General features: G+C 62.1%; 46 protein-coding genes (2 of these 46 cut by a window edge). 32 read left to right on the top strand and 14 right to left on the bottom strand.

From position 1 onward, the window contains the following. Positions 1–392: the 5' portion of a cytochrome-c oxidase, cbb3-type subunit II gene (gene ccoO / locus HU725_RS15395; RefSeq protein ID WP_060479563.1), read on the bottom strand. 217 nt of this gene lie to the left of the window's left edge; only the first 392 of its 609 coding nucleotides appear in the window; its start codon is at positions 390–392; its stop codon lies off the left edge, out of view. Between the two features lie 13 nt (positions 393–405). Beyond that, entirely contained in the window at positions 406–1830 is a 1425-nt protein-coding gene (ccoN, locus tag HU725_RS15390) for a cytochrome-c oxidase, cbb3-type subunit I (protein ID WP_186478447.1), read from the bottom strand. Between the two features lie 51 nt (positions 1831–1881). On the opposite strand from ccoN, the gene HU725_RS15385 reads away from it, so the two are divergent. After that, on the top strand, positions 1882–2580 hold the full coding sequence (locus HU725_RS15385) for an alpha/beta family hydrolase (RefSeq protein ID WP_186478446.1): 699 nt from the start codon (positions 1882–1884) through the stop codon (positions 2578–2580). 90 nt (positions 2581–2670) lie between these two features. Here HU725_RS15385 and ppnP read toward each other — a convergent pair whose 3' ends face one another. Next, the gene (gene ppnP / locus HU725_RS15380) at positions 2671–2955 is read right to left on the bottom strand and encodes a pyrimidine/purine nucleoside phosphorylase (protein WP_060479566.1); all 285 of its coding nucleotides are present in this window, start codon (positions 2953–2955) and stop codon (positions 2671–2673) included. A gap of 76 nt (positions 2956–3031) precedes the next feature. Next, a complete protein-coding gene (locus HU725_RS15375; RefSeq protein WP_060479567.1) occupies positions 3032–3583 on the bottom strand; it encodes a 3'-5' exonuclease in 552 nt (183 codons plus the stop codon). A gap of 163 nt (positions 3584–3746) precedes the next feature. Between HU725_RS15375 and HU725_RS15370 the strand changes: the two genes are divergently transcribed. Continuing rightward, positions 3747–4547 carry a substrate-binding periplasmic protein gene (locus HU725_RS15370; RefSeq protein ID WP_186478511.1) on the top strand — a complete coding sequence of 267 codons (801 nt, stop codon included), beginning with the start codon at positions 3747–3749 and terminating at the stop codon, positions 4545–4547. A gap of 65 nt (positions 4548–4612) precedes the next feature. Beyond that, entirely contained in the window at positions 4613–5626 is a 1014-nt protein-coding gene (locus tag HU725_RS15365) for a GNAT family N-acetyltransferase (RefSeq protein ID WP_186478445.1), read from the top strand. 113 nt (positions 5627–5739) lie between these two features. Here HU725_RS15365 and HU725_RS15360 read toward each other — a convergent pair whose 3' ends face one another. Beyond that, positions 5740–6270: an RNA polymerase factor sigma-70 gene (locus HU725_RS15360; protein WP_186478444.1), complete on the bottom strand. Its 531-nt coding sequence runs from the start codon at positions 6268–6270 to the stop codon at positions 5740–5742. Between the two features lie 288 nt (positions 6271–6558). On the opposite strand from HU725_RS15360, the gene HU725_RS15355 reads away from it, so the two are divergent. Further along, a complete protein-coding gene (locus tag HU725_RS15355; RefSeq protein ID WP_186478443.1) occupies positions 6559–19500 on the top strand; it encodes a non-ribosomal peptide synthetase in 12942 nt (4313 codons plus the stop codon). A gap of 289 nt (positions 19501–19789) precedes the next feature. Here the strand turns inward: HU725_RS15355 and dsbG are convergent, their stop codons facing one another. From dsbG to dsbD, 3 genes are read right to left on the bottom strand one after another with little or no spacing between them, the layout of a single operon-like run. Further along, positions 19790–20548 (bottom strand): thiol:disulfide interchange protein DsbG, encoded by a 759-nt coding sequence (dsbG, locus tag HU725_RS15350; protein WP_186479013.1) that lies wholly within the window; start codon positions 20546–20548, stop codon positions 19790–19792. 1 nt (position 20549) lies between these two features. Then, positions 20550–21386: a TlpA disulfide reductase family protein gene (locus HU725_RS15345; RefSeq protein ID WP_186479014.1), complete on the bottom strand. Its 837-nt coding sequence runs from the start codon at positions 21384–21386 to the stop codon at positions 20550–20552. Then, entirely contained in the window at positions 21386–23098 is a 1713-nt protein-coding gene (gene dsbD / locus HU725_RS15340) for a protein-disulfide reductase DsbD (RefSeq protein ID WP_186479015.1), read from the bottom strand. Before dsbD ends, HU725_RS15345 begins: the two co-directional genes overlap by 1 nt. A gap of 280 nt (positions 23099–23378) precedes the next feature. Between dsbD and HU725_RS15335 the strand changes: the two genes are divergently transcribed. The 8 genes from HU725_RS15335 to HU725_RS15300 all read left to right on the top strand — a co-directional run bounded on the left by HU725_RS15335 (position 23379) and on the right by HU725_RS15300 (position 33508). Further along, on the top strand, positions 23379–26210 hold the full coding sequence (locus tag HU725_RS15335; protein WP_186479016.1) for a xanthine dehydrogenase family protein molybdopterin-binding subunit: 2832 nt from the start codon (positions 23379–23381) through the stop codon (positions 26208–26210). Continuing rightward, on the top strand, positions 26203–26739 hold the full coding sequence (locus HU725_RS15330; protein WP_060480595.1) for a (2Fe-2S)-binding protein: 537 nt from the start codon (positions 26203–26205) through the stop codon (positions 26737–26739). The genes HU725_RS15335 and HU725_RS15330 overlap by 8 nt, the downstream gene beginning before the upstream one ends. 8 nt (positions 26740–26747) lie before the next feature. Then, the gene (locus tag HU725_RS15325) at positions 26748–27953 is read left to right on the top strand and encodes a cytochrome c (RefSeq protein ID WP_437180336.1); all 1206 of its coding nucleotides are present in this window, start codon (positions 26748–26750) and stop codon (positions 27951–27953) included. Positions 27954–27955: 2 nt separating this feature from the next. After that, entirely contained in the window at positions 27956–28927 is a 972-nt protein-coding gene (locus HU725_RS15320) for an XdhC family protein (protein ID WP_186479018.1), read from the top strand. Further along, complete coding sequence (locus tag HU725_RS15315; RefSeq protein WP_186479019.1) at positions 28924–29490, top strand: nucleotidyltransferase family protein; 567 nt, start codon at positions 28924–28926, stop codon at positions 29488–29490. The genes HU725_RS15320 and HU725_RS15315 overlap by 4 nt, the downstream gene beginning before the upstream one ends. 430 nt (positions 29491–29920) lie before the next feature. Further along, complete coding sequence (locus HU725_RS15310) at positions 29921–30604, top strand: response regulator (protein ID WP_060478603.1); 684 nt, start codon at positions 29921–29923, stop codon at positions 30602–30604. Next, positions 30601–31923 carry an ATP-binding protein gene (locus tag HU725_RS15305; protein WP_186478591.1) on the top strand — a complete coding sequence of 441 codons (1323 nt, stop codon included), beginning with the start codon at positions 30601–30603 and terminating at the stop codon, positions 31921–31923. The genes HU725_RS15310 and HU725_RS15305 overlap by 4 nt, the downstream gene beginning before the upstream one ends. Before the next feature lie 193 nt (positions 31924–32116). Continuing rightward, positions 32117–33508 (top strand): aspartate aminotransferase family protein, encoded by a 1392-nt coding sequence (locus HU725_RS15300; RefSeq protein WP_186478590.1) that lies wholly within the window; start codon positions 32117–32119, stop codon positions 33506–33508. A 47-nt stretch (positions 33509–33555) separates the two neighbouring features. Here the strand turns inward: HU725_RS15300 and HU725_RS15295 are convergent, their stop codons facing one another. Genes HU725_RS15295 through HU725_RS15285 form a run of 3 tightly spaced genes read right to left on the bottom strand, consistent with a single transcriptional unit; the run spans position 33556 to position 38097 of the window. Then, positions 33556–34971, bottom strand: coding sequence for an efflux transporter outer membrane subunit (locus tag HU725_RS15295; RefSeq protein WP_186478589.1), 1416 nt, complete (start codon positions 34969–34971; stop codon positions 33556–33558). 3 nt (positions 34972–34974) lie between these two features. Further along, positions 34975–36939, bottom strand: coding sequence for a MacB family efflux pump subunit (locus HU725_RS15290; protein ID WP_186478588.1), 1965 nt, complete (start codon positions 36937–36939; stop codon positions 34975–34977). Further along, positions 36940–38097 (bottom strand): efflux RND transporter periplasmic adaptor subunit, encoded by a 1158-nt coding sequence (locus HU725_RS15285; RefSeq protein ID WP_186478587.1) that lies wholly within the window; start codon positions 38095–38097, stop codon positions 36940–36942. Positions 38098–38301: 204 nt separating this feature from the next. Here HU725_RS15285 and HU725_RS15280 point away from each other — a divergent pair, with 204 nt between their 5' ends. The 3 genes from HU725_RS15280 to HU725_RS15270 all read left to right on the top strand — a co-directional run bounded on the left by HU725_RS15280 (position 38302) and on the right by HU725_RS15270 (position 40823). After that, positions 38302–38778: a sigma-70 family RNA polymerase sigma factor gene (locus HU725_RS15280; RefSeq protein WP_060478597.1), complete on the top strand. Its 477-nt coding sequence runs from the start codon at positions 38302–38304 to the stop codon at positions 38776–38778. A 170-nt stretch (positions 38779–38948) separates the two neighbouring features. After that, positions 38949–39428: a response regulator gene (locus HU725_RS15275; protein WP_060478596.1), complete on the top strand. Its 480-nt coding sequence runs from the start codon at positions 38949–38951 to the stop codon at positions 39426–39428. Positions 39429–39497: 69 nt separating this feature from the next. Continuing rightward, entirely contained in the window at positions 39498–40823 is a 1326-nt protein-coding gene (locus tag HU725_RS15270) for an MFS transporter (protein WP_186478586.1), read from the top strand. Positions 40824–40894: 71 nt separating this feature from the next. Here the strand turns inward: HU725_RS15270 and HU725_RS15265 are convergent, their stop codons facing one another. Further along, entirely contained in the window at positions 40895–42577 is a 1683-nt protein-coding gene (locus tag HU725_RS15265; RefSeq protein WP_186478585.1) for an electron transfer flavoprotein-ubiquinone oxidoreductase, read from the bottom strand. Positions 42578–43104: 527 nt separating this feature from the next. Between HU725_RS15265 and HU725_RS15260 the strand changes: the two genes are divergently transcribed. From HU725_RS15260 to HU725_RS15220, 9 genes are all read left to right on the top strand, one after another. After that, a complete protein-coding gene (locus HU725_RS15260; RefSeq protein ID WP_060478594.1) occupies positions 43105–43854 on the top strand; it encodes an electron transfer flavoprotein subunit beta/FixA family protein in 750 nt (249 codons plus the stop codon). Continuing rightward, positions 43855–44784: an electron transfer flavoprotein subunit alpha/FixB family protein gene (locus tag HU725_RS15255; RefSeq protein WP_060478593.1), complete on the top strand. Its 930-nt coding sequence runs from the start codon at positions 43855–43857 to the stop codon at positions 44782–44784. It begins immediately after the preceding gene. A 78-nt stretch (positions 44785–44862) separates the two neighbouring features. Then, on the top strand, positions 44863–45684 hold the full coding sequence (locus HU725_RS15250) for a substrate-binding periplasmic protein (RefSeq protein WP_186478584.1): 822 nt from the start codon (positions 44863–44865) through the stop codon (positions 45682–45684). Positions 45685–45693: 9 nt separating this feature from the next. Then, positions 45694–46047 (top strand): DUF4398 domain-containing protein, encoded by a 354-nt coding sequence (locus HU725_RS15245; protein ID WP_060478591.1) that lies wholly within the window; start codon positions 45694–45696, stop codon positions 46045–46047. Next, positions 46044–46856, top strand: a complete 813-nt coding sequence (locus HU725_RS15240; protein ID WP_186478583.1) for an OmpA family protein — start codon at positions 46044–46046, stop codon at positions 46854–46856. The genes HU725_RS15245 and HU725_RS15240 overlap by 4 nt, the downstream gene beginning before the upstream one ends. A gap of 192 nt (positions 46857–47048) precedes the next feature. Then, positions 47049–48491 carry an aminotransferase-like domain-containing protein gene (locus tag HU725_RS15235; RefSeq protein ID WP_060478589.1) on the top strand — a complete coding sequence of 481 codons (1443 nt, stop codon included), beginning with the start codon at positions 47049–47051 and terminating at the stop codon, positions 48489–48491. 67 nt (positions 48492–48558) lie between these two features. Next, positions 48559–49008 carry a hypothetical protein gene (locus HU725_RS15230; RefSeq protein WP_060478588.1) on the top strand — a complete coding sequence of 150 codons (450 nt, stop codon included), beginning with the start codon at positions 48559–48561 and terminating at the stop codon, positions 49006–49008. A 124-nt stretch (positions 49009–49132) separates the two neighbouring features. Beyond that, positions 49133–49387: a YkgJ family cysteine cluster protein gene (locus tag HU725_RS15225; RefSeq protein WP_186478582.1), complete on the top strand. Its 255-nt coding sequence runs from the start codon at positions 49133–49135 to the stop codon at positions 49385–49387. 33 nt (positions 49388–49420) lie between these two features. Continuing rightward, positions 49421–50026, top strand: coding sequence for an START domain-containing protein (locus HU725_RS15220; protein WP_186478596.1), 606 nt, complete (start codon positions 49421–49423; stop codon positions 50024–50026). A gap of 18 nt (positions 50027–50044) precedes the next feature. Here HU725_RS15220 and asnB read toward each other — a convergent pair whose 3' ends face one another. Continuing rightward, the gene (asnB, locus tag HU725_RS15215; protein ID WP_186478581.1) at positions 50045–52033 is read right to left on the bottom strand and encodes an asparagine synthase (glutamine-hydrolyzing); all 1989 of its coding nucleotides are present in this window, start codon (positions 52031–52033) and stop codon (positions 50045–50047) included. Between the two features lie 37 nt (positions 52034–52070). Beyond that, positions 52071–53069 (bottom strand): Rieske 2Fe-2S domain-containing protein, encoded by a 999-nt coding sequence (locus HU725_RS15210; protein WP_186478580.1) that lies wholly within the window; start codon positions 53067–53069, stop codon positions 52071–52073. A gap of 418 nt (positions 53070–53487) precedes the next feature. Here HU725_RS15210 and HU725_RS15205 point away from each other — a divergent pair, with 418 nt between their 5' ends. From HU725_RS15205 to HU725_RS15170, 8 genes are all read left to right on the top strand, one after another. Then, positions 53488–53721: an acyl carrier protein gene (locus HU725_RS15205; RefSeq protein ID WP_186478579.1), complete on the top strand. Its 234-nt coding sequence runs from the start codon at positions 53488–53490 to the stop codon at positions 53719–53721. Continuing rightward, complete coding sequence (locus tag HU725_RS15200; protein WP_217872351.1) at positions 53714–54481, top strand: alpha/beta hydrolase; 768 nt, start codon at positions 53714–53716, stop codon at positions 54479–54481. The genes HU725_RS15205 and HU725_RS15200 overlap by 8 nt, the downstream gene beginning before the upstream one ends. A 19-nt stretch (positions 54482–54500) precedes the next feature. After that, on the top strand, positions 54501–54803 hold the full coding sequence (locus HU725_RS15195; RefSeq protein WP_186478577.1) for a phosphopantetheine-binding protein: 303 nt from the start codon (positions 54501–54503) through the stop codon (positions 54801–54803). Continuing rightward, a complete protein-coding gene (locus HU725_RS15190) occupies positions 54800–55252 on the top strand; it encodes a 3-hydroxyacyl-ACP dehydratase FabZ family protein (RefSeq protein WP_186478576.1) in 453 nt (150 codons plus the stop codon). The genes HU725_RS15195 and HU725_RS15190 overlap by 4 nt, the downstream gene beginning before the upstream one ends. Further along, complete coding sequence (locus HU725_RS15185) at positions 55249–56235, top strand: beta-ketoacyl synthase N-terminal-like domain-containing protein (protein ID WP_186478575.1); 987 nt, start codon at positions 55249–55251, stop codon at positions 56233–56235. The genes HU725_RS15190 and HU725_RS15185 overlap by 4 nt, the downstream gene beginning before the upstream one ends. A gap of 7 nt (positions 56236–56242) precedes the next feature. Then, complete coding sequence (locus HU725_RS15180; RefSeq protein ID WP_186478574.1) at positions 56243–57235, top strand: Rieske 2Fe-2S domain-containing protein; 993 nt, start codon at positions 56243–56245, stop codon at positions 57233–57235. A gap of 66 nt (positions 57236–57301) precedes the next feature. Next, positions 57302–57613, top strand: coding sequence for an isochorismate lyase (locus HU725_RS15175; protein ID WP_186478573.1), 312 nt, complete (start codon positions 57302–57304; stop codon positions 57611–57613). Next, on the top strand, positions 57610–57671 hold the start of the coding sequence (locus tag HU725_RS15170; protein ID WP_186478572.1) for an isochorismate synthase. 1348 nt of this gene lie beyond the right edge of the window; only the first 62 of its 1410 coding nucleotides appear in the window; its start codon is at positions 57610–57612; its stop codon lies beyond the right edge, outside the window. The genes HU725_RS15175 and HU725_RS15170 overlap by 4 nt, the downstream gene beginning before the upstream one ends.

Below are 57671 nucleotides of genomic sequence, written 5' to 3'. Positions count from 1 at the left end.
ACCACGTTGCGCGGGTTGTACAGGTGCGCACGGTGCCAATCGTCAGAGTAGCGGCCGCCGACGCGGGCCAGGTCCGGCCCGGTACGCTTGGAGCCCCACAGGAATGGGTGGTCCCAGACACTCTCACCGGCCACCGAATAATGGCCATAGCGTTCGGTTTCGGCGCGGAACGGTCGGATCATCTGCGAATGGCAGCCAACGCAGCCTTCGCGGATGTAGATATCGCGGCCTTCCAGTTGCAGCGCGGTGTAAGGTTTCATGCCCTCGACCGGCTTGTTGGTAACGTCCTGGAAGAACAACGGGACGATCTGGGTCAGGCCGCCGATGCTCACGGCGAACACCATCAGCAGGGCCAAGAGGCCTACGTTTTTCTCGATGACTTCATGTTTCATCAGGCAGGTCTCCTCAAGCCAGCTGGGCATTCGCAGGGGCGGCGGCGAGCGCTGGCGAACGCACGGTACGCCAGGTGTTCCAGGCCATCAGGAACATGCCGCTGAGGAAAATGGCGCCGCCGACGAAGCGCACGATGAACCCTGGGTGGCTGGCCACCAGGGTTTCCACGAACGAGTAGGTCAGCGTGCCGTCGCTGTTTACCGCACGCCACATCAGCCCTTGGGCGATGCCGTTGACCCACATCGAGGCGATGTACAGCACGGTGCCGATGGTCGCCAACCAGAAGTGCGCGTTGATCAGGCCGATGCTGTGCATCTGCTGTTTGCCGAATACTTTCGGGAGGGTGTGATACAGCGCGCCAATGGAAATCATCGCCACCCAGCCCAAGGCGCCGGCATGTACGTGGCCAATGGTCCAGTCGGTGTAGTGGGACAGGGCGTTGACCGTCTTGATGGCCATCATCGGGCCTTCGAACGTGGACATGCCGTAGAACGCCAGCGACACCACCAGAAAACGCAGGATCGGGTCGCTGCGCAGTTTGTGCCAGGCGCCCGAGAGGGTCATCATGCCGTTGATCATGCCGCCCCAGCTTGGCGCCAGCAGGATCAGCGACATCACCATGCCCAGCGACTGTGCCCAGTCTGGCAGGGCGGTGTAGTGCAGGTGGTGCGGGCCGGCCCAGATGTAGAGCGTGATCAGCGCCCAGAAGTGGACGATGGACAGGCGATAGGAATACACCGGGCGCTCGGCCTGTTTGGGCACGTAGTAGTACATCATGCCCAGAAAGCCTGCCGTGAGGAAAAAGCCCACGGCATTGTGGCCGTACCACCATTGCACCATGGCGTCGGTGGCCCCGGCGTAGATCGAGTAAGACTTGGTCAGGCTGACCGGCAATTCCAGGTTGTTGACGATGTGCAGCATCGCTACGGTGAGGATGAACGCCCCGAAGAACCAGTTGCCCACATAGATGTGCTTGGTGTTGCGCTTGATCAGCGTGCCGAAGAACACGATGGCGTAGCTCACCCAGACGATGGTGATCAGAATGTCGATCGGCCATTCCAGCTCGGCATATTCTTTGGAGCTGGTGTAGCCCAGCGGCAGGGTAATGGCTGCCAGCAGGATCACCAATTGCCACCCCCAGAAGGTGAACGCCGCCAGGCCCGGCGCGAAGAGGGTGGTCTGGCAGGTGCGTTGCACCGAATAATAGGAGGTCGCGAACAGCGCACAGCCGCCGAAGGCGAAGATCACTGCATTGGTATGCAGGGGACGCAGGCGGCCGAAGCTGGTCCAGGGGAGGTCGAAGTTCAGGGAAGGCCAGGCGAGCTGGGCGGCGATGAATACGCCGAGCCCCATCCCGACGATTCCCCACACCACCGTCATGATGGCGAATTGGCGGACCACCTTGTAGTTATAGGCGGTACTGCTGGTTGTGTTCATGTATGGGTTCCCATCCACGGTTATTTTGGCAGGCTTTACAGCGAGGCAAGCATGAGTAATGGGCGTAGTGCCTGTATTGACGGGGATCAATGGGGGCAGGTTGGAAATGTCCCAGGCTTGCACTGCGACCCACCACTCGATGGCGGTCGCAGTGATGAATCGGTGTGCCTGATTCTGGCTCATGGTGCCGGCGCACCGATGGACAGCGACTTCATGAACGACATGGCGCAAAGGCTGGCGGCGCTTGGGGTCGGGGTCGTGCGCTTCGAGTTCCCCTATATGGCCCAGAGGCGTAGCGGCGGTGGCAAGCGGCCGCCCAACCCGCAGGCGGTTTTGCTGGACTGCTGGCGCCACGTTTATCAGCAGGTGCGACCATTGGTCACGGGCAGGCTGGCCATTGGCGGCAAGTCGATGGGCGGGCGCATGGCGAGCTTGCTGGCCGACGAGTTGGGAGCCGATGCACTGGTGTGCCTGGGGTATCCATTCTATGCCGTGGGCAAACCCCTCAAGCCCAGGGTCGAGCACCTGGCCGCGCTCAAGACCCGCACGCTGATCATGCAGGGCGAGCGGGATGCGCTGGGTAATCGTGAAGCTGTTGGGGGGTATGCGCTGTCACCGTCGATACAGGTGAGCTGGCTGGTGGCGGGGGATCACGACTTGAAGCCGCTGAAGGCTTCCGGGTTCAGCCATGCGCAGCACATGCAGGCAGCGGCCGAAAAAGTGGCGGATTTCCTGAAGGGGCGGGGCTGAAGGCTTCGCAAGTGAACCGGCTGCTACAGGATTGCTGCGATCGCCTGTAGAAGCCGGTTCACCCGCGAAAAGGCCAGTGCAGGCCGGCGCTTAGTCGCGGTATTCGCACAGGTAGGCGGTATCGACTTTCACCTGCAGCTGGAACTTGCTGTCGGCCGGCACGTTGAATTTGTCGCCAGCCTTGAAGGTTTCCCAGTTGTCGCTACCTGGCAGCTTCACGGTCAGGGCGCCGGAAACCACATGCATGATTTCGCGCTTGGCGGTGCCGAACTCGTATTCGCCCGGGGCCATCACACCCACGGTGGCAGGGCCTTCTTCGCCAGTGAAGGCGACCGACTTGACGCTGCCGTTGAAGTACTCATTGACCTGGAACATGGGGCGACTCCTGAAAGAATAGGGGTGAAAAAGGGCTGGCCAGTATGCCCAAGCCCTTTGCCCCCGTCATCTGCTTTCAGGGGCCATTGGCCGGCAGGCTCAAGGGCAGCAGGCGGGCGGTATTGCGCGCGTCTTCCAGGGCGCGGTGCTGCTGCCCACAGAAGTGCATGCCTGCCAGTTGCAGCGCGCCATTGAGCCCGGTCGGGCGCTGCAGATGGCGGGCCTTGGCGAAGCGCTGCTTGAGGTTGATGTGCGGCAGTTCGCGCAACAGGCTGTCGAGCGCATGCTGGCGCCACTCCTGCAGCAGTTGCTGGCGGTCGTAATCACCCCAGCTGACCCAGGCCTGCAGTTGCCCACGATGGTGCTCCAGCCAGCGCTCGAAACGCCCCCACACCTCGGGGAAGGCTGCGGCACTGTCGATCTCGGCCTGGCTGATGTGCGTCAGCTCCCGGCAGAACGAGGTCAGCTGCGGCCGCCGCCGGGGCCGCACGAAGCGCTGGAAGTGGTCCACTTCGCGGCCTTCGCGGGTCACCAGGCTGGCGCCGATTTCAATGATTTCCATCTCCGTGACCGGCCAGCCACCATCATCGGTGGTGGCTTCCAGGTCGATCACCAACCAATGGCCCATACCAGGCTCCCTCGCCATACATGCCAAAGCAGCGTAGCCAATGTCTGGCTACATAGCATCCACTGGCAAAATGCCCTCACTTTGGCGCAACCAGCAGTTGTGCCGTATCGGGAAAACGCCTAGCTTAAGCGCATCCAGGTAAGAACCGTTAAGAGTGTCCGCTTTGACTCCCGCGCCCAGCCTGAAGGCAATTGCAACACTGTTGATGCTGGCTGCAACTTGGCTGGCAGAGCCAGCATGGGCTGGCGACGCTATCGATGTGAAGATTGGCGCCGCACATTTCCCGCCCTATACCGTCCGCCCGGAACAAGGCGCCGATACCGGTCTGCTGCCGCAGCTGGTCGAGGCCTTGAATCGCCTGCAGCAAGACTACCGCTTTGTGCTGGTGCCCACGTCCATTCAGCGGCGCTTTGGGGACTTCCAGCAGGCACGCACCGATATGGCTATTTTCGAGAACCCCGAATGGGGCTGGCAGCAAATTCCCCATCAGACGGTGGACATGGGCCTTGAGGATGCCGAAGTGTTCGTCGCCAGCCAAGCCAACGCCGGTGATCAGCACTACTTCGATAGCCTCGCAGGCAAGCGGCTGGCGCTGTTCAACGGTTACCACTACGCCTTCGCCAACTTCAACCCTGACCCCAATTACCTGCGCAGAGCTTACAACGCGACGCTGACCTACTCACACGACAGCAACCTGCTCATGGTCCAGGCCGGGCGCTCCGACATCGCCTTGGTGACGCGCTCGTACCTGAGTGACTTCCTTGCCCGCAACCCTGAAAGCGTCAGTCAGCTAGTCGCCTCGCAGCGCGTCGACCAGGTCTATCACCACTACGCATTGCTTCGCCCTGATGCCCCCATCAGCGATCGCCAATTCGCCAAACTGATGCGCGACTTGCGTGACTCGGGTGAACTGGCGCGGATTTTCCGGCCCTACCGGATCATCGTCACCACCCCGAGCGACTAAATTCCCCTGGCACCGGCACGTCCTGAGCAGTGAGCCTTTCTTTCATCTTGCCGTGAGCCATGACCATGCCCTTCGATGCCGCTTCGCAGCCTTTGTCCTTACCCCGTTGGCACAACCTTAAGGCCGAGGAGGGCGATGGCTGGCTGCGCCTGAACCTCGATGGCAGGCCTCTGATCCAGCTGCACCTGGAGCCAGGCGACACCCTGCACGCCCATGTGCGTTCGCTGTGCCAGGAGCGAGCTATGCAGGCGCTGTGGGCTGCCTGCTATTGGCTGCTGTCGCGTGACCCCACGCGCCAGCGCCTGGCTTTGCACACTGTGGCCTGTGTGCCTGAAGCATTGGCCAGCGGCCTGTTGCTGGCCACCGAGCAGCCAGGCGTATTGTTGTGCGAGCGTGCATCGTTCTGGCAGTTGCCGCAGCCGTGGCTGGGCACTGCGACAGGTGACGCCTACCCGCAACTCATGCAGCTCAGCGATGGCAAGCGCCACCCGCGCCGGCCACCCAAGCCGCGTGGCGAGGTGTATCGCAGGTTCGATGCACGCCTGGGCGCATGGGTATCGCTGCGCACCTTGGAAATCGACCAGGACGTGGAACGGTTCAATCGCTGGCAGAACAACCCGCGGGTGGAGAAGTTCTGGCAGGAGGCAGGCTCGTTGGAGCAGCACCGGCAGTACTTGGCCAAGCTTGAGGCCGACCCCCACGCCCTGACCCTGATCGGTTGTTTCGATGACCAGCCGTTCGCCTACTTCGAAGCGTACTGGGCCAAGGAAGACCGCATCGCGCCGTTCTACGCAGCGGGTGATTACGACCGGGGCATTCACATGCTGGTGGGAGAAGAAGCGCACCGCGGCCCGCACAAAGTCGCCAGCTGGTTATCGGCGCTGGTGCACTATCTGTTCCTGGATGATCCTCGTACCCAGCGCGTGGTGGCAGAGCCGCGTGCCGACAACGGCAGGATGATCGGCTACATGCATGACCAGTGCTTTCATTGCGAAAAAGAGTTCGATTTTCCCCACAAGCGCGCGGCGCTGATGATCCTGGGGCGAGAGCGGTTCTTCGATCACTGCAAGCTGGCTTGATTTCGCGCCGCCTGCTTGGCGGCTGAAGCCGCTCCTACAGGTTGGCGCCTAGGGCAAAACCCGCGCAGGCCTGATGGAGCGGATGTACCCGCGAGCACGCCAGCGCCGCTGCTTCAGGCCTGCCGGTTGCTGGTCTTGCGGCAATGCACCAAAGCATCGCGAATCATGAAGTTGACCAAAGTGGGCGATACCCCCAGCTCCTTGGCAATGTCTTTCTGCGGCACGCCATGCAGGCGGTACATCTCGAACGCGTAACGGGTGCGCTGAGGTAGCTCGCTGAGCGCCTCGGCGATGTGCTCCAGCGCCGCCAGGTTGATATGCGTAGCTTCAGGAGAGGCATTGGGAATGACCACGTTCAGGCCTTCTTCTTCGCTACCCGAATACTTCAGCTCCATGGCCTGCTTGCGGTAATGGTCGATGGCCAGATTGCGCACGATCTGGAACAGATAGCTGAGCTGCGCCTTGAACGAGGAAGTGATCTGTGGGGCGGCGCTAAGCCGGAAAAAGGCATCTTGCACCACGTCTTCGGCGCGCGAGCGACAGCCGGTGATGCGGGCTGCGATCTTGACCAGAATGCTGCGGTTGTCGACGAATGCCTGGAGCAGGGGTGAATCGCACTTACTTGTGGATAGTTGTTCCGCCATGGAAATCACCTTGTCTCGGAGGGGAAGGAGCCCACCCAGGGGGGCTGCCTACGACGTGCGACAAGCTATTCATAATGATAATGATTGTCAAATACGAAAGTTAATGAGTTTCTATTAGTTTCAGTTCTAAGCCGATCCGCGTGATGCAGTTCACCCCCTGCCGCCACTTAAGGCGCTAATTTCCTGGTGCGCCCATCCGTTCACCTGTGTACATCCGGCCGCTGCAGCTGCCCGCCGACCCAATGCGTGGCAGCCAGCCCGACTCACCAGACACTGGCAGGAACCCCCATGACGGACGCCTTCGAACTCCCGCTCTCGCTGGTCCAGGCCCTGGCGCAACGCGCCGCGCTGACCCCGGATCGCATCGCCCTGCGTTTTCTGGCCGACACCCCAGGCGAGCAGGCCGTGCTCAGCTATCGCGACCTGGATACCCGTGCGCGCACCATCGCTACGGCGTTGCAGGCCCGTGCCGGGTTTGCCGAGCGGGCGGTGCTGCTGTTCCCCAGTGGCCCGGATTACGTCGCGGCGTTCTTCGGTTGCCTGTACGCTGGCATCATTGCCGTGCCTGCCTATCCACCAGAGTCCTCACGCACCCATCACCAAGAGCGCCTGGTGTCGATCATCGATGATGCCGAGCCGCGCCTGTTGCTGACCGTCTCGGCGTTGCACGACAGTCTGCTAGGGCTTGAGGCGTTGAGCGGCGACAAGGCCCCCGAGCTGCTGGCGGTGGATCAGCTGGACCCGGCCTTGGCCGATGGCTGGCAGGCACCTGTGTTGCAGGCCGATGACATCGCTTTCCTGCAATACACCTCCGGCTCGACCGCGCTGCCCAAAGGCGTGCAGGTAAGCCACGGCAATCTGGTGGCCAACGAGCAGTTGATCCGCGCGGGCTTTGGCATTGACCTCAACCCTGACGATGTGATCGTCAGCTGGCTGCCGCTGTACCACGACATGGGTCTTATCGGCGGGCTGCTGCAGCCGATTTTCAGTGGCGTGCCCTGTGTGCTGATGTCGCCGAGCTACTTCCTGGCTCGGCCGCTGCGCTGGTTGCAGGCGATCAGCGAGTACGGCGGCACCATCAGCGGCGGGCCGGATTTTGCCTACCGGCTGTGCAGCGAACGGGTCAGCGAGGCTGCCCTGGCCGGGCTGGATCTGAGCCGCTGGCGGGTGGCGTATTCCGGTTCCGAGCCTATCCGTCAGGACAGCCTGGCTAGCTTTGCCGAGCGCTTCGCCGCGTGCGGTTTTCAGCCGAGCAGCTTCTTTGCCAGCTATGGCTTGGCCGAAGCCACCTTGTTCGTCAGTGGCAGCCGACGCGGCCAAGGTATCGGTGCCTTGGCGCTGGACGCCGAGGCGCTCGCCGCCAACCGCGTCGAAGCCGGCAATGGCAGCGTGCTGATGAGCTGCGGCTACCCCCAACCGGGCCATGGGGTGCGCATCGTCGAGCCACAGCACCTTAAGGTGCTGGCCGACAACCATGTGGGGGAGATCTGGGCAAGTGGGCCGAGCATCGCCCTGGGCTACTGGCGCAACCCAGAAGCCACGGCGCGCACCTTCGTGCAGATGGATGGCCAGACCTGGCTGCGTACCGGTGACCTTGGCTTCATGCGTGAGGGTGAGGTATTCGTCACAGGGCGCCTGAAGGACATGCTGATCGTTCGCGGCCAGAACCTGTACCCGCAAGACGTGGAGAAGACCCTTGAGCGTGAGGTAGAAGGCCTGCGCAAGGGGCGCGTGGCGGTATTTGCCGTGACTGATCAGGGAGAGGAGGGTATCGGCGTAGCGGTGGAGGTCAGCCGCAACGTGCAGCGGGCTGTCGAACCCCAGGCATTGATCAAATCATTGCGCCACGTCATCGCCGATGCCTGTCGCCAGGCGCCGGCCGTGGTTCTGCTGCTCAACCCAGGCGCTCTGCCAAAGACCTCCAGTGGCAAGCTGCAGCGCTCGGCCTGCCGGCTGCGTATGCTTGATGGCACCCTTGACTGCTATGCACGCTTCCCGATGGCTGCCGAGCCATCTGCTTGCGCGGCGCCGAGCGACGACGTGCAGGAGCGTGTCGCCGGCATCTGGCGCGAAGTGCTCAAGGTCCAAGCCGTTGCCGCTGACGATCACTTCCTGCTGCTGGGCGGCAATTCCATCGCCGCCACCCAAGTCACTGCACGCCTGGCCGAAGAGCTGGCGATCGAGCTGAGCCTACGGACCTTGTTCGAAGCTCCAACGCTAGCCGAGTACAGCGCACGCGTAGCGGCCATGCTCGGCAGAGGTGCTGGTGCCCCCGGCGCCATCGCTGCACTGAGCCGGACACAGGCGTTGCCACAGTCGTTGGCACAGAACCGTTTGTGGCTGACCTGGCAACTTCAACCGCAGTCTGCGGCCTACAACATTCCCGCTGGGCTGCGCCTGCGCGGTGAACTGGATGAAGCTGCACTTGAGGGCGCTTTCCAGGCGCTGGTGGACCGTCACGAAGCGCTGCGCACGGTATTCAGCGAGCAAGATGGCCAGGCCTTGCAGCGCGTTTTGCCAGCTCATCCGTTCACTTTGCAGCGCCTGGACTTGCAAGGCGTGGAAGCTGAGCGGGTTGCCACGCGCCGGGAGCAGGAGGCCATGCAACCCTTCGATCTGACCCAAGGGCCATTGTTGCGGGTGACCTTGGTGCATTTGGATGACGAAGACCACCAGCTTTGGGTGACCTTGCATCACATCGTTGCCGATGGCTGGTCGCTGAACATTCTGCTCGACGAGTTCGCCAAACTGTATGCCGCCCGTTGCCAGGGCCTGGACGCCAAGCTGGCGACGCTGACCCTGGGCTATGCCGACTACGGCACCTGGCAGCGTCAATGGCTGGCCGCGGGCGAGGGTGAGCGCCAGCTGGCACACTGGAAAGCCGCCCTGGGCGAAACCTCGCCAGTGCTCGACCTGCATCCGGACCTGCCGCGCTCCAGCCTGCGTGAGCACCGTGCCGAGCGGCTGAGCGTGAAAGTGCCGGCCAAGCTGGGCGATGCCCTCAAGGGCCTGGCGCGCGAACAGCAGGCCAGCCTGTTCATGGTCCTGCTGGCTGCCTGGCAATGCCTGTTGCACCGCTATACCGGCCAGGGTGACATCCGCGTTGGCGTGCCCAACGCCAACCGCCCGCGCCAGCAAACCCAAGGCATGGTCGGTTTCTTCATCAACACTCAGGTACTGCGTGCGCAGCTCAATGGCCGCCTGCCGTTCACGCAGTTGCTGGCCCAGGTGCGCGGTGCGACCCTCGACGCCCAGGCCAACCAGGACCTGCCGTTCGAGCAGTTGCTCGAAGCCTTGCCTCAAGCGCGGGAACAGGGCCTGTTCCAGGTCATGTTCAACCACCAGCAGCGCGACCTGTCGGCCTTGCGCCGCCTGCCGGGCCTGTTGGCCGAGGAGCTGCCGTGGCACAGTCGCGAAGCCAAGTTCGACCTGCAATTGCACAGTGAAGAGGACCACCAGGGCCGCCTGAGCCTGGCTTTCGACTATGCCGCCGAGTTGTTCGAAGCCAGCACCGTCAAGCGTCTGGCCCAGCATCTGCTGGCACTGCTCGAGCAAGTCTGTGCCCAGCCGCACCTGCCGTTGGGCGACGTTCAACTGCTGGATGAGCAGGCTCGCCAGCAACTGCTGGCCTGGGGTGAAGCACCTGCGCCGACCCCGCAGCGCCTGCTGGTCGAGCAGCTCAACGAACAGGCCCGGTTGACCCCGGAGCGCATCGCACTGGTCTGGGAGGGCGGCAGCCTCAGCTACGCCGAGTTGCATCAGCAGGCCAACCGCCTGGCGCATTATCTGCGCGATAAAGGCGTCGGCCCCGACACTTGCGTGGCCATCGCCGTTGAGCGGTCGCCACAATTACTGGTCGGCCTGCTGGCCATCCTCAAGGCTGGCGGTGCCTATGTGCCGCTGGATGTCGATTACCCGGCTGAGCGCCTGGCGTATATGCTTGGCGATTGCCAGGCCAGCCTATTGCTCAGCCACAGCAGCCTGCTCGGCACATTGCCGCAGCTCAATGGCGTCAGTGCCATCGCCCTCGACCAACTGCACCTGGACAGCTGGCCAAGCCAGGCACCGGGCCTGCATTTGCACGGCGACAATCTGGCCTACGTGATCTACACCTCCGGCTCCACTGGCCAGCCCAAAGGCGTGGGCAACACCCATGCGGCACTGGCAGAACGCTTGCAGTGGATGCAGGCCTGCTATGCGCTCGATGACAGCGACGTACTGATGCAGAAGGCGCCGATCAGCTTCGACGTATCGGTATGGGAATGCTTCTGGCCGCTGGTCGTTGGTTGCAAGCTGGTACTGGCCGGCCCCGGCGAGCACCGCGACCCGCAGCGCATCGCTGCGCTGGTGCAGGCCCATGGCGTGACCACGCTGCACTTCGTGCCGCCGCTACTGCAAGTGTTCGTCCAGGAGCCCCAGGTGCTCGCCTGTAACAGCTTGCGCCGCGTGTTCTCGGGCGGCGAAGCACTGTCTGCCGCCTTGCGCGACCGCGTGTTGCAAGTGCTACCGCAGGTGCAACTGCACAACCGCTATGGCCCGACCGAAACCGCCATCAACGTCACCCACTGGCACTGCCAGGTGGCCGATGGCGAGCGCTCGCCCATCGGCCGCCCGTTGGGCAATGTGCTGTGCCGCGTGCTGGACGATGAGCTGGAGCTGACGGCCCCCGGCGTACCGGGCGAGCTGTACCTCGGTGGCGCAGGCCTGGCCCGTGGCTATTTGGGCCGCCCAGGCCTTACTGCCGAACGCTTCGTGCCCCAGGCCGACGGTAATGGCGAACGCCTCTACCGCAGCGGCGACCGCGCCCGCTGGCAGGTTCAGCTTGAGGCCCTGGAGTACCTAGGTCGCCTCGACCAGCAGGTGAAGGTGCGCGGCTTCCGTGTCGAGCCTGAAGAAGTACAGGCCTGCCTGTTGGCCCAGGCCGGTGTCGAGCAGTCACTGGTACTGATTCACAAGGATGCCGTCGGCGCGCAACTGGTCGGCTACTACAGCGGCAATGCTCAGCCCGCCGAGTTGCTGGCGGTGCTGGCTGAACAACTGCCCGCCTACATGGTACCGGCGCAACTCATTGCGCTGGCACAGATGCCACTGGGCCCCAGCGGCAAAGTCGACCGCAAGGCGCTGCCGGCCCCGGTGTGGCAACAACGCGAACACGTCGAGCCAAAAACCGAACTGCAACAGCAGGTCGCTGCCATTTGGCGTGAGGTGCTGAACCTGCCGCGTGTCGGCCTGCAGGACGACTTTTTCGCCCTGGGCGGACACTCGCTGCTGGCCACCCAGATCGTCTCCCGCAGCCGCCAGGCTTGTGACGTCGAGCTGCCGCTCAAGGCCTTGTTTGAAGCCAGCGAGCTGGGCGCGTTCTGTGCCCAGATCGCACGCATCCGCGCCGCCGGCGAGCGCAACCTGCAAGGCGAAATCGAGCGTGTCGACCGCCGTCAGGCCGTGCCGTTGTCGTATTCGCAGCAGCGCATGTGGTTCCTCTGGCAAATGGAGCCGGACAGCCCGGCCTACAACGTCGGCGGCATGGCGCGCCTGCGCGGTACCCTACATGTAGACGCCTTCGAGCGTGCATTGCAGGCGCTGATCGTGCGCCACGAAACCCTGCGCACCACCTTCCCAAGCATCGATGGCGTGCCCTACCAATGCGTGTTTGACGACAGTGGCCTGCAGCTGGACTGGCAGGACTTCAGTGCCTTGCCACCCGATACCCGTCAACAGCGCTTGCAACAACTGGCCGATGACCAGGCCCACCAGCCATTCGATCTGGAGCAAGGCCCGCTGCTGCGCGCCTGCCTGGCCAAGACCCAGGAGCGTGAGCACTTCTTCGTGCTGACCTTGCACCACATCGTCACCGAAGGCTGGGCCATGGACATCTTCGCCCGCGAACTGGGCGAGCTCTATGAAGCCTTCGTCGATGACCGCGATTCGCCCTTGGCGCCGCTGCCGGTGCAATACCTGGACTACAGCGTGTGGCAACGACAATGGCTGGAAAGCGGTGAGGGCGCGCGCCAGCTGGCCTACTGGAAGAACCGCCTGGGTGATGAACACCCGGTACTGGCACTGCCCACCGACCGCCCGCGCCCGGCGGTGCAAAGCCATCGTGGCGCGCTGTACCGTTTCGACCTGGACCCAGCGCTGGTCGCCCGCGTGCACGCTTTCAACAACGAGCGTGGGCTGACCCTGTTCATGACCATGACCGCCACGCTGGCTGCACTGCTGCACCGTTACAGTGGCCAACGTGACCTGCGCATCGGCGCCCCGGTGGCCAACCGCATCCGCCCGGAAAGCGAAGGCCTGATCGGCGCCTTCCTCAACACCCAGGTATTGCGCTGCGAAGTAGACGGGCAAATGACGGCTGGCGCGTTGCTGGAGCACGTACGCCAGGCCGCCATCGAGGGCCAGTCGCACCAGGACCTGCCGTTCGACCAGTTGGTGGAGGCCCTGCAGCCCCCGCGCAGCAGTGCTTACAATCCGCTGTTCCAGGTGATGTGCAACGTGCAGCGCTGGGCCTTCCAGCAGAGTCGGACACTGGCCGGCATGCAGGTGGATTACCTGGTCAACGACGCCAGCGCCACCAAGTTCGACCTGTACCTGGAGGTCACTGACCTGGATGGTCGCCTGGGCTGCTGCCTGACCTACAGCCGCGACCTGTTCGACGAGCCGCGCATTGCCCGTATGGCCGAGCATTGGCAACAGCTGCTGGCGGGGCTGCTCGACAATCCGCAGCAGAGGCTGTGCGAGCTGCCGATGTTGGCGGTTGCCGAACAGCAGGTACTGATCGGCCAGTTGCAGGGTGAGCAGGACATGCCCCTCGACCAGACAATTCACGGCCTGTTCGCCGCCCAAGCTGCGCGTACCCCGCACGCCGGGGCGCTGACCTTCGCTGGCCAGCACCTGACCTATGCCGAACTCGACCGGCAGGCCAACCGCCTGGCCCGGGCGCTGCGCGAGCGGGGAGTCGGCCCACAAGTGCGCGTAGGCCTGGCACTGGAGCGCTCGCTGGAAATGGTGGTCGGCCTTCTGGCCATCCTCAAGGCCGGTGGCGCCTATGTGCCGCTGGACCCTGAATACCCGCTCGACCGTTTGCGTTACATGATCGAAGACAGCCGCATCGGCCTGCTGCTGAGCCAGCAAGCGTTGCTCGAAACTCTTGGCGAGCTGCCTGGCGGTGTGGCCCGCTGGAGCCTGGAAGCCGATGCGGCGAAGCTGTCGGCCTTCAGCGATACGCCCCTGGACAACCTCAACCTGCCGCAACATCAGGCCTACCTGATCTACACCTCTGGTTCCACCGGCAAGCCCAAGGGGGTGGTGGTCAGCCACGGGGAAATCGCCATGCACTGCCAGGCAGTGATCGAAGCCTTTGGCATGCGCAGTGATGACTGCGAGCTGCACTTCTACTCGATCAACTTCGACGCCGCCAGTGAGCGTCTGCTGGTGCCGTTGTTGTGTGGCGCCCGTGTGGTGCTGCGTGCCCAAGGCCAGTGGGGTGCTGAAGACATCTGCCAACTGGTGCGCGAGCAGCAGGTGAGCGTGCTCGGCTTCACCCCCAGCTATGGCAGCCAGTTGGCCCAGTACCTGGCCGGGCAGGGCGAGCAACTGCCGGTGCGGCTGGTGATCACGGGCGGCGAGGCATTGACTGGCGAGCATCTGCAGCGTATTCGACAAGCCTTCGCCCCGCAGCAGTTCTTCAACGCCTATGGCCCCACCGAAACCGTGGTCATGCCGCTGGCGTGCCTGGCGCCTCAGAGCATGCCTGAGGATGCAGGCAGTGTGCCGATCGGCCAAGTGATCGGTGCCCGTACGGCGTACATTCTCGATCAAGACCTGGCCTTGCTGCCGCAAGGGGGCATCGGCGAGCTCTATATCGGTGGTGCCGGCCTGGCCCAGGGCTACCACGACCGCCCTGGCCTGAGTGCCGAGCGCTTTGTCGCCGACCCGTTCAGCCGGGACGGCGGGCGCCTGTACCGCACGGGCGACCTGGTACGCCTGCGTGCCGATGGCTTGGTGGAGTACGTAGGTCGCGCCGACCAGCAGGTGAAGATTCGTGGCTTCCGCATCGAGCTGGGCGAAATCGAAAGCCGCCTGCAAGCGCATGCCGATGTCGACGAGGCAGTGGTTCTGGCCCTGGACCTGACGGGCGGCAAGCAACTGGTCGGTTACCTGGTGTGCAAACAGGCCGCTGCCGACAGCCAAGCGCAGGCCAGGCTGCGTGAAGCGGTCAAGGCCGATGCGCGTCAGCATCTGCCGGACTACATGGTGCCCGCGCATTGGGTACTGCTCGAAAGCCTGCCGCTGATGGGCAATGGCAAGCTCGACCGCCGCGCATTGCCAGCACCGGACCTGGAGCAGGCCCGCCAGCATTACCAGGCCCCGGCCAATGAGCTGGAGCAGCAATTGGCGCAAATCTGGCGCGAGGTGCTCAACGCTTCGCAGGTCGGTGTGCAGGACAACTTCTTCGAGCTGGGCGGCGACTCGATCCTGTCGATTCAGGTGGTCAGCCGCGCGCGTCAATTGGGCCTGCAATTCACCCCTCGCGACCTGTTCCAACACCAGACCATCCAGACCCTGGCCAGCGTAGTCAGCCGCAGCGAAACGCCGAGCAGCATCGAGCAAGGGCCACGCACTGGGCGCAGCGGCCTTACGCCGATCCAGCACTGGTTCTTCGACGGCGACCTGCCGCACCCCCAGCACTGGAACCAGGCAGTGCTGCTTCAGGTACGCGAGCCGCTGGATCACGCCAGATTCGAGCAAGCATTGGCCGGCCTGGTGGCTCACCATGACAGCCTGCGTCTGCGCTTCAGTCAACGCCAGGCCGTTTTTGCCGTGCCGTCTGCCGAGAAGCTGCTGTGGACGGCTACAGTGGCCGATTTCGCTGACTGCCAGGCGCTGTACACCGACGTGCAACGCAGCCTGAACCTGGAACAAGGCCCGCTGCTGCGCGCCTTGCTGGCCACCGACGGGCATGGCGCGCAGCGCCTGCTGCTGGTGATCCACCACTTGGTGGTCGATGGTGTGTCCTGGCGTGTGTTGCTCGAAGATCTGCAGGCGCTTTACCGTGGTCAGCCGCTACCGGCCAAGACCCACGCCATGGCTGACTGGGCCGCGCGACTTGCCAGCTACGCCGGCAGTGATTCGCTACGCGACGAACTGGGGTGGTGGCAAGGCCAGCTTGGCGGCGTGCGCCAGGAACTGCCCTGCGATCACCCACAGGGTGGCAACCTGAATCGGCATGCCGACACCCTGGCCATTGGCCTGGACGTTGAGCAGACCCGGCAATTGCTGCAGCAGGCGCCGGCGGCTTACCACACCCAGGTCAACGATCTGCTGCTGACTGCGCTGGCCCGCACGCTGTGCCGCTGGAGCGGTGATCAGCAAGTACTGATACAGCTGGAAGGTCACGGCCGTGATGGCCTGTTCGAAGACATGGACCTGACCCGCAGCGTCGGCTGGTTCACCAATGCCTACCCGCTGCGCCTGCACCCACAGGCCGGTGACGACGATGCTGCGCGAGCCACTTCGCTCAAACGCATCAAAGAGCAATTGCGTGAGGTGCCACACAAGGGGCTGGGCTACGGCGTGCTGCGCTACCTGGGCGATGCGGCCAGCCGCGAGCGCCTTGCGGCGCTGCCCCAGGCGCGCATCACCTTCAACTACCTGGGCCAGTTCGACCAGCAGTTCGACGAGGCAGCCTTGTTCCTGCCGTTGGATGCCCCCGCCGGGTTGGCTCATGATCTGGATGCGCCGTTGCCCAACTGGCTCAGTGTCGATGGCCAGGTCTACGGCGGTGCCCTGCAACTGCGTTGGACCTACAGCCGTGAACGCTACGACGCGCGAACCATCGCGCAGTTGGCCGAGGCCTACCGCCAGGAACTGCTGGCACTCATCGACCACTGCCTGGTCGATGGCAATGGCAGCTTCACGCCATCGGACTTCCCTCTGGCCCATCTGACCCAGGCGCAGATCGATGCACTGCCCGTGCCTGCTGGCCAAATTGAAGATGTCTATCCGCTGACGCCGATGCAGGAGGGCATGCTGCTGCATACCCTGCTGGAACCGGGCACTGGTTTGTATTACATGCAGGACCGCTACCGCATCAACAGCGCCCTGGACCCTGAGCGTTTCGCCAAGGCCTGGCAAGCCGTGGTGGCACGGCATGAAGCGTTGCGCGCATCGTTCAGCTGGAACGCCGGCCAGACGATGCTGCAGATCATCCACAAGCCGGGCAACACCCCGGTGGACTATCAGGACTGGCGCGGCCTCGATGAGGCGGCCCAGGAGGCGCGCCTGCAAGCCTTGCACAAGCAGGAGCGGGAGGCGGGCTTTGCCCTGCTGCAGGAGGCGCCGTTCCACTTGCGCCTGGTGCGGGTCGCTGACGAGCGTTACTGGTTCATGATGAGCAACCACCACATCCTCATCGATGCCTGGTGCCGTTCACTGTTGATGAACGATTTCTTCGTGTTGTACCAGGCGCTGGGCGAAGGCCGCCAGGCGCAGTTGCCGGTGCCGCCGCGCTATCGCGACTATATCGGTTGGCTGCAACGTCAGGACCTGGACCAGGCACGCGCCTGGTGGCTGGCCAACCTGGCCGGCTTCGAGCGCGCCACGGCGCTGCCCAGCGACCGTCCGCTGCGCAACGACCACGCCGGTGACGGCATGGTGGTAGGCGACTGCTACACGCGCCTGCAGATCAGCGACGGAGTGCGCCTGCGTGAACTGGCACAGGCTCACCAACTGACCATCAATACGTTCGCCCAGGCGGCCTGGGCGCTGGTGTTGTCGCGCTACAGTGGCGATCGTGACGTCGCCTTCGGCGTGACCGTAGCCGGGCGCCCGGTGAGCATGCCGCAAATGCAGCGTACGGTTGGCCTGTTCATCAACAGTATCGCCTTGCGTGTGCAACTGCCCGAGCCTGGCCAGCGCTGCACAGTGCGCCAGTGGTTGCACGGCGTACTCGAGCGCAACATGGAACTGCGCGAGTACGAGTACCTGCCGCTGGTGGCGATTCAGGAGTGCAGCGAGCTGCCCAAGGGGCAACCGCTGTTCAACAGCCTGTTCGTGTTCGAGAATGCGCCGGTTGAAACTGCGGTGCTCGACCATGCCCAGCACCTCAATGCCAGCTCCGATTCGGGCCGTACACACACCAACTTCCCGCTGACGGCGGTGTGCTATCCAGGCGATGACCTGGGGCTGCACCTGTCGTTCGACCAGCGCTACTTCGACTACGCCACCGTCGAGCGCTTGCTGGCCGAGTTCAAGCGCCTGCTGCTGGCCCTGGTGCAGGGCTTCGAGGGGCAGATGAGCGAGTTGCCGTTGCTGAGCGAGGAGGAACAGCGCTTGCTGCTGGAAAGCTGCAACCGCACCCAGCGTGACTACCCCTTGGCGCAAAGCTATGTGGCCCTGTTCGAAGCGCAGGTCGCTGCCCATCCTGAGCGCATCGTAGCCCGTTGCCTGGACGCCTCCTATGACTATGCGGGGCTGAACCAGGCGGCCAACCGCCTCGGCCACGCCTTGGTCGCGGCGGGTGTGGCCGTCGACCAGCCTGTTGCCTTGCTGGCCGAGCGCGGCTTGCCGTTGCTGGGCATGATCGTCGGCAGCTTCAAGGCCGGCGCCGGCTACCTGCCTCTGGATCCAAGCCTGCCGTCGGCGCGCCTGCAGCGCATCGTCGCGCTCAGCCGCACGCCGGTATTGGTGTGTAGCGCGGGCTGCGCCGCGCAGGCTCGCCAGTTACTGGATGAGCTGGTCGATGTGCCACGGCCGCAGTTGCTGGTGTGGGAAGAGGTGCAGGGCAGCAGCATCGCCAGCCACAACCCAGGCATTCACAGTGGGCCGGACAACCTGGCCTACGTGATCTACACCTCCGGGTCCACCGGGCTGCCCAAGGGTGTGATGGTCGAGCAGCGCGGCATGCTCAACAACCAGTTGAGCAAGGTGCCGTACCTGGCGTTGAGCGCGCACGACGTGATCGCCCAGACCGCATCGCAAAGCTTCGACATCTCGGTTTGGCAGTTCCTGGCCGCGCCGTTGTTCGGAGCCAGGGTGCAGATCGTGCCCAACGCCATCGCCCATGACCCACACGCATTGCTGGCCCACGTGCAGGCCACTGGCATCACCGTCCTGGAAAGCGTGCCTTCGCTGATCCAAGGCATGCTGGCCAACGACCACCAGGCGCTCGATGGCCTGCGCTGGATGTTGCCCACCGGCGAGGCGATGCCGCCGGAGCTGGCGGCGCAATGGCTGCGACGTTACCCGCAGATAGGCCTGGTGAACGCCTACGGGCCGGCTGAGTGCTCCGACGACGTGGCCTTCTTCCGGGTCGACAGCGAATCGACCCGTGGCAGCTACCTGCCCATCGGCACACCGACTGACAACAACCGCCTTTACCTGTACGGCGATGATCAGGCCCTGGTGCCCCTGGGGGCAGTGGGCGAGTTGTGCGTTGCCGGCACCGGCGTGGGCCGCGGCTATGTTGGCGATCCGGCGCGCACGGCACTGGCCTTTATCCCGCATCCGCACGGAGCGCCTGGCGAGCGCCTGTACCGTACCGGGGACCTGGCCCGGCAGCGCCCGAACGGAGTGTTCGAGTATGTCGGGCGTATCGACCACCAAGTGAAGATTCGCGGCTACCGCATCGAACTGGGTGAGATCGAGGCGCGCCTGCACGAGCAGGCCGAGGTTCGCGATGCAGCAGTGGGGGTACAAGAAGGCCCCAACGGCAAGCATTTGGTTGGCTACCTGGTAGCCCATCAGGACGTCGAGGCCGATGGGGCGCTGCTGGAACAGGTCAAACAGCGTCTGCGTGCACAGCTCCCGGACTACATGGTGCCACTGCACTGGGCCTGGTTCGCCAGCCTGCCCCACAACGCCAACGGCAAGCTCGACCGCAAGGCATTGCCTGCCATCGAGATAGGTGCCCAGCACAGCCAGGCGTACCTGGCGCCGCGCGATGAACTGGAAGGGGTGCTAGCCGCTATTTGGGCCGATGTGCTCAAAGCCGAGCGGGTAGGTGTGCGAGACAACTTCTTCGAACTGGGCGGCCATTCGCTGCTGGCCACGCAGATTGCCTCGCGGGTGCAGAAGCAGTTGCAGTTGAACGTGCCGCTGCGAGCGATGTTCGAGTGCAGCACGGTGGAGGAGTTGGCCGAGTATGTGCGTGGGTTGCAGGGGCGTGAGGTGGATGAGGCGAAGATTGATCGGCTGAGTGACCTGATGGCCGAGCTGGAGGGGCTGTAAGGGTAAGGTACGTCTTGAGTTTTGCGGGGTTGCGTAGATCGAGCGCCGCCCGCGCGGCGCATCGCGAGCTGCGCTCGCTCCTACGTTTGTTTCGGGCCAATTGATCCTGTGGGATCTGCGCGCGGACGCTTTGGGGCATGGCGCGGTAGCGCGTCGTATAAACCAGGCGGTCGCGCGCGCCTGTCACAGGCGTTACTGGCCCGAAACAAACGTAGGAGCGAGCACAGCTCGCGATGCGCCGCGCGGGCGGCGCTCGATCTACGCGCCAACGCAAATCATGAGGCATGCACTACCGCTTACCAAGAATCTTCCCAAGCAACTCCGGCCGCGGCGCGCCTTGCTGGCTCTGCAAACTACCCTGCTCGTCTTGGTAAAAGATCGCCGGCGTCGCCTGCAACCCCATCTCTTCCATCAACGCCATGTTAGCCGCCAACTTCTGTTGCACGGCTTCCGGGACCTTGTCCAGCGCCTTCAAAGTGCTCGCCTTGCCAGCTTTCTCATGATCATGCAGCGCCTTGGCCGGCTCTTTGGCTGCCAGGAGCGCCGCTGACTTGCCTGGGCTGTCTTCGCGGATGATGCCAACCATGATATGGCGTAGCTGCACCTTGCCTGATTCCACCCAAGGGCGAGCCTGCTCCCAGAACATGTTGCAGTACGGGCAGTTCGGGTCGCTGAACAGGTAGACCTTGCGCGGTGCACTGTCCTTGCCGTCGGCAATCCAGGCAGCGCTCTCCATCTTCGCCCACAGTGCTTTGCTCATGGGGGCGTACACCAGCTTCTGCAAAGGTTCGGCGCTCAGGTCTTTGCCCTGCTCGTCGAACAGGCTGCCGACCAGCACGTGCTTGCCATCCGGGGTCAGGTAGAGCGCTAGGGCATTGTTCTGGTACTGGGCGGCATAGCCGCGCAGACCGTTGGGCGCATCGAAGCCGCCCTTGATCTCGGCGCCCTTGGCTTGCATTTGCTGGATCGCCTTGGGCAGATTTTCGGCCTGCACCAGCGGGGCGGCAAGCAGGGCCATGGACAGGGGAATCAGGGCAGTCAATCGCATGTCAGTTTCCTTGTGCGGCAGTGGCGGGCGCTTTGGCCCGCTCGAAGGGTTCCAGGGCATGGCGCAGGCTGGCCCGCGACAGTTCGCCCAGATGGCTGCCGATCAGGCGGCCATCGGCGTCGTAGAACAGGGTGGTGGGCAGGGCCATGGAGCCTACTCGCTGAGCCAGTGCGCCCGTGCCGTCGAACAGCACATGGGTCAGGCTAAGCCCGGTGGTGGCAAGGAAGGTGGTGACGATTTCCGGCGTCTCGCCTTGGTTGACGAAGAGGAAGGTCACATCCGGGTATTCGCCTTGGGCCCGTTGCAGCACGGGCATTTCCCGCCGGCAAGGGGGGCACCAGGTGGCCCAGATGTTGATCACCAACGGCTTGCCACGGTAACTGCGCAGGGCTACGGATTGGCCTGCGGCATTGCGCAAGGTGAGCTCGGGCAAGGCAGTGCCTTTGCTGTACAGGTGGCTGCCCAGGCTCGCCAGGCCCCAGAACAGTGCCCCGCTCAGCAGCGCCCAGCCCAGCGGGCGACGCAGGCCGGGCTGGCGCCAGCCCTGCCACAGGGTGGCCAGCACGATGCCGACCAAGCCTGACCAGAGCAGAAAACCCCCATCACGGATATCGATGACCTGCACCCAGTCGCCGCGGTACATCGGCCAGTAGGCCAGCACGAAACCCACACGTGCGCACAGCAGGCCGACCAGGAACAGATTGAACAACGCCGACTCCGGGCTCTGGCCGCCACGCCGAGCGGCCCACCAGCCAACCAGGCACGCGACGCCCAGGGCGGTGAGCATCAGCAGGTGATTGAGGGCCATGGTCAGCGGCCCGAGGGTTACCGTCAGCATCAGCCTTGGCTCCGGGTTTGGGTCCAATGTTGCACAAATGAAGCCGCGTCCACTTCGCCAGTGATACGCCTTGCACGGCGTTCGTCACCCTCTGGTCCGAGCCAGACAATGCTCGGTGGACCAGGGACTTGATAGCGTTGCAGCAGGGCACGGCTGGCGGAGGAGTCGGCCGTTACGTCAAGGCGTAACAAATGCACGCCCGCCAGGCTTGCCTGAACGTCTGGGCGGCTGAACACTTGCTTTTCCATGACCTTGCACGACACGCACCAATCGGCGTAATAGTCGATCATGACCCACTGCCCGCGGGCCTTGGCCGCATCAAGTTCACGTTGCAAAGCCTCGGGGCTGCTGACCGTGACGAAAGGCTCGTCGGGTTCTGCCAGCCGTGTGCTGACTGCACTGCCGGCCAAAGGCCGCAGCGGTTGCCAAAGGTTGTCCCCGCCAGCGGCCGCACCGACCAGCAGCAACACTCCCCACAATGCCCCCAGCAGCGGTAACGCGCGCAGCGCCGGCAAGCGTTGCAGCGCTGGCCAGGCCGCCCAGCCCAAGGCAATCAGCCAGGCGCCGCTCAGGGCCAACACCACAGGTGCTGCAAGCAGGCTGCGCACCGTGTACAGGGCCATGGCCAGGAACACGAAGCCGAATACGCCTTTGACCCGCTCCATCCATGCCCCAGGGCGTGGCAGATAACGGTTGCCCAGTGTCACGAGCAGCAACAGCGGCACACCCATGCCCAACCCAAGACTGAATAGCACCAAGGCGCCTTGCGCCACATCGCCGCTTTGCGCGATGTACAGCAGCGCACCTGCCAATGGTGCAGTCATGCATGGGCCCAGCAGCAAACCGGACAACGCACCGAGTAACGCTGCACCATACAGGTTGCCACCGCGCGTGCCTTGCCCGGCGCGGTCGAGGCGATCGCGCAGGGCGGCCGGCAGTTGCAGTTCGAAAGCGCCGAACATCGGCAGGGCGAGCAGGATGAACAGGCCAGCCAGGCTTCCCAGCAGCCAGGGTTGCTGCAACCACGCCTGCAGGCTGGCGCCTAGCAGCGCTGCGACCACACCTAAAGCCGCATAGACCAGCGCCATACTCAAGACGTAGACACCGGCCAAAAGCCAGCCACGTCTTGCGCTAGCGCCATTGCCTAGGACCAAGCCTGCTAGTATCGGCAGCATCGGCAGCGAGCAGGGCGTGAACGCCAGCAGCAAACCAAGGCCAAAAAATGCCAGCAGGCTCCAGGCCAGGCTGGCGCTCTGCAAGCCGCTGGCCAGTGCTTGGTCGCTGGCTTGCTCGGAGGCTGGGGCGTCGTCGCCGCCCAAGTCGATGGTGGTGGTCTGCGGTGGATAGCACAGCCCGGCATCGGCACACCCCTGCCAGCCGAGCTGCAGCTGGCCTTGGGCGCTAGCCGGGATCAGTAGTTCGAGCTGGTCACGGTAGACCGTGCTGTCACCGAAAAACTCGTCGTGATGATTCAGCCCGGCTGGCAACTGCGGTTGCTGATCGATGGCCAGGCCGTCGAACTTCAGGCGCTTCTGGTACAGGTAGTAACCCTGTTTGATCTGGAAATACAGGCGCATCTGGCCATCGGCCTGACGGTCGTGGGTCAGCACGAACGCCTGGTTGACTGGCAGGAAATCAGGTTTGACGTCGAATGGGTTGGCCTGCAAAGGGCCGGCCAGCATGAACGTCAGCAGTAGTAGGAGGGTGCGCATGTATTCGCCTTGGTGTTTCGCAGTGGTGGCCATGCTGGCTCTGGTCGATTAACTCAAGGTTAACCGTTACTGCCTAAGCCATTGCTAACGCAGGGTATGTCGGGCTTAGACATACCGCGACATATTGTCGGCTTGACTTTGCTTATGCTCGCTCTCTTGTTGTAAAGTTGACGCGAGAGTCAATTTCTATGGCTTAGGCAACAAGGCGTTATCCCTGCCAAGTTCCCCGCACAAGAATCAAAAAAGATGGGCAGAAACTCTTCTGCCCAGAGGATCAAGCATGTCCAACCGTGATATTTCCCGGCGCGCCTTCTTGCAAGGCGGCCTGATCGCTGGTGTCGGCGTGACCATGGCGCCACTTGGCAGCCAGGCATTCGCCGCACTGATGGAGGAGCGCGTCACCACCTCGCCGCAAAAATGGATGAGCCACGATGGCAAGGCGCGTTTTCGTAATGACGCGCTGTCCAAGGTCTGTGGCAACAAGGTCTTCGCACGCGACATACGCGCCAAGGACATGCCCGGCTGGCCTACCCAGCAAGGCCATGCTTTGCTGCTCAAGACGACCAAGGTCGACCGTATCTATGCCGGCCATGATTTGAGCCTGCTGGGCAACGACCTGCAGCCGGATCGTGTAGTCACCGCAGCTGACCTGGCCAAAGACGGCATCGTCTGGCCAGAGGCGCATTCGCCCGACCCACTGCTGCCGCCTGGGCAGGTGCCGATGTTCATCGGCCACCCGGTGGCGATCCTGATCTGGCACGACTTCGAGCGGTTCCGCCAGGCCAAGCGCAAGCTGCAGTTCAACGATAAGGCCATTCAGTACGGCGCTCAGGCACCGCTCTACCAGCGCGACCCGTATGGCAGCTTCCGCTTCGTGCGCGTTGGCGGGGCCACGCCGTTTGACGAAGACGAGTTCTCGAGCCTGAAGAACTCCATGCTGTTCCCCACCATCCTCAACCGCAAACCGGTGTGGTCCAAATCGCCCAATCAGCACGGCGACCTCACCGAGCAGGGGCTGTTCTATGCCAAGCGCATGGGCGAGCAGCTGGACAACCCACCTGAGGACTGGCTGGTGTTCGACGAGCGCTATAAAACGCCGTCGATCGAGCCTGCTGCGCTCGAACCGGACAATGGCAATGGCTGGTACGACCCAGCCAGCGGCACGCTGCACTTCGTGGTCGCGACCCAGTGCCCGTTCGAGGTGGCGCAGGAATGCGTGCACATGATCAAGCCGTCTCGGTTTGCCTTGAACAATCTGAACATGCACCCGGGCTACACCGTGGGCTACGGCTCCAAAGACAACAATATTTTTGTCTTTTACGCGGCTGTCGCTGCCCTATATGGCGCCGGGGTGCCGATCCGACTGGCCAACGACCGCTACGAGCAGTTCCAGAGCGGCATCAAGCGCCATGCTTTCGATATCCGTTACCAACTTGCGGTGGACAAGAAGGACAACAGTTTCAAGATATTCCGCGCCGACATGAGCTGCGACGGGGGCGGGCGGATCAATTACAGCCCATCGGTGGCTGCGGTGGGCGCCACCGCAGCGCAATCGATTTACTATATGCCGCAGAATGACCTGTCGGTGACCGCTTACTTCTCCCGGGGGGTCGAGGCAGGCTCCATGCGCGGCTACGGCACTTTGCAGAGCATGGCCGCTACCGAAATGATGGTTGACGAAGTCGCCGGTCGCCTGGGCGTCGATGCCATCGACCTGCGCCGCGCCAATGCGCTCAAGTCGGGCATGAAAAACACCCAGGGGGCGGTCCCTGCCGGTGCGCTTCGCCTTTATGAGATTCTCGACAAGGCTGCTGTGCACGAGTGGTGGCGCAACCGCGATGCGCGCAAGCAGCAGATGGACGCCAAAGACCCTGACCATTGGTACGGCGTCGGCTTCGCCATCTGCCAGAAAGACTTCGGCACCGGATCCGAGGCGCCGATGGCCAGTGTCGAGTTCAGCGCCGACGGGCGCATCAGCCTGCGTCATATCGGCACCGAACTGGGCACGGGCATGTCCACCTCCCAGGCGCTGGTGGTCAGTGACTTCCTTGGCCGTTCGGCCGATGAGGTCAAGACCGCGGTCACCGAATGGCCGGAGTTGCAGTTGACCACCAGTGGCAACCCGTACCTGATCAGCCAGGCCGATCAGGACGCCGCGCTGCGCAACCCGCGCTGGGTCGGCAAGCTGGCCTCGCCGTCCTCGGCCACCAACTCGGCGTTCTATTTCAGCCATGCCACCCGTGAAGCAGCCCGCGTGCTGTTCAATCACGGCCTGTGGCCGGCGGCCATGGCCATCTGGAGCCAAGGCCCGCACGGCGGCCAGGCCAACCCGCTGGTGGTGCGCCGTGAGAATGCGGTATGGGTCAACGGCGAATTGACCGGCAACGGCCTGGCACCGATCCCGTTCGCCCAGTTGGCAAGCAAGGCCCACGAAATGGGCCTGGTGACCGGCGTCAGCGTGCATGGTTTCAACCGCTGGAGCTGGGCCGAGGCCGACTTTGTTATCGATGGCGTGCGCGAGCGCTTCCCTCTCGATGCCGTCGCGGTGAAGTACGGTGACGGTGCAGTCAATGCCAAGAAGGCGCAGATGAGCAGCCATGGGTATCACTTGCTCGACCGGCAGAACGCCGCTTACCCAGTCACTCAACTGAACAATGCCATGGTCACTTACTACAGCCCCGTGGCGACCATCGTCGAGATCAAGGTCAACAAGGGCACCCATGAAGTCCAGGTGCTCAACCACCACAGCTGGGTCGAGTGTGGCCGCGTGCTTGTGCCTGAGTTGGTCAAAGGCCAGCTCGAAGGCGGCATCGCCATGGGCATTGGCCATGCGTTGACCGAAGAAATGCCGCTTCACGAAGGTGGGCCCGGTGAAGGTGACTGGAACTTCAACCGCTACCGGCTGCCCCATGCACGGGATGTGGCGGTGTGGGAGCAGACCAGCGAAATCCTCCCGCCGCTGTCACCGACCGACCCGTCCAAAGGTATCGCCGAAGTGGTGATGATCCCGGTCGTCGGTGCCATCGGCAACGCCGTGGCGCATGCCATTGGCAAGCGCGTACGCGATCTACCCATCACCCCAGCCCGCATCAAGGAGGCCCTCAATGGCTAACCGTCCACTGCAACTGACCCTCAACGGTCAACCGGTCGGCCCGGTCGAGGTCCCTGATGACCTGGCGATGATCGACTACCTGCACGAACACCAGAACCTTACCGGTTCCCGCCTGGGCTGCGGGCAGGGCATCTGTCATGCCTGTGTGGTGATCGTCGACAACCCCGACGGCACCTGCGAGGAGGTGCGTACCTGCATCACCGGCGCACATTATTTCGAAGGCAAGCAAGTGCGCACCATCGAGAGCCATGCTAAGCAGGACGAGGCGGGTAACCTGACCCTGAACCCGATTCAGCAGAAGTTCGTCGACCTGTTCGCCTTCCAGTGCAGCTACTGCGCCCCAGGCTTCGTCAATGCCGCCACCGTGCTGGTGGAAACCGCCCAGCGCCAGCCATTGAAAAAGAGTGAGGTGCAAGACCGCATCGAGGCGAGCCTCGGCCATCACATCTGCCGTTGCACCGGTTATGTGCGCTATTACGACGCCACCCGCGCCGTGCTCAATGATCTCGGCCTGGTCAAGGAGGGTTGAGCATGGGCTTGGTTCGCAACACGCTGGTAATGACACTGGTGCTCGCTGGGGTTTCGCTCGCCCACGCCGCCGACGATGCTCAGGTCAAGCGCGGTGAATACCTGGCCCGTGCCGCCGATTGCATGGCCTGCCACACGGCCGAAGGCGGCGCGCCGTTTGCCGGAGGGCTGCCGATTCACTCGCCATTCGGCACCATCTATGGCACCAACATCACCTCGGACAAGCAGTACGGCATCGGTAGCTATACGCCTGACGAGTTTTTCGCAGCAGTGACCGAGGGTAAGCGCAAGGATGGCGCCAACCTCTATCCGGCGATGCCCTACACCTCGTACCACCTGATCAAGCGTGAAGACTCCGACGCCATTCTGGCCTACCTGATGACCATCGCGCCGATCAACCGTCCGGCGCCAGAAACCAAGCTGAGCTTCCCGTTCAATGTGCGCCTGGGCCTGACCGGTTGGAACATGCTGTACGGCAAGAGCGTGCAATTGCAGCCGGGCGAAGGTAAGAGCCCAGCCTGGCAGCGTGGGCAGTACATGGTCGAAGTGCTGGGCCACTGCGGCGAGTGCCATACCCCGCGTAACCCCATCGGCGCGCTGCAACAGGACAAGCGCTTTACCGGAGGCCTGCTCATGGGCTACCTGGCGCCGAGCTTACTGGCCCAGGACCTGGCCGAGCGTGGCTGGACCCAGCCGGACCTGACCACGTTCCTCAAGCACGGTATCAGTGCCCAAGGCAGCATGTTCAACGAGATGTACCCGGTGGTGCACCACAGCACGCAGCATCTGCAAGACGCTGACCTGTCGGCCATGGCCACCTACCTGCTGGGTGATCAGCCGCCCAAGGCCCGGCTGGTGGAGCCGGTGCCGCTGGCCCAGCTCAACGATAGCGCCAAGCGTGGGCGTCAGCAGTACCTGAACGTGTGCGCCGGTTGTCACGGGGTGGAGGGTGAGGGCAAACCGCACATCGCCGTGGCCATGCAAGGCAACACGGTGCTGCGCCAGAGCGACTCGCGCAATTTGGTGAAGGCGATTCTCGACGGCATTGCTGAGCAGCAGTTCACCGGCTTCGAGCGCATGCAGCCGATGCCGGGCTTTGCCGACAAACTCGACGACCAGCAAGTGACGGACATGGTCAACTACCTGCGCCAGGCCTGGGGTGGATTGCCCGGCGACCTGAGCCTGCAACAGCTCGCGGAGCTAAAAACGGAGTAAACGTGCAGCATCTGGATCTTCAAGTCATCAGTCAGGCCTTGCAGTGGTCCTTGAGCGGTCAGCGGGTTTGGTTGTGCACGGTGCTGGCCACTTACGGCTCGGCGCCTCGGGCGCCGGGCTCACTGCTGGCGGTCAACCAGAGCGGCCAGCGGCTGGGGTCGCTGTCTGGCGGCTGCGTGGAAGAAGATTTCCTGGAGCGTGTGGGGCAGGGTGAATTTCCCGAGCCGGTAGCCATCGTGCGCTATGGCGATGGCAGCGACCGGCGATCGAGCATTCGCTTGCCTTGTGGCGGTGTACTCGAGGTGCTGGTGGAAAACTTGGCCGCCGATTGTGACGTGCAGGCTCACCTGCGTGAGCTGCAAGGCGCATTGCGCGGCCAGCGCCGGCTGTTGCGCGAGGTGCGCCTTCCGCAAGGCCAGCGTCAGCTGTTCGATGACCGCGATCAGGGGCCGCGGGTGGAGCGCCAGAGCGACCAAGTGCGTTTGCGTGTCGGTGCGGCTCAGCGCTTGCTGTTGGCAGGCTACTCCAGTGTCGCGCACTTCTGCGCCGAGTTCGGCAAAAGCCTGGGCTTTGAGGTCATCCTTTGCGAGCCCCGTGAAGAAGTGCTTGAGGGCGTGCTGCTGGAGGGCATCGAGGTGCGCCGGGAGCTGCCCTCGGAGTTCATCGTCAATGGCGGTTGCCATGCCGACACGGCGGTGGTTGCATTGACCCACGACCCGAAAATAGACGACCTCGCCATGCTCGAAGCGGTGCGTACTGAAGCGTTCTATATCGGCGTGATGGGCTCCATGGCGACTTCCGAGAAGCGTCGTGAACGCCTGCACCGCATTGGCGGCTTGAGTGACGAGCAAATGGCGCGGATCCACGCGCCCATCGGCCTCAATCTGGGCAGCAAGACGCCGGCCGAGATCGCCCTGGCGGTGCTTGCCGATATTCTGCGCCTGCGCAATGGCATCGCGCGAGATGCGCTGTGAGCGTGGTGGCGCTGGTGCTGGCGGCTGGCAGCAGCGTGCGTTTTGGGGGTGACAAGCGCCGGGCATTGATGGCAGATGGGCGAAGCGTGCTGGTGCACAGCGTCGAACTTGCCTGCACGGTATTCGATGACGTGCGGGTGGTGTTGCGTGACGGTGAGCGGGGCGAGGCGTTGGGGTTGCCATCGGCATGCCGGGTCATCTCCAGCGCAGATTACACGCTTGGCATGGGCCACAGTCTGGCGGCTGGTGCTGCTTCGCTGGTCGACAGTGAGGCGCAGGCGGTGGCGATTCTGCTGGGGGACATGCCCTGGGTGGAGCCAGCGACCCTTGGCCTGCTTGCAAGTAAGGCCGGTGAGTCAACGATAGTTCTGCCTTGTCATGGCGGGCAGCAGGGGCACCCGGTGTTGTTCGGTCGCGATTTCTGGCCAGCGCTGGTGCGGCTGTCGGGGGATGAGGGGGCGCGTTCGGTGGTCAGGGCCAATCCCCACAGTTGCGTCAGGCTGGACGTCGAGGATGCCGGCGTGCTGCGGGATGTCGATACGCCTGAGGCACTGCGCCAGTGAGTTTTCTGTCACGGCTTTACTCATCGGTGCGGTGCTGGTGGTGGGGTTTTTAGGGATGGGGGTGGTGCTGCGAAGGGTATGGCTGTAGGGATTGGGCGCCTGTGAGATCGAGCGCCGCCCGCGCGGCGCATCGCGAGCTGCGCTCGCTCCTACGTTTGTTTCGGGCCAGTAACGCCTGTGGCAGGCGCGCGCGACCGCCTGGTTGGTGCAACGCAATATCGCGTCAGGCCCCAAAGCGTCCGCGCGCAAATCCCACAGGATCAACTGGCCCGAAACAAACGTAGGAGCGAGCGCAGCTCGCGATGCGCCGCGCGGGCGGCGCTCGATCTCACAGGCGCTGCAAGGCTTTCGGCGAACACAAAAAGGTCCATAATCCCCCCTTAATCCCTTCATAGTGCAATGCCAGCTACACCACTGCGGGAGCTCCACCATGCACGTACTGCTATGTGAGGACGACGACCTGATCGCCAGCGGCATCTGCGCCGGCCTCACTGCCCAGGGCCTGACCGTCGATCGCGTGGCCAATGCCGCCAGCGCTCGGGCTTTGCTGCAGGCGGCGCAGTTCGATGTGATGATCCTCGACCTCGGCCTGCCGGACGAAGATGGCCTCAAATTGCTTCGCCGCCTGCGCCAGCAAGGTGTAGACCTACCCGTGCTGGTGCTTACCGCCCGAGATGCGGTCACCGACCGGGTCGATGGCCTGCAGGCCGGTGCCGACGACTACCTGCTCAAGCCCTTCGACCTGCGTGAGCTGGCTGCACGCCTGCATACCCTGTTGCGCCGGGTGGCGGGGCGGGCGGTCAATGTGATCGAGCATGGCCCGTTGCGTTACGACCCCAGCAGCTGCGAAGCGACCCTGGCAGGGCAGCCGGTCGACCTGTCCCGGCGCGAGCAGGCGCTGCTGCAGGCCCTGCTGCAAAATCCCGGCAGGGTGCTGTCCAGCGAACAGCTCAAGGACTGCGTGTACGGCTTCAGCGACGAGGTCGAGAGCAACGCGCTGAACGTGCACATCCACCACCTGCGGCGCAAGCTCGGCAACCGTATCGTCGAAACCGTACGCGGGCTGGGCTATCGCCTGGGGCCGGCGCAGGCACCACACGAGGCGGCGTCATGAGCCTGCGGGTACGCCTGAGCCTGATCCTCGGTAGCGCCTTCATCATCATTTGGGCGCTGGCGGCCGCCTGGATGCTGCGTGACCTGCGTCAGCAGATGATGTTCTCCCTCGACCAGCGCCTGGTGGCCTCGGCGCGCATGGTCGCCGGGCTGATCGAGCAGTTACCGCAACCACTGGCCGGCAAGGGTGAAGACGCACACTTTTCCGCCGACCAGTTGAGCGTACCCGACGGCATGGCCTGCCAAGTCAGTTCGTTGCGCGGTGAAATCCTCGCCAGCAACCACAAGCATGACGGCGCCATGGACGACCAGCACAGCGGTTTTCGCGATCAGACCATCGACGGCGCTTCCTGGCGTACCTTCACCTACAACCATGGTGACGTACGCATTACCACCGCAGACCGACACATGGAGCGCGAAGCGCTCAACCAGTCGATTCTGTTGGCGGCCTCCGCGCCAGTACTGATGGCCTTGCTCGGTAGCCTCGGGCTGCTGTGGATTGGCCTGGGCAAAGGCCTGGAGCCGCTCAATCGCATGCGCGATGCCCTGCGCCGCCGGCGCGCCGACAGTGTCGAGCCGCTGCAGGTGGCCGGTTTGCCCAGCGAGTTGCAACCCTTGCTCGACACCCAGAACCAGCTGTTCCTGCGCATTGCCCAGACCATCGAACGGGAACGCCGCCTGACCGACGATGCTGCACACGAACTGCGCAGCCCACTGACAGCGATCAAGACCCACCTGCAAGTGGCACGGATGACCGATGGTGCGGTGCGCGAGCAGGCTTTGGAGCACGCCGAACAGGGCGCTGACCGCATGCACCGCACCCTGGAGCAGCTCTTGATGCTGGCACGGGTGGAGGGCAGCTTGTCGTTCGAAGATGGCGTGCTGTGCAGCGCCGAACAGGTCGCCCGCCAGGCCATGCAGGATGCCGGCGGTGGCGACAACCGGCGGATCGCTCTACGCCTACCGGAAGAGGCCACGCGGATCTACCTGGGAATGCCCGCGCCGCTGGCCGTTGCAGCCCTGCGCAACTTGCTGGACAACGCGTTGCGCCACGGTGGCGAAACCGAGGTTGAGCTGGAAGTGCAGATGGCCGACGGGCAGGTGGGGTTCATGGTGCGTGACCACGGCCCTGGGATTGCCGACGCCGACCTTGCACATCTTACCGAGCGTTTCTGGCGAAATGGCCAGAGTGGCGGTTGTGGCCTGGGGCTGGCGATTGTCCAGGCGATCGTGCAGCGCTGCGCCGGGGACCTGAAGTTCGATAGCCGTGGCGACGGGCTGCGGGTTCTGCTGCAGGTCCCAGCGCGGACAGCGGGTTGAATCCACCCATTACCGCCCCGGTTTTTGGCAAACCGGCTTGTGCGGCGAGCGACGCTCCCGATTGCAAGCCGGTTCGCTGGCAAAAGCGCCGGTTCGACCCTGCGAAAATCCCGCAACAAACGCTAAATCCTCCCCGCACTCAAGCGTTTTTCTAGCGATAACTGCCCTTTCGCTTGCTTGCGAGGATTCACCCATGTCCACCGCTACCAGCCTTGCCCAGGTCCTGCCGGCAGGCGCACCTAACCCTCTGTATGAATTCAGCGACTCGCCGCTGCTGCAACGCCAGCAGCAGCAGGAGTCCAATGCCCGTAGTTATCCACGGCGCATCCCGCTGGCGCTCAAGCGCGCGCGCGGCATTTACGTCGAGGACGTCGAAGGCCGTCAATTCATCGATTGCCTGGCGGGGGCTGGCACCTTGGCCCTAGGCCACAACCATCCGGTAGTGGTTGAAGCGATTCAGCGAGTGCTGGCAGACGAGTTGCCATTGCACACCCTGGACCTGACCACGCCGGTCAAGGACCGCTTCGTTCAGGACCTTTTCGGCATACTGCCTGAGCCCTTGCGCCGCGAGGCCAAGGTGCAGTTCTGCGGGCCGACCGGCACCGACGCGGTGGAAGCGGCACTGAAACTGGTGCGCAGTGCCACCGGGCGCAGCACTGTGCTGGCGTTCCAGGGCGCTTACCACGGCATGAGTCAAGGCGCACTCAGCCTGATGGGCAGCCACGGCCCCAAGCAACCGCTAGGCGCGCTGCTGGGCAATGGCGTGCAGTTCATGCCATACCCCTACGATTTCCGCTGCCCCTTTGGGCTGGGGGGTGAAGCCGGGGTCAAAGCTAACCTGCATTACTTGGAAAACCTGCTGTCGGACCCGGAAAGCGGCGTGCCGCTACCGGCCGCGGTCATTCTCGAAGTGGTGCAGGGGGAGGGCGGAGTGATCCCTGCCGATATCGAGTGGCTCAAAGGCGTGCGACGTATCACTGAGCAGGCGGGCGTGGCGCTGATCGTCGACGAGATCCAAAGCGGTTTTGCCCGTACTGGGCGGATGTTCGCTTTCGAGCACGCCGGCATCGTGCCGGATGTGGTCACCCTGTCCAAGGCCATTGGTGGCAGCCTGCCGCTGGCAGTGGTGGTGTACCGTGACTGGCTTGACACCTGGAAGCCGGGTGCACACGCCGGCACTTTCCGCGGCAACCAGATGGCCATGGCCGCGGGTTCTGCAGTGATCGATTACCTGGTCGAGCATCGCCTGGCCGAACATGCCCAAGCCATGGGCCAGCGCTTGCGTGAACAGTTGCAGGGCCTGCAAAGCCGCTACCCACAGCTAGGCGATGTTCGCGGCCGAGGCTTGATGGTCGGTGTAGAGCTGGTCGACCCGTTGGGTCAGCCTGATGCCCAGGGCCATCGGCCTGCCAATCGGCTGTTGGCGCCCAAGCTTCAGCGAGAATGCCTCAAGCGTGGCTTGATCCTCGAATTGGGCGGGCGACATGGCGCCGTTGTGCGCTTTTTGCCACCGCTGATCATCAGCGCTCAGCAGGTGGACGAGGTGGTGCAGCGCTTTGCCCAGGCCCTGGCCGCGGCCGTGTGACCCAACAAGGGCCGCTTCGGCCCTTGCTTTTACCTAGCCTTGCCGTGTCAACCCTTACCCCCGGCCTCCAGCTGCCATCCGCCACCCAACGCCTTGTACAACGCCACGCTGCCTTGCAGCCGTGCCAGGCGCAAGGTTGCCTGCTGGTCTTGAGCCAGGTAAAGCGCGCGCTGTGTATCGAGTACGCTCAGCAGGGTTTCGGCACCCGCCGCGTAGCGCCGTTGCGCCAGCTCAAAGGCCAGACGCGCCTGCTCCAGCTCCTGATCCTGCCAGTGGCGCTGGCGCTCTATTCCCTCAATAGCATTCAAGGCTTTCTCGACATCGGCGAAACCCGCCAGGATGCTGCTTCGGTAGTTTGCCAGCAGCTCGTCCTGTTCGGCTTCGGCCAACTGCCGTGCCGCCCGTAGTCGGCCATTGTTGAAAATGGGCGCCACCAGGCCGGAGGTCAGGGTGTAGTAGGAACTGCCGAAAACATCGGCCAGGGTACGCGCGCCGGTTCCCAGGTTGGCGCCCAAGGTCACTTTGGGCAGCAAGGCAGCCCTGGCGACCTGCACGTTGGCGTTGGCAGCGGCTAGGCGCGCTTCGGCGGCCGCAATGTCTGGCCGGCGGGTGAGCAGTGAACTGGGTACGCCGCTACCGAGCTGCGGCCAGTTCACCGCGCCAAGCGCTTGGCTGGTAGTGGGCAGGGCCTGCACCGGTTCGCCCAGTAGCGTGGCCAGGGTCACGCGGTTGTCCTGCCACTGCTGTTCGAGCTTGGGCACTTGCCGCGCCTGGGCAGCCACCAGGCTGCGCTGCTGGGCCAGCTCCAGACGCGTCGCGGCGCCGGCATCCTGGCGTGTCTGTACCAAGCCCAGCACATCACGGGCATTTTCCAGGTTGAGGCGGGCAATGCGCAGTTGTTCCTGCAAGGCCAGGCCCTGCAGGTAGGTGCTGGCGACACTGCTGATCAAGGTCAACTCCACCGTCTGGCGATCGAAGCGGCTGGCATCAAGGCTGTGTAGCGCGCTTTGGCGGGCAGCGCGCAGGCCACCCCAGAAATCGAGCTCGTAACTGGCGACCAACTGCATGTCGAATGCCGTGCTGGTGGGCTGGTAGCGGCTGACATCGAGCTGATCATAGCCCTCGCCATGCAGCAGGCGCTGACGGCTGGCGTCCAATTCCAGCTGCAGCTGCGGCAGTAGCGGTGCACCGGCGATCATTGCGCGTGCCTGGGCCTGGCGCACGCGTGCGGTAGCGGCTGCAAGGTCGTGGGCGTTGTTGCGTGCGCGCTCGACCAGGCGATTGAGCTCGGCGCTGTCGAATGCGTGCCACCATTGGGCGCTGGGCAGAGGTGCAGAGGCCCGAGCATTGGGGCCTTGCCAGGCGGCGGGCGCAACGATACCGCTGGAGGGTGCGGGCGGCAGGCTACAGGCGGCGAGGCCCAGGCACAGGGACAGTAGGCTGATGCGGCTTGGCAGGGTCATGGTTTATTCGCTGGTGAGGGCTTTGACCGGGTCGAGTCGGGCGGCGTTGCGTGCCGGCATGAAGCCGAACAGGATGCCGGTGAGCACGGCGCAGGAAAATGCACCGAACATGGCCTGCAGGGTGAAGGCTACGGCAACCTTGCCCAGCATCAATGCGCCGCCAATCAGCAGCGCCAGGCCAATGCCGGCCACGCCGCCGACCATCGACAGCATCACCGCCTCGCTGAGGAACTGGCGCAGGATGTCGTACTGCCGTGCACCGGTTGCCATCCGGATGCCGATTTCCCGGGTGCGCTCGCGCACGGTCATGAGCATGATGTTCATCACACCTATGCCGCCGACCAGCAGTGAGATGGCGGCAATGGCCCCGAGCATCAGCGCCAGGCTGTTCTGGGTGCGCGCCTGGGCCTGGATCAGTGCCGCCGAGTTGGTCAGTTCGAAGTCGTGGCGGCCCTGATGTCGCTGGCGCAGCAGGCGGTCGACCGCTGCTTCGGTTTCATCCACCCGGGCGGCATCGGTGGCGGCGACGGTGATGTAATCGGGATCGCGCTGGCCAAACAAGCGGATAGCCGCTGCCGCGTAGGGCACCACGATCCGACCGTCGGCGTCTTGGTCCCCGGAGCTTGCGCCTTTGCCGGCCAGAACGCCGATGACCTGGAAGGGTACATTGCCGATCAGGATGTATTGACCGAGCGGGTCCCGGTCGGGGTCGAGCATCTTGTCCCGGACCTTTTGGCCGATTACCGCCACTGCCGCTCCACTGGCTTCATCAGCCTCGGTGAAAAACGCCCCCTTAGCGGCCGGCCAGTTGAAGATCAGCGGGAATTGGTTGTTGTTGCCTCCCACGTAGAAACGCTGGCTGCGGTTGCCGTGGCGCACCATCACCTTCTCGCCTAACACTGGCATGATCTGCCTGACTTGCGGCAGTTGGCCGATGGCTGCAACGTCATCCAGGGTAATGGCCCCGGCAGGCTCGCCCAGTGCGGCGGGCTTGCCGTTGAGGTAAAGGATGTTCGAGCCGAAAGCGGCCATCTGCGCCATGACCTGACGTTTGCTGCCTTCACCGACGGCCAGCATGACCACTACCGAAGCCACTCCAATGATGATGCCGAGCAAGGTCAGAGCGGTGCGAAAGCGGTTGACCCACATCACCCGCCAGGCCGCCTGCAGAGCTTCGAGCAACTCGCCCTTCCAGGCTCCGGGCAAAGTGGCTCCTTGGGCCAGGCGCTGGCGCAGGTCATCGGCCTGCAGCGCTTGTGGGGTAGCGATGGTTGGCTGCTTGGCTGCGCTATCGCTGATCACCTGGCCGTCGCGTATCTCGATCACTCGTTGAGCCCGCGCTGCGACTTTGTGATCGTGGGTGATCAGGATGATCACGTGTCCTTGGCTGGCCAGTTCGTCGAGCAGCGCCATGACCTCGGCGCCGCTATGGCTGTCAAGGGCACCGGTGGGTTCGTCGGCAAGGATGATGTGGCCGCCGTTCATCAAGGCTCGGGCAATCGATACCCGTTGTTGCTGCCCGCCCGAAAGCTGATGCGGGCGGTTGCCGCTGCGGTTGGCCAGGCCTAGGCGGGCGAGCAGGGCTCTGGCGCGAGCATGGCGCTCAGGGGCGGGCGTACCCGCGTAAATGGCCGGCATTTCGACGTTTTCCTGGGCCGAACCAGACGCAATCAGGTGATAGCCTTGGAACACGAAGCCGAACGCCTCCCGGCGCAGCCAAGCCAGTTCGTCGTTGCTCAGTTCGGCCACGCCCTTGCCGGCGAAGCGATAATGACCCGATGTCGGTCGGTCCAGGCAGCCGAGAATGTTCATCAAGGTCGATTTGCCCGAGCCGGATGCGCCCACGATGGCAACGAACTCCCCAGGGTGAATACTCAGGCTGATGCCCCGTAGAACATCGACGCTAGGCGAGTCCTTGCCACCGTAGGATTTACGGATATCGACCAGCTCTATCAGAGGGGAGCTCATTCAGCCTCCGCTGGCGCCGGTGGCGCCCATCAGTAGCTGTTCACCCTCATTCAGCCCCTCTAGCACCTCAATGCGCAGGCGGTCGCTCAGGCCAGTGCGTACCTGACGCTGCACCACGTTGCCGTGGGGGTCGACGACCCGAGCCAGGTAACGCTCGCCATCGCCGTGCAGTGCCGCCAGGGGTACGGTCAACACCTGGCTGGCGTGACCGGAGACGAAAAATACCTGGGTAGTCATGTCGGCCATCAGCGCGCCGTCGGGGTTGTCGACATCCAGCAGTACGGTGTATTGCACCACCTGGCTGGCGGCATTGACCGGGCTGCCACTGCCCTGGCGGTTCTGCTCCAGGGGTTTTGGCGGCACCGGCAGGATTTGTCGCACTGTGCTGTTCCAGCGGCGTTTGCCACCGGACAGTGTGGTGAAGTAGGCAGTCATGCCCGGTTTGACCTTGCCGATATCGGCTTCGGAAACTTGAGCCCACACGGTCATCGGTGACAATTTGGCGATGCGCAGGATCAGTGGGGTCTGTTGTTGCGCATTGAGGGTCTGGCCTTCGCGGGCGTCGACGGCCACAACCGTGCCGTCCATTGGCGCGTAGATGCGGGTATAGCCCAATTCTGCCTCGTCGCTGCGCAGGCTCGCCTGGGCTTGGCGGATCTGCGCCAGGAACATGTCGATGCGCGCCTGGGTGACCTTGAGCTGGGCTGCTGCGGCCTGCACGTCCTCATCACGGGTCGCGCCGGCGGCGGCCAGATCGCGCTGGCGCTTGAGTTGCTGGTTGGCCAGCTCGAACTGTGCGCGCTGTTCGGCGAGCTGGGCCTTGAGGTTGTCGATCGAAAAGCGCCCTGCATCCAGCCGCGCCTGCTGGGTGGAGGGGTCGATTTCGACCAGCAGCTGCCCCTTGCGTACCGAGTCTCCTGCCTCCACGTGCAAGGTGCGGATCTGCCCCGAGGCCTGGGCACCGACATCCACGTAGCGGCGCGGCTGCAAGGTGCCCAGGGCGGTGACGCTGCTTTCGATATCGGCCCTTGTGACCGGTACGGTGCCCTGGCGCTGCGCGCCGCTTGGCAGCGCCTGCCAGGCGAGCAGGCAGCCCAGTCCAATCAGGCCCATGGCTGCGAATGTGAACTTGCGACGGGGGGAGGTTGAGCGGCTCATGCGGGCTTCCAGCCAGGGGAGAGGTCGCGCGTAGCCAATTGCGGTGCGCACCGAAGTTTCAGATAAACGAAGGTTGGCGCTGCATATTTAGGTTGATCACGGCAGGGGAAGGCGTGTTGCTGAGAATAGTTATAATTTGTACTATCACGCTCCAGTATCACTCAGTCCCGCTCGTGGGTTGCAAGGACGATTTCAGGTGCTGTTGTGGAACATTATTATCGCGAACTGGTGAGCTTTCTTAGCGCGCGCCTTGGCAACCGACAGGCTGCGGAGGACGTTGCCCACGATGCCTATTTGCGTGTACTGGAGCGCAGCGGGGGCGGGCACATCACCCACCCGCGGGCGTTTCTATATCGCACCGCCCTCAACCTGGTGATCGACCGACACAGGCGCCATCAGGTACGCCAGGCCGAGTCCCTGGACGCCCTCGAGGCCGACGGGCATTTGTTTGCCGCAGAGCCGCCGCAGGATATGCAGCTCGATCAGCGCCTGACCCTGATGAAGAAGGCCCTGGATGAATTGAACAAGGTGTGCCGGGATTGCTTTTTATTGCGCAAGCTCGATGGCCTGTCGCATCAACAAATTGCAGAGCATCTGGGTATTTCCCGCAGCCTGGTGGAAAAGCACATCGTCAACGCCATGAGACACTGCCGGGTACGTATGCGCCAGTGGGAGTCCTGAGCGCGGTGTGCTGGAAAGTGAAAATTCTGTGTGATGGCCACTTGATTTCCCCCGGTTTCCCGACAACTATCTAGTTTGACCCCACTGGGCGCTGGCCTGGTGGTTGCCTGTTTTTGGCGCAGTTTGGTCAGGGAGCTGTCCCATAATCACCTGACGGCCCAGGTCCGACAATGACGAACAAGACCCTGCGCATTCTGATTGCCGACGAGCATCCCCAGCAGCGCTTGCAGCTGGAGAAGCTGCTCAATGGCCTGGGTTATTACCGTATCGCCCCGGTTGAATCGTTCGAGGAGTTGCAGCGCTTGGTGCAGTGCGCCTTGCTACCGTTCAATCTGTTGCTGGGCAACATCGAGCTGGCCAGCCATGCGGGCGTCGATCTGGCACGCTTCTGCCGCGTCAGTGCGCAGATCCAGCATGCCTTGCTGTACCACTCGCACCACTTGAAAGTACCCGTCGTGCCACAGACCGAGCGCCAGGCCGTCAGCGTCAGCCTGCCTCAAGTGCCGGATAATGAAGCGTTGCAGTCTTTCATGGCGATCATCGACAGCCCCGTACTGGTGGGCAAGATCGCCCTGCCATCGAGCCTTGCCCCCGGCGCTGTCCCTGAGCGCAGGCCTAGAAATTTCGGCCACACCGTTTTCAGCCGTTAGCCAAGTCGCTGGGGCCGTAGCGAGCGATTTGCTATCCTCCAGCCTTTTGCCGATCTGCGGACACCTGCCATGACTGCCATCGATACCGCTCGCCCGCCCCGGTTCAGCCGCGGCGATCACCGGACCTTGGGCCTGGCGGCACTGGGCGGTGCCTTGGAAATCTACGATTTCATCATCTTCGTGTTTTTCGCCCTGACCCTCAGCCAGCTATTTTTCCCGCCGCAAATGCCGGAGTGGCTGCGCCTTCTGCAAAGCTTCGGCATTTTTGTGACCGGTTACCTGGCACGCCCTTTGGGCGGCATCCTGATGGCCCATTTTGCCGACCACCTGGGGCGCAAGCGGGTGTTCAGCCTGAGCATCCTCATGATGGCCTTGCCGTGCCTGCTGATCGGGGTGATGCCGACCTATGCCGACATCGGCTATGCGGCCCCCCTGATTCTGTTGGCGCTGCGCATTCTGCAAGGCGCGGCGGTGGGCGGTGAAGTGCCCAGCGCCTGGACCTTCGTCGCCGAACATGCGCCCGACGGGCGTCGTGGTTATGCGCTTGGTTTTCTACAAGCGGGGCTGACCTTCGGCTACTTGTTGGGAGCATTGACCGCGACATTGCTTGCACAGGTGTTCAGCCCACAGGAAATTCTCGACTACGCCTGGCGCTACCCGTTCCTGCTGGGTGGGGTATTCGGTGTGATCGGCGTGTGGCTGCGCCGCTGGCTTAGCGAAACGCCGGTATTTTTGGCATTGCGCGAGCGTCAGGAGCAGCCGGTGCAGTTCCCCTTGAGGCAGGTGCTGAGCGAGCATCGCTCGGCGTTGATTCCGGCAGCGCTGCTCACCTGTGTTTTGACCTCTGCCGTGGTGGTGCTGGTGGTGATCACGCCGACAGTAATGCAACAGCGTTTTGGCATGACGGCAGGGCATACCTTCGCCTTGAGCAGCGTGGGCATCGTCTTCCTCAACCTTGGCTGCGTGCTGGCCGGGTTGCTGGTCGACCGACTCGGTGCCTGGCGCGCCCTGATGATCTACAGCCTGCTGCTGCCGCTGGGTATCGGTGCGTTGTACGCAAGCCTGGTAGGGCAGTGGGGCGTGACGTGGCTGGCCTATGCCTTGGCTGGGCTGGCATGTGGCGTAGTGGGGGTGGTGCCCTCGGTGATGGTCGGGCTGTTCCCGGCGCAGATCCGGGTTTCGGGAATTTCGTTCACATACAACGTGGCTTATGCACTGTGGGCCAGTACCACGCCACTGGCGTTGATTGCGCTAATGCCCTGGAGCCCTTGGGTGTGTGTAGGCTTTTGTCTGATGATGGGCACGGTGGGGCTGCTGACAGCCGTGTATTTCGGGCGTCGTGAGCCTCTGGCGTTCGCTGTGGAGGCTGCACCGGTTGCATGCGCTGAAAAATAGCAGCCATCTGATGCAAAAAAGCCCCCGGCTCTGATGACCCGGGGGCTTTTCGCTACGCGAGGGCGGCAGCCTTACATGTTGGGGTAGTTCGGCCCGCCAGCGCCTTCAGGGGTAACCCAGGTGATGTTCTGGGCTGGGTCCTTGATGTCGCAGGTTTTGCAATGTACGCAGTTCTGCGCGTTGATCTGGAAGCGCTTGCTGCCATCTTCCTGGGTGACTACTTCGTACACACCCGCTGGGCAGTAACGCTGAGCCGGCTCGTCGTACAGCGGCAGGTTGCTGGCGATCGGCACGTTCGGGTCAGTCAGCTTGAGGTGGCAGGGTTGTTCCTCTTCATGGTTGGTGCTGGAGAGGAATACCGAGCTGAGCTTGTCGAAGCTGAGCTTGCCGTCCGGTTTTGGGTAGTCGATCTTCTTCGACTCGGCGGCGAGCTTGAGGCAGGCATAGTCGGGCTTGGTGTCGTGCAGGGTGAAGGGCAGCTTGCCGCCGAACCAGTTCTGGTCGACATAGTTGAATGCACCACCGAACAGTGGCCCGAACTTGTGCAGGGCCGGGCCAAAATTGCGGCTGGCGAACAGTTCTTCGTGCAGCCAGCTGGCCTTGAACGCCTCGACGTATGTGTTCAGGATGTCGCCACCCTCGCTGCCCGCGATCAGTGCGTCGGCCACGGCGTCGGCGGCGAGCATGCCGGATTTCATTGCGGTGTGGCTGCCCTTGATTTTGGAGAAGTTCAGGGTGCCCAGGTCGCATCCAATCAGTGCGCCACCTTCGAATACCATTTTCGGCAGCGAGTTCAGGCCTCCCTTGCAGATGGCGCGGGCGCCATAGCTGATGCGCTTGCCGCCTTCGAGATACTGCTTGATTACCGGGTGGTGCTTCAGGCGCTGGAATTCGTCGAACGGCGACAGGTAAGGATTGGCGTAGGACAGGTCGACGATCAGGCCGACAACCACCTGGTTGTTTTCCAGGTGGTAGAGGAACGAGCCGCCTGTGTTGTCGGCGCTCACCACGTCAAGCGGCCAGCCGGCGGTGTGCACCACCAGGCCCTGCTCGTGCTTGGCCGGGTCGATCTCCCAGATTTCCTTCAGACCAATGCCATAGTGCTGCACATCGGACTCGCTATCGAGATTGAAACGCTTGATCAGTTGCTTGCCGATGTGGCCACGGCAGCCTTCGGCGAACAGGGTGTACTTGCCACGCAGCTCCATGCCGGGGGTGTACATGCCGTCCTTTGGGTTGCCCTCACGGTCCACGCCCATGTCACCGGTGACGATGCCGCGCACCACGCCGTTTTCATCGAACAGGGCTTCCTGTGCGGCGAAGCCTGGGTAGACTTCCACGCCCAGGTTTTCGGCCTGCTGGGCCAGCCAGCGGCACAGATTGCCCAGAGAGATGATGTAGTTGCCCTGGTTGTGCATGGTCTTTGGCACGAACAGGTCTGGCACTTTGGTTGCGCTGTCGCCATCCTTGAGCACGTAGATGTCATCGCGCTTGACCTCGGTATTGAGCGGCGCACCGAGCGCTTTCCAGTCAGGGAATAGCTCGTTCAGGGCGCGCGGCTCGAAGACCGCCCCGGAGAGGATGTGAGCACCGACTTCGGAGCCTTTTTCCACCACGCAGACGCTGATCTCGCTACCGGCTTCGGCGGCCTTCTGCTTCAGGCGGCAGGCGGCTGACAGGCCCGCGGGGCCTGCCCCGACGATGACCACGTCGAATTCCATGTATTCGCGTTCCACAGGTTCTCTCCTACTCATCAAGGCTCGTGCTGTTGCTTTGTCTTATGGGTGCTTGCGTGCCGCGGCGCTTCAAGGGCGCGAAACTGTAGCTACGCATTGGACGGACTACACCGTTTTGTCTTGGCGCGCATTATATCTACACCACTTGGCGGGTCCAATACAAACGTTTGTTTGAATTTGCCGCAGCCCAGTAAAATCACAGGAACGCGGCTGGAAGGTGACCGATTTGCCGTATTGACCGGATTGGGTGTTACGGTCAAGATACGAGCGGTTTTACGTTCGCCGTAGGCTTGCAGCCGGGCGCAGGTACACCTCTAAAGACCAGGTGTGGAGCAGGGTTGTCGGGTCGCAAAGCAACTTGTAGTGAAGTCTACACGCCACGACACGAAATGACCCGTGGGTATTTGCCGCAACGGTCGCGACAAGACTGTTCGGTCACCATGAGCTTTGCCCCGGTACGTTTTTAGAGGTGCCCTTGTACCCACGCGCATCGCCGGGCTCTGCCCCAGGCGACTATCTATTCACCGGAGAGTAACGAGGAATCCATGAAGGTTCTTGTAGCTGTCAAACGAGTGGTCGACTACAACGTCAAGGTTCGCGTCAAAGCGGACAACTCCGGCGTCGACCTTGCTAACGTCAAGATGTCCATGAACCCCTTCTGCGAAATCGCCGTGGAAGAAGCCGTACGCCTGAAGGAAAAGGGCGTGGCGACCGAAATCGTTGTCGTCTCCGTCGGCCCGGCTACCGCGCAGGAGCAACTGCGTACCGCCCTGGCCCTGGGTGCCGATCGTGCCATTCTGGTCGAAGCCGCTGACGAACTTAACTCTCTGGCCGTGGCCAAGGCGCTCAAAGCGGTTGTCGACAAGGAGCAGCCACAGCTGGTCATCCTCGGCAAACAGGCCATCGACAGCGACAACAACCAGACCGGCCAGATGCTCGCCGCGCTCACCGGTTTCGCCCAGGGCACCTTCGCCTCCAAGGTTGAAGCGGCTGGCGACAAGTTGAACGTCACCCGTGAAATCGACGGCGGCTTGCAGACCGTTGCGCTGAACCTGCCTGCCATCGTCACCACTGACCTGCGCCTGAACGAGCCACGCTACGCGTCGCTGCCCAACATCATGAAGGCCAAGAAGAAGCCGCTGGAAACCGTCACGCCAGACGCGCTGGGCGTTTCCCTGGCCTCCACCACCAAGACCCTGAAAGTTGAAGCCCCGGCTGCTCGCAGCGCTGGCATCAAGGTCAAATCGGTGGCCGAACTGGTCGAGAAGCTGAAGAACGAAGCGAAGGTAATCTAAATGACTATCCTGGTTGTCGCTGAATACGAAAATGGTGCCGTAGCCCCGGCCACCCTGAACACTGTCGCCGCTGCCGCCAAAATCGGTGGCGATGTGCACGTGCTGGTCGCTGGCCAGAACGTCGGCGGCGTTGCCGAGTCTGCTGCCAAGATCGCTGGTGTGGCCAAGGTGCTGGTTGCCGACAACGCTGCCTACGCCCACGTACTGCCAGAGAACGTTGCGCCGCTGATCGTCGAGCTGGCAAGCGGCTACAGCCACGTGCTGGCTCCGGCCACCACCAATGGCAAGAACATCCTGCCGCGCGTTGCCGCGCTGCTGGACGTGGACCAGATCTCCGAGATCATCTCGGTCGAGTCCGCCGACACCTTCAAGCGCCCGATCTACGCCGGTAACGCCATTGCCACCGTGCAATCGAGCGCGGCCATCAAGGTCATCACCGTGCGTACCACCGGCTTCGACGCTGTGGCCGCCGAAGGTGGCTCAGCTGCCGTCGAAGCGGTGGCTGCTGCGCACAACGCCGGTATCTCGGCTTTCGTTGGCGAAGAGCTGGCCAAGTCCGACCGCCCAGAGCTGACCGCTGCCAAGATCGTCGTTTCCGGCGGCCGTGGCATGGGCAACGGTGACAACTTCAAGCACCTGTACAGCCTGGCCGACAAGCTCGGCGCTGCTGTGGGGGCATCGCGCGCTGCAGTCGACGCAGGCTTCGTGCCAAACGACATGCAGGTCGGCCAGACCGGCAAGATCGTTGCACCGCAGCTGTACATTGCCGTTGGTATCTCTGGCGCGATCCAGCATCTGGCGGGTATGAAAGATTCCAAAGTGATCGTTGCGATCAACAAGGATGAAGAGGCGCCGATCTTCCAGGTAGCGGACTACGGGCTGGTCGCCGACCTGTTCGAAGCGGTTCCGGAGCTGGAAAAGCTGGTCTGATCCGCCTGCTTCACTTATAAAGAAGCCCGGCCCTCGACAGAGGGCCGGGTTTTTTTGTTGCTGGACAAGGAGTGACGGATGGTGTTGCGCAACGCGAGCAAAGTGCTGGCATGCATGGCGGCGCTGTTGTCGCCAGTGGTGATGGCGGCGGGCAAGTGCGAGCGCCTCGTGGCGACCGGCAGCCCAGATGCGCCACCCTATTCCTGGCAGGACCCTGACGATCCCAAGCACCTGGTGGGGGCCAATGTCGACCTGCTGCGTCAGGTTCTAGGGGAGTTGGGAGTCAAGGTCGAAGTGCTCAATGCGGGGCGGCGCGATCAGGCGCTGGAAGAAGTGCGCAGTGGGCGCATGGACCTGCTGCTCGATACACCCATGCAAGTGGAGCAGCTGACCGCGTTGGACTATATCCACCCGCCGCTGCAGCAAAACGAATACCTGGTCTGGACCCGCCACGACGCGACGCTGGCGTTCCAGGGCCCGGCTGACCTTGCCAGCTATCAGGGGAGCCTGTCGGAGCGTGCACGACTGACCCCAGCCTTCACCGCCTTCGCCAAGGCCCAGCTCAAGCTGGTGCCGGCGCAGAACCTCACTCAGGCCTTCCAGAAACTGGTACTGGGCCAGGTCGATTATGTCTTGGCCGGGCGTTACTCGGGCATGGCCATGACCCAGAGTTTGGGCATGAGCAACAACCTGATCGCCCGCGGTTTGCCAGTGGACCGCCCGGGTTTATATCTGGCTGTGTCGCACAACTCGGCCTGCAACGACTCGTGGTTGCGTGGGCAATTGGCAAAAAAGCTGACAGAATTGCCGATCTCCGGTGCGTCCGAAGCCGTGCTGCAACGTAATGTCGAGCGCTGGAAGGCACAGATGCAAGTGCAGGCGGATGCCCCTAAACATTAGGAAGAGTGCGTGAGAACCCAATCCTTGATCCTAGCCGTGGCCATGCTCGGCCTGGCTGGCTGCGCCAATGATCCGGCGCCCAACGAACAGATGCGTATTTCCGAGCAGGCGCTGGAGCAGGCCAAAGCCGTCGGTGCCACCGATCAGGTCGAAGCGATGAAGCTGGCCGAAGACAAATTCGCCCGGGCCAAGACCAATATGCTCACCCAGGACTTTCGCGACGCGCGCATGCGTGCCGAACAGGCTGAGTTGGATGCGCGATTGGCCGAGGCGCAGGTGCTGAACCAGAAGAGTGAAGAGCAGCTGCAGCTGCTGCAGTCGCGGGTCAAGCGCCTGCACAAGCAGCTGGAGGTGCAGCCATGATGTTTGTGCATAAGAGCGCCGCGCTGGTACTCCTGGTGCTGGCGGCCGGCTTGCAAGGCTGTGCCAGCCAGCGCAGCTCGGCAGCGCTGGATGAAGCCACTGCGGCTTTCCAGAAGGTCAAGGACGATGCTGACGTGTTGCGCAGTGCGCCGCGTGACGTGATCCGAGCCGGTGAGTCGCTGTCGCGTGCCGAGCGCCTGTCCAGTTATATCGGCACGGGCAGTGACGTGCGCCATTACGCCTACCTGAGCCAGCGCTACAGCGAGATCGCCACCGAGCACGCCAAGCTGGCACTGAACCAGGAGCGCCGTGCCAAGCTCGACCTGGAACGCCAGCGTCTGCAGCTTGCGCTGCGTGAAGCGAAACTCGCCAGTGTTCAGCAGCAGGGCAAGTGGGTTGAGAACCAGATTGCCGCGCTGGCATCAGAACAGGCAGATCGTGGCCTGGTGATGACGCTGAGCGACGTGCTGTTCGACACCGGTAGCGCGGACCTCAGGAATTCGGCCAGTCGCACCGTGCTCAAGCTGGTCCAGTTCCTTCAACTCAATCCGCGCCGCGTGGTGCGGATCGAAGGTTACACCGACAGCACAGGCACCCCTGAAGACAACCTTAAATTGTCACGTGATCGTGCGCAGTCAGTGGCCGACATGCTGGTGGATCTGGGCATCGATGAGAGGCGCCTGCAGGTCGAAGGTTACGGCGACCAATACCCGATCGAAGCCAACGCCTCGGAGCGGGGCAGGGCGCAGAATCGCCGGGTCGAAATCGTTTTCTCTGACGACAAGGGCCGCCTGGCGCCCGCGCGCTGAGTGGGCTGACCAGGTGGCTCGGGGCCTCCTGGTCAAGGTCCTGACTGGGCAGTTCGGATGATGGCTGTCACACAAGTGTAGCGTTGACGAACCAGCCATCTGTCCCAGTACACTTTGCAACTGTTACGGTATGCTTTACCGTCAGTTTGTCGTACAAGAACAACGAGCCCGTCTGCGAGCCGAGACAACCCCATGACCAACCTGCTGTTGTACCAGCGTATCGCCCAGCAACTGGCCGATGACATCCGTCGCGGTGTCTACCAGCCAGGCGAGCGTGTCCCGTCCGTGCGCAAGATGAGTGCCCAGCTCAACGTCAGCCATGCCACGGTGTTGCAGGCTTACGCCAATCTCGAGGATCAGGGGCTGATTCGCGCCCGGCCACAGTCGGGCTATTACGTGCACCAAACGCCTGCGCTGACCGCACAGACACCCGATATAGCCCGCGTTGAACGCCCCGGGCTGGTCACCCGCGCCAGCATTATTCAACAGGTTCTGACAGAAGCCCGCCGCGATGGGGTGTTTCCGTTCGGCGCTGCCGTACCTCATGTTGACTATCTGCCGGTGCGCGCTCTGCACCAGCAGATCGCCAAGGTCACCCGCTTCCACAGTCCGCGAGCCTTCAGCTACATGTTCAGCCCAGGCTTCGAACCTCTGCGCCGGCAGATTGCGATCCGCATGCGCGATGCAGGTGTGCTGGTCGATCCGCGGGAGGTCATCGTCACCCACGGTTGTGTCGATGCCTTGCAGATGTCATTGCGCGTGCTGACTCGCCCTGGTGATCTGATCGCCGCTGAGTCGCCCACCTATTATGGGCTGTTGCAGTTGGCTGACCTGCTGGGGTTGAAGGTTATCGAAATTCCCAGCGACCCCTCCACCGGCATCAGTCTCGAAGCCCTGCAGTTGGCTGCCAATCAGTGGTCGATCAAGGCGCTGGTACTGACGGCGCGCTTGAGCAACCCGCTCGGCGGCACCGTGCCGGAGGAGCGCCAGAAACAGCTGCTGCGCCTGGCCTCGGACTTCGATATCCAGATCGTCGAGGACGATATCTACGGCGAATTGATGTTCGAGCAGGGCAAGACCAAGGCGCTCAAGGCCTTCGACCGGCTGGATCGAGTCATTTATTGCTCGAGCTTTTCCAAGACCCTTTCGCCAGGTGTGCGGGTCGGCTGGATGGTGGCGGGGCGTTATCAGGATGAAATTCAACGCCTTCAGACATTCACCACTCACTCAGCGTGTAGCGTGACGCAGATGGGGGTGGCGGCGTACTTGGAAAATGGGGGTTATGACCGGCACTTGCGCTACATCCGTCAGGAGTATCGCAAGAACCTCAGTGCGTACCAGTTGGCGGTCCAGCAACATTTTCCCGAGGGTACGCAGATGACCAGGCCCACCGGGGGCTTCATCCTCTGGGTCAGCCTGCCAGGGCGAGTGAATACGCAAGAATTGCATGTGCGTGCGCTGGAGCAGGGTATCAGTATCGCGCCCGGTCTGATCTTCAGTAACACCGAGCAATTCAACCACTGCATACGGCTCAACTGCGGCATTCCCTGGAACAAGGAAGCCGAAAGGGCGGTTATGACACTCGGTTTGTTGGCCCAGCAATTGTGCAGAGAATCACAGGCCTTACTTTTGTAAGGCTTGCCAGCGAAGGGCGGAACGGAGAGCATAGACACTTTCCATTCTCGCCTGCCTGCCGAAGTCCATGAATTTGTTGCCAAGTGCTGTGCTGGTCATCTGTCTTGTTCCGTTCTGGCTGCCAGGGTCAGCAGCTCACGCGGCGCAGCCTGCCGTCCAGGCACAAAGCGCGCAAGCCAAGACGCCAGCCAAGCCAGTGGCCAAAGCCAAGTCCGCGCCTCGTAAGGCCAAAGCCCGGGCCAAGCCGGTTAATAAGGCGGTAGCTCAGCCTCTACCAAAGCCCAAGTTGGACCTGAGCCTACCAGCCGAGATGGTCGACAAACTCGAGCCGCAAGTGGGTGTTTCCACGACGCGCCGCAAACCTCTGCTGCCGGCCATGTTCGCGGACAAGCCCGAAGACGATAGCCCGTTCCAGCTCAACGGTCGGCTGATCAGCAACGAAATGCAGTTGCAGTTGCGCAACGAAAGCCGCCGCGATGTCGAAGGGGCAGCACTGGATTTCGAGTTTCGTAATTAAGCGGCCGCAACTGACTGCCGAGTCACTGCAGATTTCATCGGCCTGACAATTTCAAACGCATGTTTGAGCCGTTACTATCCAGGGGCGTTCGTCCCGTTCTGTTCCAGGGAGTCCTGATTTAGCCATGAATTGTCGCGAGGGCTGCGGTGCCTGCTGCATCGCTCCATCCATTTCTTCAGCGATGCCGCGCATGCCCCATGGCAAGCCTGCCGGTGAGCGCTGCCTGCACCTGACCTTGGACAATCTCTGCGACCTGTTCGGCAAGCCCGAGCGGCCCGCGGTGTGTGGAGGGTTCAAGGCCGATATCGAGGTGTGTGGCAACGATCGCGATGAGGCGATCAGGATTCTTGGCTGGTGGGAACAGATAACGGCGGCGTGAGAGGCTGGATCTTCGACAACAAGGATAAACATGATGAGATCGTTCAAGCGTATTGCACTGCTGTGTGGCATGAGTGTCTTGCTGGCTCCGGCGGCCTGGGCTGAAAACTGGCAGGTGGCCAAGAACGAGGAGGGCATCAAGGTTTCACTCAGTGAGGTGCCGGGCTCCAAGTACAAGGCTTATCAAGGGGTGACGCTGATCAAGGCGCCACTGGCCAAGGTGCAGGCGTTGCAGGAGGATGTGGTCGGTGCCTGCAAGTGGATTCACGAGTGCAAGTTGCAAAAGCTCTTGAAACAGGAGGGCGGCGAGGTTTGGACCTACACCCAATTCAATACGCCATGGCCTGTGACGCCGCGGGATTCGGTGCTGCGAGTGACCACCAAAAAAGGGGCTGACGGCAGCATTACCCGCGAGTTAGTCGCAGAGCCAACATACACACCGGAAGAAAAAGGCTTTGTGCGGGTTGCGAAGGTCGAGGGTTTCTGGAAGTTGGTGCCCAAGGGTGACAGCACCGAGGTGACCTATCAGGTGCATACGGAGCCTGGCGGCAGCGTGCCTGCGATGGTAGCCAACAAGTTTGTGGTGGATGCGCCGTTCAATACGCTCAAAAGCCTGCGGACCCGTGCCGAACGCAACTGAGTAATCAGCCGGCACAGCCTATCCAGGCTGTGCTTCGGCTTGCTTGGCTGCGGCTTTGATCCCGTGGTAGGCAGCCTGAGTCTGCTGGCGATACTTGCACAGATTGTGCTCAAACTGTTGCACGAAGTCTTTCTCGATGATTTGCACTGTCAGTATGAACAGCAGCAAGTTGTTGAGTTTTTCTCGCAGGCGATCGGGAAGCCAAGAGGTTCTCACCGCCAGCAGCATGCACTGCACCGAGGCATTGGAGAACATGCCCGAGGCGCGCAGCGCCGTACTGCTCAAATAGGTATCGATGAGCTTGGTCATGAACTTTCCTGAGCGTTTAGTCACCCACAATGGCGGAGCGATGAACGGCCATTTTCGACGGCTATATACTTCTTCGGGAATGATGTCTTTCACTGCTTCGCGCAGCAGGTACTTTTCCACGTTCCCACGTAATTTCCACTCGTTTGGCAGTTTTGCCAGCCACTCGAAGAGCTTGTGGTCGAGAAAAGGTGTGCGCCCTTCGATCGAGTGTGCCATTTCCTGACGGTCGCCAAGGTTAGCCAGAATGAACGGGCTGAGTAATCCTCGGATGCTGAAAGTTTGCAGCTTGTTCAGCAGGGGCAGACGGTCGAGCTCCTCGCGGTCGAGGCGCTGGCTCAAGCGCTGAAGGGGAGACGTCGCCTGCACCTTCTGACGGTGCTGACGATGGAACAGCCGAGTTAGTATGCGCTGTGCGGCCGGTTTGAACAGTGCGCGCATTTCTGGTTGCGGGATGAAACCTAGCGTTTCATGCAATTGCCGAACGCTCGACCCGCCAGCCGCACTCAAGGGGTCCTGGGTACGACCGTATGCATGGCTGGATAGACCTTGCCCATTGGCTTTGAAATAGCCATAACCGAGCAGCCCTTCGTCAGCGCCTTCGCCGGTAAGCACGCAGGTGACATGTTGTCTTGCCAGTTTCGAAAGCAGAAACTTGCCGACTCCGTTGTAGTTGACCGCAGGTGTTTCGCTGAACCATAAACTTTCTTCAAGGTGGGTCAGCAGATCATCGGACTGACAGGTAACCTTGTGCAGTCGCGCCCCCAGGTGCTGAGCTGTGCGTTGTGCGATCAATGCCTCATCGAAGTCGGCATGGTCACTGAACGAAATGCTGAATGTTTCGATGGGCGTGGCGCTCAGCTTTGCCGCCACGGCAGCCACTGCGGTGGAATCCAGCCCGCCACTCAGGTAAACCCCCACAGGGACATCTGCCTGCAGACGCAGGGCGACGGCTTCCTCCAGGTGATTGCGCAGGCTCTGTTTCAGGTCGGCCTCCGTAGTGCCGTCTGCCAGTGGTTGGGGTAACAGGTCCATGGACCAATACGGGGTCAGAATCTGCTCGCCAGTACGTAAATCGATCTGCATTAGATGCGCAGGGGGGACTGCGCTGACATGTTCAAACACGCTGTCCATCGGCACAAAGCTGAGCATGTCGCGCAAGCGCACCGGGTCCAGCGACGGCTTGGCCAGGCCACTGGCGAACAAGGCCTTGGCTTCGCTGGCAAACAGCAATTGGCTGGGGTGCTTGGGGTGCTGGTGCATGAACAAGGGTTTGATGCCAAAGCGATCGCGGCAGGCGATCACGTGTTGGCGTCGGCAGTCGAGTAGGATGAAGGCGAACTCTCCGCGTAAGTGGCTTGTGAAGTCCAGGCCGTCACGTTCGTATAGGGCCAGTATCAGTTCTGAGTCTGAGCCCGTTTGGAAGCTGAAGCCTTCGTTCATCAGGTCGGCACGCAATCGCTGGTGGTCATACAGTTCGCCGTTGCAGATGAGCACCGTGTCCTGGTTATGGCTGTACAGCGGCTGCTCCCCGCTGGCGATGTCGATGACCGACAGACGGGTATGGCCGAGCACCACACCATTTTCTGCGTTGCGATAGCCATTGTTGCCGTCGGGCCCACGGTGGATCAACGCGGCTAAGGCGCTGTCGAGGTCCACGCTATCGGTAGCGTAGCCGATAGAGGCGAAAATTCCGCACATCCTGTGCTCCTTCTTAGAATGACTGAAAAGCCGAAGTTCAGGGCTCACCGAGGTATATGCGTTCCAGCATGCGGCGATGAACGACCAGCGGCTTGTCGTATTTGCCCAGGCGGGCACCGTTCAGCGCGTAGGGTAAGTGGGCAAGTTGGCTCGAAAATGAGCCGTCGGCTTCAAACTCTTTTTTGATGAAACGCAAGATGAAGCGGCGCATGTGCTTCTGGAAGAAGGCCGATTTGGCATCGCTAGCACGCGAGTGCACGAAGCTGTACAGCGTGGTGCGGTTGTCGGCATTAGGCACGAAGAAAATGGTGGTCTTGATGTGTCCACCGATGTTGACGTGCCGGGCTTGGCAGGTCACCCAGGATTCGTAGGTGCTACGCACTGGATTGAACAGCGTGTGGAAACGGTTGTGCGAAATGTCCCCTGCCTTGACCCCAGTTAGAAACATCAAGGGAAACTTACGGATTGGGCCCCGATAGTAGTTCAGCGTACTGCGCTCATCCTGGCTGAACTCGTACTCGACATCCTTAGCGCCTTCACGGTCCCAGCCGAAGGTTTGATGGACATAAGGAAAATGTTCGTCTTCGGAGAAGTTGTCCAGTGCAACGTGCAGCGGGCAGTCGAACACGACGGGGAACTGTCCAAGAAACGTGTATTCCGGATCGGCGAACTCCTCAAGGGGTTCGGCCTGTTGACCGCCCACCCAGACAACTCCATTGCGAACCATGGTTTTTAGGGTTTCGATACGGCAGGAGCGGGAGGTTGGCTGATGCGGAATGTAGCCCTGGCCCTGCACATCAAAGCTCCACCCATGGTAAGGGCACTCGATGTTGCCATTCTCATCGACACGTCCCATCGACAATGGCGTGAACCGGTGAGGACAACGGTCGGGCATGGCGACGATCTGCCTGTCCTTGCTGCGGAACAGCACGATCTTCAAGCCGCCCACTTGCACCTGAACCGGTTTGTCGCGGATGTCCTGTTCGGCATGAACGGGGTGAAAAAAGCGCGAAATGCGGCTCCAGCCAAACTCCATGGCGTGTACTTCCTTCTTAAATTCGAAGCCGCTGAGCCACGTGGCGTATAAGCGGGTGGGGCGAAGTTCGAACAGTTTTCGATGTTTGGGAGTGCGAGCCTAGAACAAATTTTGAAAGAGTGCAAGTGCAGTAAAGAACACGCGCCTATCTGATTTTTTTATTGTTTAGTTGACATTTGTGGTGCTCCTCTGGTGAGCTAAATGGAGATGATTAATGCCATTTCCGGACGATGAAATTGCGGTTTTGATCGCGGGCGACACAAGGATCATGAAGATGTCGGAGCATGAGATCGCTCGTTTGCGAATAAGCACATTATTAAATTATCCATTTGAATGCATGCGTTTGAGGTATAGGTCATTCAAATGATGGTGCTTAGACCTTAGTCTAAGGGAGAGTAATTTCTTGAAGGATCAGACAGTGCGTATCCAATTGCGGGAGTTGTGGCAGGCTTTGTTGCCAGGCGAGCAGTTTGAGGATACTACGCCCTTCCACGAAGCCGGTGGAAGTTCATTGGCTTTGATGCGGTTATTTATGCGGGGTATGAAGGTATTCGGGGTCAGGCTCGAAATCAGCCAATACCCCCAATTACAATCAATCGAACAGCAGGCTCGCTACATCCTGGCGGCACGAAAGGATGGTTCGGATGCCTGACCGCGCTACTAAGGCCATTGCTCGCCTTGGGCCCTTGCGGGTGCCCAGGATCTATCAAGCGACCTTCGCTCAGGCCAGCTGCGAGAGCTTCGAATGGGGTGATCTTGAGGTGCGCTGTCACCATTGGGAGGGCAGCGCTCCAGTGCTGTGCGTGCATGGCTCCAACGGCAATGCCGCACAATTTGGCGCACTCATCAAGGGGTTGCTTGCGGCGGGCCGAGGTGTGCTCGCTGTCGATATTCCCTCCCATGACCCTCACGGACGTTTCATTCCGTCTGTGTTCATCTGGGAGGCACTATTGCAGACCCGGCGTTACGCCGAGCCGGCCGCAGTGGTTGCGCATTCAATGGCATGCAGTTGGGTCATGCGCGCACTCAATGCCGGGCTGGGTGCGAAGCGATTCATCTGCTTGTCGCCTGCTGCGACTCAGGAGTACGTGTTCCAGCGGTTTCAGCAGTTGCAACAGGATCAGGGCGTGGCCTTGGATGAACTGGCTAGCGCGATTGATCAAGCATTTGGTGCAGGGTGGCGTCAGGCCTACTCACCGATTGAGCTGTGCAAGTCAATGACTCTGCCAACATTGATCCACCATGATGTAGATGACCCGATCATCGAAATCGAGGCCGGTGCACGTGGGTTGCGCTACGTGTGGCCGCAAGCGCAATACATAGAAACACAAGGGTTGGGGCACTCGGGCGCACTTCGTAATGCCGGGGTAATCGAGCGATTGATTGAATTTATTCAGCACGATAACGCGTAATCACACAGGGAAGGAATATATGAGCGAATTGAGCCTGCAGGACGTGTATCAAACTGTGGAAAAAATCATCATGCAATATTGTGATGTCACAGACTTGGGCATTGATCGCATCGACGGAGAGCTGAGCCTGACCCAGGAGTTGGGTATCGATAGTGTCGATTTTCTGGACATCGTGTTCGAAATTGAAGATACGTATAAAATTCAATTCCCACTCGAAGCGTGGTCGGCGAGCGCGCCGAATGGTGAAAAGAATAACCACAAGATGAAAGATTTCGTTGCGGCCATTTATCAGGTTCTGCAGGGTGCGCCTGTCAGTGCATGAATATCGAAAAGAATCTGCTAATTGATGGCGTCGTCGCCATTGAACCCTGGCAGACCATCCAATGCATCAGTCAGGTACCGGAACAAGCCCCGGTATTTGATGGGCACTTTCCGGGGCGTCCTATATTACCGGGTGTATTGATGGTCGAATTGATGGCGCAGGCCGGAGGCTTTCTTTATATGTTGTCCTCGGACTTCGACAAGATGGCGTTTCTGGTCAATATCAAACAAGCCAAGTTCAATGGTTTCGTGGCACCCGGCGAGCAGCTCCAGGCGGATGTCCGTATCACCCATCGGGCCGACAGCTATTTGGTTTGCGAAGGTGTACTAAAGAGCACCGACGTGGTAGCGCGTGCGCAATGGATGTTGCGGTTGATGCCGTTCGACAACGACGTTCTACGCCAGGCGGTGCAGCATACCGTGCTGGACTGCCAAGGGAGGCACCGATGATCGAAACGGTCTATATCAAGGGCATAGGGATTGTTCACAGTGATGGCGCTTTCGCGCTGGGGGATGAGCAGCCATTGCCCAAGCCGTCGGCTGCGGCGGTGAGGGGTAAAGTTCCGCTACCTTCAGTTGCGCTGGATCGCTTCGTCACCAAGGTGCGAGACATAAACGCCATGGGTGCAGGTCAGAAAATGCTCGTCTGCGCAGCGGGCCTGGCGCTGGAAGAGGCCGGGCTGAGCGCCGAAAGTCGCGCTACTTGTGACCTCTACATGGCTGCCAAAATCGGTGAGCGCAATGACGCTGTCGACAACTCTATTTTCGCTGCGGCCGCCGCGGGAACGCTCGATATCAACCAGGAGCTTGCTCGCCTCAGGCCTACTCATTTCCTAGCAGAGTTGCCCAACCTGTATGCCGCCAACATCGCGATCCTGCTAGGACTCAAGGGCGAGAGCCTCTCATTCGTGGGGGAAGCTGCGGCCTCTGTACAGGCGTTCATCCATGCACTGGAGAAACTGGGAGCCGGGCGCACGTCACGGGTTCTTGCTGGGGGCGTCTTCAATGGCGATCAGCGCATTCATGACGAGTACTTGGCAGGGCCGGATAGCGATCGGCTTGGGGTCTTCGGCACCGCAGCCAGCTGCATGCTGCTTGATACCGAACCCTCTTCAGCACTAGCGAGCTTGCGCCGTGGTGGTCCGGTGACTCAGGCGCAGGTGAGGGATCGCTTGCAAGAGTGTGAAGCCACGCTTGTCGCGGTGCATGGCTTTGCTGCGGGACAGGGTTGGCTGGCAGCGTTAAATCTTCCGGTGCCAGTGTTGGATGTGCAGCAGATGATGGGGCAACTGCATGAAGCTACCTTACCGGCTCAGATCTATCTCGCTGCACAGGCGCTGCGGCGTCAGGCTGCCGGTGGACATAGGCGAGCATTGCTGCTGACGCAGATTGCCCGTGACCGTTACGAATCCTTCGTGCTGGATGTCTTCTGAGGCGCAGATGAACACACAAGTTGAGTATTCAAAGACTGACCTGCAAGCGGGCAGGGCCGGTGCGCGTTTTCCGTTCAGCGCTTCACCCAGGGGCTGGTATGCGGTTGCCTGGGTTGAAGACCTGGCGTTGGCGTCAGTCAGACCGGCCCGGCTGTGTGACCGCGACATCGTGGTGGTCCGCACCGAATCCGGCGAAGTTGCCGTGTACGACGCGCACTGCCCGCACCTGGGGGCGCATCTTGGTTACGGCGGGATTGTCGAAGGCGAGCATCTGCGTTGCCCGTTTCACGGCTGGGAGTACGACGGCCATGGGCGATGCAGCAAGATTCCGTTTGTTGACACGCCGATGAAAGTCGGTTTGCGCCAATGGCCTACGGTAGTACGGGGCGGCATGTTGCAAGCCTGGCATGATCCAAATGATCAGCCTGCGCTGTGGACACCCGTGGAAATTGAGCAGGACGGATGGACTGCTCCAATTCATCGTGAGGATTGTTACTGGAATCTGCGGGCGCATGTCCAAGACATCGCGGAAAATGGTATCGATGTCGCGCATTTCACAACTGTGCATGGAGCACAAGCTGTCGGTGATTTGCTTGATCTGCGCTATGAGGGCGCGCATGCGAGCTGGACATCTCTCAGTGTCAGCGACCTGGGCGGCAAGCCTTCAATCGCCAAGGCCAGCGTAGTGCTCAACGCGTTGGGCCTTCATCAGGTTCAGGTGGTCATCGATCAAGACAAGCTGCAGTTTCGCAGCTTCCTGTATGTCACACCGGTGGCAGAAGGGCGTATTGACATCCGCATGACGGTTTCCGTCAAGTCGAGCGGTGATCGGCGCAAGGACCGCATGCTGCTGAGCTACCTCCTGCCGCGGCTGACCGGTGAGTTGGCCAAGGACTTCGCCATATGGGAAAACAAGATCTATATCGAACGCCCACCACTGAGTCGCGTGGATGGGCCCATACGTCATTTTCGTCAGTGGGCCAGCGCGTTCTACCGGTAAGAGTTTGAGCAGCGTCTCTATTAGCCCGCCCCTACTGACGGGTCGTCATCAAGGAAGATTGAATCAATGAAAGCACCAAACGAGGTCACAGGCCTCAACGACGTCCGCGAAGCCATCGACCATCTCGACCAGCGGATCATCGAGTGCATGGGGATGCGCATGCTGTACGTCAAGTCCGCGGCACAGTTCAAACCCAGCCTGCAGAGCATACCCGCGCCGGAACGCGTAGCGCGCATGTTACCCCAGCGTAGGGAGTGGGCTTGCCAGGCTGGGCTGGATGCCGATTACATAGAGAAGCTGTTCGCCGGCATCATCGACTGGTACATAGCCCAGCAGATGGATTATTGGTCTATCCAACAACAGGGTACTGCGCCATGAGCCGTCCAGAGCCTGGGCAATGGATGCGCTGGTGGGCGATGCTCGAGCAGGGGCGCTG

It is taken from the genome of Pseudomonas promysalinigenes, from assembly GCF_014269025.2.
GTDB classification, from domain to species: domain Bacteria; phylum Pseudomonadota; class Gammaproteobacteria; order Pseudomonadales; family Pseudomonadaceae; genus Aquipseudomonas; species Aquipseudomonas promysalinigenes.
This window is presented reverse-complemented; position numbering and strand designations above follow the sequence as displayed.

What these genes read in the sequence shown, in the direction of transcription:
- ccoN (WP_186478447.1), bottom strand. Translation starts at nt 1,830, where the DNA reads ATGAACACAACCAGCAGTACCGCCTATAACTACAAGGTGGTCCGCCAA.
- HU725_RS15385 (WP_186478446.1), top strand. Translation starts at nt 1,882, where the DNA reads ATGAGTAATGGGCGTAGTGCCTGTATTGACGGGGATCAATGGGGGCAG.
- ppnP (WP_060479566.1), bottom strand. Translation starts at nt 2,955, where the DNA reads ATGTTCCAGGTCAATGAGTACTTCAACGGCAGCGTCAAGTCGGTCGCC.
- HU725_RS15375 (WP_060479567.1), bottom strand. Translation starts at nt 3,583, where the DNA reads ATGGGCCATTGGTTGGTGATCGACCTGGAAGCCACCACCGATGATGGT.
- HU725_RS15365 (WP_186478445.1), top strand. Translation starts at nt 4,613, where the DNA reads ATGCCCTTCGATGCCGCTTCGCAGCCTTTGTCCTTACCCCGTTGGCAC.
- HU725_RS15360 (WP_186478444.1), bottom strand. Translation starts at nt 6,270, where the DNA reads ATGGCGGAACAACTATCCACAAGTAAGTGCGATTCACCCCTGCTCCAG.
- HU725_RS15355 (WP_186478443.1), top strand. Translation starts at nt 6,559, where the DNA reads ATGACGGACGCCTTCGAACTCCCGCTCTCGCTGGTCCAGGCCCTGGCG.
- dsbG (WP_186479013.1), bottom strand. Translation starts at nt 20,548, where the DNA reads ATGCGATTGACTGCCCTGATTCCCCTGTCCATGGCCCTGCTTGCCGCC.
- HU725_RS15345 (WP_186479014.1), bottom strand. Translation starts at nt 21,386, where the DNA reads ATGCTGACGGTAACCCTCGGGCCGCTGACCATGGCCCTCAATCACCTG.
- dsbD (WP_186479015.1), bottom strand. Translation starts at nt 23,098, where the DNA reads ATGCGCACCCTCCTACTACTGCTGACGTTCATGCTGGCCGGCCCTTTG.
- HU725_RS15335 (WP_186479016.1), top strand. Translation starts at nt 23,379, where the DNA reads ATGTCCAACCGTGATATTTCCCGGCGCGCCTTCTTGCAAGGCGGCCTG.
- HU725_RS15330 (WP_060480595.1), top strand. Translation starts at nt 26,203, where the DNA reads ATGGCTAACCGTCCACTGCAACTGACCCTCAACGGTCAACCGGTCGGC.
- HU725_RS15310 (WP_060478603.1), top strand. Translation starts at nt 29,921, where the DNA reads ATGCACGTACTGCTATGTGAGGACGACGACCTGATCGCCAGCGGCATC.
- HU725_RS15305 (WP_186478591.1), top strand. Translation starts at nt 30,601, where the DNA reads ATGAGCCTGCGGGTACGCCTGAGCCTGATCCTCGGTAGCGCCTTCATC.
- HU725_RS15300 (WP_186478590.1), top strand. Translation starts at nt 32,117, where the DNA reads ATGTCCACCGCTACCAGCCTTGCCCAGGTCCTGCCGGCAGGCGCACCT.
- HU725_RS15295 (WP_186478589.1), bottom strand. Translation starts at nt 34,971, where the DNA reads ATGACCCTGCCAAGCCGCATCAGCCTACTGTCCCTGTGCCTGGGCCTC.
- HU725_RS15290 (WP_186478588.1), bottom strand. Translation starts at nt 36,939, where the DNA reads ATGAGCTCCCCTCTGATAGAGCTGGTCGATATCCGTAAATCCTACGGT.
- HU725_RS15285 (WP_186478587.1), bottom strand. Translation starts at nt 38,097, where the DNA reads ATGAGCCGCTCAACCTCCCCCCGTCGCAAGTTCACATTCGCAGCCATG.
- HU725_RS15275 (WP_060478596.1), top strand. Translation starts at nt 38,949, where the DNA reads ATGACGAACAAGACCCTGCGCATTCTGATTGCCGACGAGCATCCCCAG.
- HU725_RS15270 (WP_186478586.1), top strand. Translation starts at nt 39,498, where the DNA reads ATGACTGCCATCGATACCGCTCGCCCGCCCCGGTTCAGCCGCGGCGAT.
- HU725_RS15265 (WP_186478585.1), bottom strand. Translation starts at nt 42,577, where the DNA reads ATGAGTAGGAGAGAACCTGTGGAACGCGAATACATGGAATTCGACGTG.
- HU725_RS15260 (WP_060478594.1), top strand. Translation starts at nt 43,105, where the DNA reads ATGAAGGTTCTTGTAGCTGTCAAACGAGTGGTCGACTACAACGTCAAG.
- HU725_RS15255 (WP_060478593.1), top strand. Translation starts at nt 43,855, where the DNA reads ATGACTATCCTGGTTGTCGCTGAATACGAAAATGGTGCCGTAGCCCCG.
- HU725_RS15250 (WP_186478584.1), top strand. Translation starts at nt 44,863, where the DNA reads ATGGTGTTGCGCAACGCGAGCAAAGTGCTGGCATGCATGGCGGCGCTG.
- HU725_RS15240 (WP_186478583.1), top strand. Translation starts at nt 46,044, where the DNA reads ATGATGTTTGTGCATAAGAGCGCCGCGCTGGTACTCCTGGTGCTGGCG.
- HU725_RS15235 (WP_060478589.1), top strand. Translation starts at nt 47,049, where the DNA reads ATGACCAACCTGCTGTTGTACCAGCGTATCGCCCAGCAACTGGCCGAT.
- HU725_RS15230 (WP_060478588.1), top strand. Translation starts at nt 48,559, where the DNA reads ATGAATTTGTTGCCAAGTGCTGTGCTGGTCATCTGTCTTGTTCCGTTC.
- HU725_RS15225 (WP_186478582.1), top strand. Translation starts at nt 49,133, where the DNA reads ATGAATTGTCGCGAGGGCTGCGGTGCCTGCTGCATCGCTCCATCCATT.
- HU725_RS15220 (WP_186478596.1), top strand. Translation starts at nt 49,421, where the DNA reads ATGAGATCGTTCAAGCGTATTGCACTGCTGTGTGGCATGAGTGTCTTG.
- asnB (WP_186478581.1), bottom strand. Translation starts at nt 52,033, where the DNA reads ATGTGCGGAATTTTCGCCTCTATCGGCTACGCTACCGATAGCGTGGAC.
- HU725_RS15210 (WP_186478580.1), bottom strand. Translation starts at nt 53,069, where the DNA reads ATGGAGTTTGGCTGGAGCCGCATTTCGCGCTTTTTTCACCCCGTTCAT.
- HU725_RS15200 (WP_217872351.1), top strand. Translation starts at nt 53,714, where the DNA reads ATGCCTGACCGCGCTACTAAGGCCATTGCTCGCCTTGGGCCCTTGCGG.
- HU725_RS15195 (WP_186478577.1), top strand. Translation starts at nt 54,501, where the DNA reads ATGAGCGAATTGAGCCTGCAGGACGTGTATCAAACTGTGGAAAAAATC.
- HU725_RS15190 (WP_186478576.1), top strand. Translation starts at nt 54,800, where the DNA reads ATGAATATCGAAAAGAATCTGCTAATTGATGGCGTCGTCGCCATTGAA.
- HU725_RS15185 (WP_186478575.1), top strand. Translation starts at nt 55,249, where the DNA reads ATGATCGAAACGGTCTATATCAAGGGCATAGGGATTGTTCACAGTGAT.
- HU725_RS15180 (WP_186478574.1), top strand. Translation starts at nt 56,243, where the DNA reads ATGAACACACAAGTTGAGTATTCAAAGACTGACCTGCAAGCGGGCAGG.
- HU725_RS15175 (WP_186478573.1), top strand. Translation starts at nt 57,302, where the DNA reads ATGAAAGCACCAAACGAGGTCACAGGCCTCAACGACGTCCGCGAAGCC.